This window comes from Klebsiella sp. K5-306 (genome assembly GCF_051835185.1).
GTDB classification, from domain to species: Bacteria; Pseudomonadota; Gammaproteobacteria; order Enterobacterales; family Enterobacteriaceae; genus Klebsiella; species Klebsiella oxytoca.
Genome location: NZ_JAIFJY010000028.1, coordinates 1 through 48662 on the forward strand (window position 1 = coordinate 1; position 48662 = coordinate 48662).

The window sequence follows — 48662 nt, forward strand, 5'->3', positions numbered from 1 at the left end:
GAATATGGAAAGAGTTCTTACCCAGATCGATACCAATAAGCGCAATGTTTTCCATGATGGTTCTCCGAATGAAAGCCTGTCCTCAGCATAGTACTGGGAAGGAGGGAGTGACCATCTCATTAAATATCCTACGTTAAGCCTGTTTTTTGAGCTGGCATGACGGGCAGCTATGAGCGAAGTATAGTCATTCGCCCTATCTCTTTTGTCGCACTTTCAACAAGGGGGTCGCTTGGAAAGCGGAACGAGGTCAGTCTCCGCCCGGACTGCTCAGCTCTTTAAACAGCAAAAGAGAGGCATCTTATGAGAAGGGATTGTTCAGTATGTCAGGGCAGACTGCTTTTTCATCCGCAGGTACTGAGGGTAAATGCTCAATTCCGGTACGATTCTTACTCTATAGCCAGACAGGGTAATGCTGTCAACCTGTTGATGACTATTTTAATCTGTAGTCATTCAATCCTTGTAACATCAGGATGATCCTGGTGTCAGTGAAAATACGAAATCAACACGTTGGTATCATTACCCACCTGTGAACTGACGTCGGCATTTTGAATCTCACTTCGGCGTGCCCCCTCCGAATGGCGCAAAACATTTCGTGGTATGGCATGATAGCACCCGAAGAGAGTCAATTCAGGGTGGTAAATGTGAAACCAGTAACGCTATACGATGTCGCAGAGTATGCCGGTGTCTCTTATCAGACCGTTTCCCGCGTGGTGAACCAGGCCAGCCACGTCTCTGCGAAAACGCGGGAAAAGGTGGAAGCGGCGATGGCGCAGCTGAACTACATTCCCAACCGCGTGGCACAACAACTGGCGGGCAAACAGTCGTTGCTGATTGGCGTTGCTACCTCCAGTCTGGCCCTGCACGCGCCGTCGCAAATTGTCGCGGCGATTAAATCTCGCGCCGATCAACTGGGTGCCAGCGTGGTGGTGTCGATGGTAGAACGAAGCAGCGTCGAAGCCTGTAAAGCGGCGGTACATAACCTTCTCGCGCAACGCGTCAGTGGTCTGATCATTAACTATCCGCTGGATGACGAGGATGCCATTGCTGTGGAAGCTGCCTGCGCTAATGTTCCGGCCCTATTTCTTGATGTCTCTGACCAGACTCCCATCAACAGTATTATTTTTTCCCATGAAGACGGTACGCGACTGGGCGTGGAGCATCTGATCGCATTGGGTCACCAGCAAATCGCGTTGTTAGCCGGTCCATTAAGTTCTGTCTCGGCGCGTCTGCGTCTGGCGGACTGGCATAAATATCTCACACGCAATCAAATTCATCCGATAGCGGAACGGGAAGGCGACTGGAGTGCCATGTCCGGTTTTCAACAAACTATGCAAATGCTGAATGAGGGCATCGTTCCCACTGCGATGCTGGTTGCCAACGATCAGATGGCGCTGGGCGCAATGCGCGCTATTACCGAGTCCGGGCTGCGCGTTGGTGCGGATATCTCGGTAGTGGGATACGACGATACCGAAGACAGCTCGTGTTATATCCCGCCGTTAACCACCATCAAACAGGATTTTCGCCTGCTGGGGAAAACTAGCGTGGACCGCTTGCTGAAACTCTCTCAGGGCCAGGCGGTGAAGAGCAATCAGCTGTTGCCCGTCTCACTGGTGAAAAGAAAAACCACCCTACCGCCCAATACGCAAACCACCTCTCCCCGCACGTTGGCAGATTCCTTAATGCAGCTGGCACGACAAGTTTCCCGACTTGAAAGCGGGCAGTGAGCGCAACGCAATTAATGTGAGTCAGCTCACTCATTAGGCACCCCAGGCTTTACACTCTATGTGTCCGGCTCGTATGTTATGCGAAAATGTGAGCGGATAACAATTCACGCAGGATACAACTATGACAATGATTACGGATTCACTGGCCGTCGTATTACAACGTCGTGACTGGGAAAACCCTGGCGTTACCCAACTTAATCGCCTTGCGGCACATCCCCCTTTCGCCAGCTGGCGTAATAGCGAAGAGGCTCGCACCGATCGCCCTTCCCAAGAGTCGCGCAGCCTGAATGGTGAATGGCGCTTTGCCTGGTTTCCGGCACCAGAAGCGGTACCAGAAAGCTGGCTGGAGCGCGATCTTCCTGACGCCGATACTGTCATCGTCCCCTCAAACTGGCAGATGCACGGTTACGATGCGCCTATCTACACCAACGTGACCTATCCCATTGCGGTCAATCCGCCGTATGTTCCCACGGAGAATCCGACGGGTTGTTACTCGCTCACATTTAATATTGATGAAAGCTGGCTACAGGAAGGCCAGACGCGAATTATTTTTGATGGTGTTAACTCGGCGTTTCATTTGTGGTGCAACGGGCGCTGGGTCGGTTACGGACAGGACAGTCGTTTGCCGTCTGAATTTGACCTGAGCGCATTTTTACACGCCGGAGAAAACCGCCTCGCGGTGATGGTGCTGCGCTGGAGTGACGGCAGTTATCTGGAAGATCAGGATATGTGGCGGATGAGCGGCATTTTCCGTGACGTCTCGTTGCTGCATAAACCGAGCACGCAAATCAGCGATTTCCATGTAGCCACTCACTTTAATGATGATTTCAGCCGCGCTGTACTGGAGGCAGACGTTCAGATGTACGGCGAGCTGCGCGATGAGCTGCGGGTGACGGTTTCTTTGTGGCAGGGTGAAACGCAGGTCGCCAGCGGCACCGCGCCTTTCGGCGGTGAAATTATCGATGAGCGTGGTGGTTATGCCGATCACGTCACCCTACGTCTGAACGTCGAAAACCCGAAACTGTGGAGCGCCGAAATCCCGAATCTCTATCGTGCGGTGGTTGAACTGCACACCGCCGACGGCACGCTGATTGAAGCAGAAGCCTGCGATGTCGGTTTCCGCGAGGTGCGGATTGAAAATGGTCTGCTGCTGCTGAACGGCAAGCCGTTGCTGATTCGCGGCGTTAACCGTCACGAGCATCATCCTCTGCATGGTCAGGTCATGGATGAGCAGACGATGGTGCAGGATATCCTGCTGATGAAGCAGAACAACTTTAACGCCGTGCGCTGTTCGCATTATCCGAACCATCCGCTGTGGTACACGCTGTGCGACCACTACGGCCTGTATGTGGTGGATGAAGCCAACATTGAAACCCACGGCATGGTGCCAATGAATCGTCTGACCGATGATCCGCGCTGGCTACCCGCGATGAGCGAACGCGTAACGCGAATGGTGCAGCGCGATCGTAATCACCCGAGTGTGATCATCTGGTCGCTGGGGAATGAATCAGGCCACGGCGCTAATCACGACGCACTCTATCGCTGGATCAAATCTGTCGATCCTTCCCGCCCGGTACAGTATGAAGGCGGCGGAGCCGACACCTTCGCAACCGATATTATTTGCCCGATGTACGCGCGCGTGGATGAAGACCAGCCCTTCCCGGCTGTGCCGAAATGGTCCATCAAAAAATGGCTTTCGTTGCCTGGAGAGACGCGCCCGCTGATCCTTTGCGAATACGCCCACGCGATGGGTAACAGTCTTGGCGGCTTCGCTAAATACTGGCAGGCGTTTCGTCAGTACCCCCGTTTACAGGGCGGCTTCGTCTGGGACTGGGTGGATCAGTCGCTGATTAAATATGATGAAAATGGCAATCCGTGGTCGGCTTACGGCGGTGATTTTGGCGATACGCCGAATGATCGCCAGTTCTGCATGAACGGTCTGGTCTTTGCCGACCGCACGCCGCATCCGGCGCTGACGGAAGCAAAACACCAGCAGCAGTTTTTCCAGTTCAGTTTATCCGGGCGAACCATCGAAGTGACCAGCGAATACCTGTTCCGTCATAGCGATAACGAGCTCCTGCACTGGATGGTGGCGCTGGATGGCAAGCCGCTGGCAAGCGGTGAAGTGCCTCTGGATGTCGCTCCACAAGGTAAACAGTTGATTGAACTGCCTGGACTACCGCAGCCGAAGAGCGCCGGACAACTCTGGCTAACGGTTCACGTAGTGCAACCGAACGCGACCACATGGTCAGCAGCCGGACACATCAGCGCCTGGCAGCAGTGGCGTCTGGCGGAAAACCTCAGCGTGACACTCCCCTCCGCGCCCCACGCCATCCCGCAACTGACCACCAGCGAAACGGATTTTTGCATCGAGCTGGATAATAAGCGTTGGCAATTTAACCGCCAGTCAGGCTTTCTTTCACAGATGTGGATTGGCGATAAAAAACAACTGCTGACGCCGCTGCGCGATCAGTTCACCCGCGCACCGCTGGATAACGACATTGGCGTAAGTGAAGCGACCCGCATTGACCCTAACGCCTGGGTCGAACGCTGGAAGGCGGCGGGCCATTACCAGGCCGAAGCAGCGTTGTTGCAGTGCACGGCAGATACGCTTGCCGACGCGGTGCTGATTACCACGGTCCACGCGTGGCAGCATCAGGGGAAAACCTTATTTATCAGCCGGAAAACCTACCGGATTGATGGAAGTGGTCAAATGGCGATTACCGTTGATGTTGAAGTGGCGAGCAATACGCCACATCCGGCGCGGATTGGCCTGACCTGCCAGCTGGCGCAGGTAGCAGAGCGGGTAAACTGGCTCGGATTAGGGCCGCAAGAAAACTATCCCGACCGCCTTACTGCGGCCTGTTTTGACCGCTGGGATCTGCCATTGTCAGACATGTATACCCCGTACGTCTTCCCGAGCGAAAACGGTCTGCGCTGCGGGACGCGCGAATTGAATTATGGCCCACACCAGTGGCGCGGCGACTTCCAGTTCAACATCAGCCGCTACAGTCAACAGCAACTGATGGAAACCAGCCATCGCCATCTGCTGCACGCGGAAGAAGGCACATGGCTGAATATCGACGGTTTCCATATGGGGATTGGTGGCGACGACTCCTGGAGCCCGTCAGTGTCGGCGGAATTCCAGCTTAGCACCGGTAGCTACCATTACCAGTTGCTCTGGTGTCAAAAATAATAATAACCGGGCAGGCCATGTCTGCCCGTATTTCGCGTAAGGAAATCCATTATGTACTATTTAAAAAACACAAACTTTTGGATGTTCGGTTTATTCTTTTTCTTTTACTTTTTTATCATGGGAGCCTACTTCCCGTTTTTCCCGATTTGGCTACATGACATCAACCATATCAGCAAAAGTGATACGGGTATTATTTTTGCCGCTATTTCTCTGTTCTCGCTATTATTCCAACCGCTGTTTGGTCTGCTTTCTGACAAACTCGGGCTGCGCAAATACCTGCTGTGGATTATTACCGGCATGTTAGTGATGTTTGCGCCGTTCTTTGTTTTTATCTTCGGGCCACTGTTACAATACAACATTTTAGTAGGATCGATTGTTGGTGGTATTTATCTAGGCTTTTGTTTTAACGCCGGTGCGCCAGCAGTAGAGGCATTTATCGAGAAAGTCAGCCGTCGCAGTAATTTCGAATTTGGTCGCGCGCGGATGTTTGGCTGTGTTGGCTGGGCGCTGTGTGCCTCGATTGTCGGCATCATGTTCACCATCAATAATCAGTTTGTTTTCTGGCTGGGTTCTGGCTGTGCACTCATCCTCGCCGTTTTACTCTTTTTCGCCAAAACGGATGCGCCCTCTTCTGCCACGGTTGCCAATGCGGTAGGTGCCAACCATTCGGCATTTAGCCTTAAGCTGGCGCTGGAACTGTTCAGACAGCCAAAACTGTGGTTTTTGTCACTGTATGTTATTGGCGTTTCCTGCACCTACGATGTTTTTGACCAACAGTTTGCTAATTTCTTTACTTCGTTCTTTGCTACCGGTGAACAGGGTACGCGGGTATTTGGCTACGTAACGACAATGGGCGAATTACTTAACGCCTCGATTATGTTTTTTGCGCCACTGATCATTAATCGCATCGGTGGGAAAAACGCCCTGCTGCTGGCTGGCACTATTATGTCAGTACGTATTATTGGCTCATCGTTCGCTACCTCAGCACTGGAAGTGGTTATTCTGAAAACGCTGCATATGTTTGAAGTACCGTTCCTGCTGGTGGGCTGCTTTAAATATATTACCAGCCAGTTTGAAGTGCGTTTTTCAGCGACGATTTATCTGGTCTGTTTCTGCTTCTTTAAGCAACTGGCGATGATTTTTATGTCTATTCTGGCGGGCAATATGTATGAAAGCATCGGTTTCCAGGGCGCTTACCTGGTGCTGGGTCTGGTGGCGCTGGGCTTCACCTTAATTTCCGTGTTCACGCTTAGCGGCCCCGGCCCACTTTCCCTGCTGCGTCGCCAGGTGAATGAAGTCGCTTAAGAAATTAATGTCGGATACGGCGCGAGCGCCTTATCCGACCAACTTATCAGGACGGAATGTTAAAAATGAACATGTCGATGACAGAAAAAATAAAAGCAGGCAAGCTATTTACCGATATGTGCGAAGGCTTACCTGAAAAAAGACTTCGTGGGAAAACATTAATGTATGAGTTCAATCACTCGCATCCATCAGAAGTTGAAAAAAGGGTAATGACTCCAACTTATTGATAGTGTTTTATGTTCAGATAATGCCCGATGACTTTGTCATGCAGCTCCACCGATTTTGAGAGCGACAGCGACTTCCGTCCCAGCCGTGCCAGGTGCTGCCTCAGATTCAGGTTATGCCGCTCAATTCGCTGCGTATATCGCTTGCTGATTACGTGCAGCTTTCCCTTCAGGCGGGATTCATACAGCGGCCAGCCATCCGTCATCCATATCACCACGTCAAAGGGTGACAGCAGGCTCATAAGACGCCCCAGCGTCGCCATAGTGCGTTCACCGAATACGTGCGCAAACCGTCTTCCGGAGCCTGTCATACGCGTAAAACAGCCAGCACTGGCGCGATTTAGCCCCGACATAGCCCCACTGTTCGTCCATTTCCGCGCAGACGATGACGTCACTGCCCGGCTGTATGCGCGAGGTTACCGACTGCGGCCTGAGTTTTTTAAGTGACGTAAAATCGTGTTGAGGCCAACGCCCATAATGCGGGCGGTTGCCCGGCATCCAACACCATTCATGGCCATATCAATGATTTTCTGGTGCGTACCGGGTTGAGAAGCGGTGTAAGTGAACTGCAGTTGCCATGTTTTACGGCAGTGAGAGCAGAGATAGCGCTGATGTCCGGCAGTGCTTTTGCCGTTACGCACCACCCCGTCAGTAGCTGAACAGGAGGGGCAGCTGATAGAAACAGAAGCCACTGGAGCACCTCAAAAACACCATCATACACTAAATCAGTAAGTTGGCAGCATCACCGACCTCCCAGGGCCTGTGTAATTCTGTCACCAAATAGTATCGTCAGACTACGATCATAGTAAATGGTTTCACCAGTGATAGATTCATGCTTTAATATTATCCCATAGCCATATCTTTCAAGCATATTCATACCCACCCTTGCCAAATTGTAAGAATAATTTATTCCCCAAATGGAACCATTTCTTCCTTCAAAAAACTCCGCTCTGTAATATCTTTTTAGAAATTCATAGTGTGCGTCTTCACTAAACATACCCCCTCCCGCTACAGAATTTACATAACAGTTTTTTATAATAAAAAGATGAAATGCATAAATATATATCCCGTTTTTCCTCTGCCGCCCACCATTCACAGATAGAGGATATAATCCTATATTATTTATTGTATGCTTAAATCATTTGATGACTATGGTTTCATATATTTTCATCATGTTAGCACCCATGATGTATGTTTATTTTTTCTGAAGCATACCAATAATCAAACCCCGTTCAACATAACAACATAAAATAATTTATAACAAATTTAGTTGAAACTTAATATATGAGATAGTGACTTTCCATAAGCAGATCATTAGTTTATAGGGCATCCTAACGATGCAGGCTCCTCCTGGCAAAACTGTCGATGATGAGATTTTTTTTGCGGTATATTCCACTTATTTTGGTGGTATTCAGTTTATGCAAAACAATACCGACAAAAGACTGAACCGTTTTTTTGGAGATCAGCAGGCTACGGGAAATTTCATCTATCGAATAACCATTTAAAATCATATTGATAACATGTGTTTCTCTTTTGGTAAATGACAACTTGTCCCTCTTCAGATTGATCCCCATTTTTTTAAACGCCTGCCTCATCATGAGATATTCATTACCGCTTAATTCAGTGTCAATGCATACCGCTTCACGCCCTGTCCCGCTCATTCCTGACGCCGGTTTTAATAAAAAGATAAGATTGACCGGTGAAATGTGTAGGTACTTGAGACGTTCGGCATCGCCGGTGTTCAGCTCTGACTCCACAATCACCACATCGCTGTTGCTGAAGGCAATATCGCTGACCCGTGAAAACACAACCCTGTTGACGGAGAGGCTGTTGTCGCTGAACATACATTTCAGACCTACAAGCATGAAATTATTATTGGTAATAACATAGATATTCATATAGTCCCCGCAGCAATACCTTTTGCGAAGCGTCCCGTTCCTTATGTTCTGACAAAGTGGTGCCTGTATTGGTGTCGCCGGGTAACTATGACGTACTCCGGCTCAGCGGAGTACGTCAACTGCTCTACTGGTGCGCCGCTAGCACGCTATTCACGATTTCCACCGCTTCTTTCTCGATCTGCTTGCGATGTGCTTCCCCGAGGAAGCTCTCGCAGTAGATCTTGTAAGCGTCTTCCGTACCTGACGGTCGGGCGGCGAACCAGCCGTTGTCGGTCATCACTTTCAGGCCACCAATCGATGCGCCGTTGCCCGGCGCGGCGGTCAGACGCGCAGTGATCGGGTCACCCGCCAGCTGACTGGCCCTGACCATTTCCGGCGACAGCTTCGACAGCACCGCTTTCTGTGCGGAAGTGGCCGAAGCCTGCAGCCGGTTATAGCTCGGCGCGCCGAAGCGGGCGGCCAGTTCGTCGTAGTGCTCCTGCGGGTTTTTACCGGTGACGGCGGTGATTTCCGCCGCCAGCAGGCACATGATGATCCCGTCTTTGTCGGTCGACCACGGCGTTCCGTCAAAACGCAGGAACGAGGCGCCCGCGCTCTCTTCTCCGCCGAAGCCGAAGCTGCCGTCGAACAGGCCGTCAACAAACCATTTAAAGCCCACCGGCACTTCAACCAGCCTGCGGCCGAGGTCGTTCACCACACGGTCGATCATCGCGGAAGAGACCAGCGTCTTGCCCACCGCCACATCCTGGCCCCACTGCGGGCGATGCTGGAACAGGTAGTTAATCGCCACCGCCAGATAGTGGTTCGGGTTCATCAGCCCTGCCGGCGTGACGATGCCGTGACGGTCATAATCTGGATCGTTAGCAAAAGCCAGGTCAAACTTATCGCGCAGCGCCAGCAGGCCCGCCATTGCGCACTCAGATGAGCAGTCCATGCGAATGGCGCCGTCTTTATCCAGATGCATAAAGCGGAAGGTTTGATCGACGTGATCGTTGACGATAGTCAGGTCGAGCTTGTAGTGCCCGGCAATACGTTTCCAGTATTCGATACCGGACCCGCCCAGCGGATCGATCCCGAGCTTGAGGCCGGCTTTCTGAATTGCCGCCATGTCGACGATATCCGCCAGCCCTTCGATAAACGGCTGTACCAGATCCTGCTTTTTAACATGACCGGATGCCAGTGCCGCATCGAGGGAGATGCGCCTGACGCCCTGCAGACCCGAGGCCAGCAGTTCGTTAGCGCGATTCTCTACCACTTTGGTGACGTTGGTATCCGCCGGGCCGCCGTTCGGCGGGTTGTACTTAATACCGCCATCTTCCGGCGGGTTATGAGACGGCGTGATCACGATGCCGTCTGCCAGCGGACCACCTTTTTTGTTGTGCACCAGGATGGCATTGGAAATGGCCGGCGTCGGGGTGAAACCGTTGTGTTCCTGCACGATAACATCAACGCCGTTGGCCGCCAGCACTTCCAGTACGGAAATAAAGGCCGGTTCGGAGAGCGCGTGGGTATCTTTACCCACGTAGCAGGGACCGGTAATCCCGTTCCTGGCGCGGTCTTCCGCAATCGCCTGCGCGATCGCCAGAATATGCTGCTCATTGAAGTTATGGCGCCCTGCACTGCCACGATGGCCAGAGGTACCAAACTTCACCGCATGCTCCGCGTTGCCCGCTTCCGGCCTCAGTACGTAGTACTGCGCGGTCAGCTGAGCGACGTTAATCAAATCACTCTGTTGTGCAGGCTCCCCTGCGCGTTTACTGTCCGTCATTTTTCTCTCCTGTCATATCCGTCAGGCTTATTTATGTGTTGCTGCCGGGTCGCTCATCGACGGGGCCGGTCTCCTGCCACCCGCCCCGGCGTTTCCTGGTTGTCAGTACGCGCTCAGAGTTGCGTTTTGTCGATATACCAGATCTTTTGCGCATACTCCCGCACCGTACGGTCCGATGAAAAATAGCCCATGTGGGTTATGTTGAGCATCGCTTTGGCGGTCCACTCTTCCGGGGTTCGGTAGAGCGCATCCACCTTGTCCTGACAGTCAACATAGCTGCGGTAATCGGCCAGCACCTGATAGTGGTCGCCAAAGTTGATCAGCGAATCCAGCAGACCGCGATAGCGGCCCGGCTCCTGTGGGCTGAACACCCCGGTCCCCATCTGGGTCAGCGCCTGGCGCAGCTCTTGATCCTGGTCGTAGTAATCACGCGGCTGATAACCGTTGCTGCGCAGCGCCTCGACCTCTGCAGCGGTATTACCGAAGATAAAGATATTGTCCTCACCCACGTGCTCCAACATCTCAACGTTGGCGCCGTCCAGCGTGCCAATGGTCAGCGCACCGTTGAGGGCGAACTTCATATTACTGGTCCCGGAGGCTTCAGTCCCTGCCAGCGAAATCTGCTCAGAAAGGTCCGCGGCCGGAATGATCATCTGCGCCAGACTGACGCTGTAGTTGGGAATGAACACCACCTTTAGTCTGTCGCCAATCTGCGGATCGCTGTTGATGACTTTGGCGACGTCGTTTATCAGATGGATGATCTGTTTTGCCGTGTGGTAAGCGGACGCGGCTTTGCCGGCGAAAATCACCACTCGCGGCACCCATTCGGCCTGCGGGTCCGCCTTGATACGGTTGTAGCGGGTGATCACATGCAGCACATTCATCAGCTGGCGTTTATATTCGTGGATCCGTTTAATTTGCACATCAAACAGCGCGTTCGGGTTCACCACCACGCCCAGCTGACGGGCGATATAATCGGCCAGACGCTGTTTATTCGCCAGTTTGGCGGCGCTGACGGCCTGGTTAACCAGCGGATAATCCTGATATTCCCCCATTTCGCTCAGCTGGCTTAAATCCGTTCGCCAGGTCTGGCCGATATGGCGGTCCAGAACCGCGGCAAGGGACGGGTTAGCGGCAGCCAGCCAGCGGCGCGGCGTGACGCCGTTAGTCACGTTGGTGAAGCGGCGCGGAAAGATTCTGGCGAAATCGGCAAACAGCGACTCCACCATCAGCCGGGAGTGCAGTTCCGACACGCCGTTCACCTTGTAACTGACCACCACCGCCAGCCAGGCCATCCGTACGCGACGGTCGTTGGATTCATCGATAATCGAGGTCCGGCTCAGCAACGCAATATCATCGGGATAGTGCTCCTGCATGGTTTTCAGAAAATAGTCATTAATCTCGAAAATAATCTGCAAATGGCGCGGCAGGATTTTCCCCAGCATCTCGACCGGCCAGGTCTCCAGCGCCTCGCTCATCAGGGTATGGTTGGTGTAGGAGAAGACCTGACAGGTCACCCCGAAAGCGTCATCCCAGCTGAAGCGGTGTTCGTCAATCAGCAGACGCATCAGCTCCGGGATCGACAGCACCGGATGGGTGTCGTTGAGGTGGATAGCAATTTTATCTGCCAGGTTGTCATAGGTTTGATACAACTGGTAATGGCGAAAAAGAATATCCTGCACCGTCGCCGAAACGAGGAAATATTCCTGACGCAGGCGCAGCTCGCGCCCGGAGTAGGTCGAGTCGTCCGGATACAGTACCCGGGAGACGTTTTCGGAATGGTTTTTATCTTCTACCGCCGCGAAGTAATCTCCCTGATTAAATTTACCGAGGTTAATCTCGCTGCTGGCCTGGGCGCTCCACAAGCGCAGGGTGTTGGTGGCATCGGTTTCATAACCCGGGATAATCTGATCGTAGGCCACCGCGATGATCTCTTCGGTTTCCAGCCAGCGCGAGTTTTTCCCCTCATGCTGAATGCGCCCGCCAAAGCGCACGGTATAGCGGGTTTTATGGCGCTCGAATTCCCAGGGGTTACCGTACTCCAGCCAGTAGTCCGGTGACTCCATCTGCCGGCCGTCGATGATGTTTTGCTTGAACATGCCGTAGTCGTAGCGGATGCCGTAACCGCGTCCTGGCAGCCCCAGCGTGGCCAGGGAGTCGAGAAAACAGGCTGCCAGACGACCGAGACCGCCGTTGCCCAGGCCCGGGTCATTCTCTTCGTCAATCAGCTCTTCCAGATCCAGACCCATCCCGGCCAGCGCTGTTTTCACATCCTCATAGATGCCCAGCGACAGTAAGGCATTCGAGAGGGTACGGCCGATGAGAAACTCCATCGACAGATAATATACCTGGCGCGCCTGCTGCGAGATCCGCGCCCGATGCGCCCGCAACCAGCGCTCAACCAGCCGATCGCGCACGGCGAACAGCGTAGCATTGAGCCATTCATGCTTATTGGCAAGTGAAGGGTCTTTACCGAGAATAAACATGAGGTTATAAGCGATAGCATGCTGCAGCGCTTCTTCATTCAGCCTGGGTGAAATATAACTTATGCGTGGTTCCATTTTTCTTATCCGTAGCAATTAAATAATACGCTGATACAACAGGTGGAAAGACTTTGCGGCACTTTGCCAGCTAAAATCCATGCTCATCGCCTGCCGCTGCACGTAACGCCACAGCGAGGGACGCGACCACAGGACACTGGCCCGGTGGATAGCATGTAATAACGATTCCGTCTCGCTGTCGGTAAACACAAATCCGGTCGCGAGCCCGTCAACAAGGTTTTCGAGCGAACAGTCGGCGACGGTATCCGCCAGTCCGCCGGTACGGCGAACCAGCGGTAATGTGCCGTAGCGCAGACCATAAAGCTGGGTCAGACCGCAGGGTTCAAAACGGCTGGGCACCAGGATGACGTCGGCGCCGCCAATCATCTGATGCGACAGCGCCTCGTCGTAGCCGATCCGGATACTCACCTGCCCGGGGTATTGCGCCTCGGCGGTCAGAAAACGGGCCTGCAAATCCGGGTCCCCGGATCCCAGCAGCGCCAGCTGCCCTCCCTTAGATATAATTCCCGGCAGCGCGCCAAACAGAAGATCCAGCCCCTTCTGGCTGGTCAGCCGGCTCACAACGGTGAACAGCAGCGCCCGATCGTCCGCCTTCAGCCCCAGCGACGTCTGCAGCTGCTGCTTGTTCTTCGCTTTCTCCGCCAGTGAATTCTGGTCGTAAGGCGCTGCCAGCAGCGGATCGCGGCGCGGATCCCAGATATTTTTGTCAACCCCGTTCAGGATCCCCGACAGTCGCCCTTCCCGCTGACGTTGCCGCAGCAGCTCTTCCAGACCAAACGCGTACTGTGGTTCGGTAATTTCACGGGCATATGTCGGGCTGACGGTGGTGATATGGTCAGCGAAATAGAGACCCGCCTTAAGGAAGGAGATTTGCCCATTAAACTCCACCCCGTGCATCTGGAAGAACGACCACGGTAACGCGATCTCCGCCATATGCCGGGCCTGAAACAACCCCTGATAGGCAATGTTGTGCACCGTAAACACCGATTTGGCCGGGTTGCCGCGGGTGGCCAGATAAGCCGGGGTGAGACCCGCGTGCCAGTCATGGGCGTGGACGATTTCAGGACGCCAGAACGGGTCAAGACCACCGGCAAGCTCGGCCCCGACCCAGCTCAGCAACGCGAAACGCAGGACGTTATCAGGATAATCCTGCATCTGCTGGTTATGATAAGGATTACCCGTCCGGTCATAGAGATGCGGGGCATCAATCAGATAGATGCCCACACCGTTAAAATGGCCAAACAGCAGCGTCATCCGCCCGGCGAATGTCTCCCTGCTGGCCACCACCTGCGGATCCTGAACCCCGTTGCGGATCGCCGGAAACCCAGGCAGCAGCACGCGGGTATCCAGCCCCTCGGCAATTTGCGCCGCCGGGAGCGCGCCGGTGACGTCGGCCAGTCCGCCCGTTTTTAACAGCGGGAACATCTCTGCTCCTACATGTAAAACTTGCATGTATGCTCCTTATTATTCAGCCACAGAGACGACCCGCGACAGGGCAATATTTTCTCTGCCGCCGGACACGCTTTTTCCGCAAATGGGCTCATACCTCAAGTTTGTCCAGCATTTCTTTGGTAACCAGAACGATGCCTTCTTCCGAACGATAAAAGCGTCGCGCATCCTCAACGGCATTTTCGCCAATCACCGTCCCCTCCGGAATAACGCATCCCCGGTCGATCACGCAGCGTCTTATCCTGCAGGAGCGACCGACCCAGACGCCCGGTAATAAAACCGACGAATCAATATTACAGAACGAGTTAATCCGAACTCTGGAAAATAGAACCGACTGCACCACCACCGAGCCAGAAATAATACAGCCGCCGGAGACCAGAGAATTCATGGTCATGCCATGACTGCCGGAACGGTCCTGAACAAATTTGGCGCTGGGCAGCGATTCGACATAGGTACGGATAGGCCAGTTACGGTCATAAACGTCCAGCTCTGGCACTACTGAGGCTAAATCCAGATTCGCTTTCCAGTACGCCTCCAGGGTTCCGACATCGCGCCAGTATGGCTCGGCATTATTATCCGACTGAACGCAGGAGCGCGGGAACGGATGCGCATACGCTTCACCTGCCGCCGTTATCCTGGGAATAATATCTTTGCCAAAATCATGGGTGGAGTGTTCATCCCGATCGTCGTCTTCCAGCAGCTGGTAGAGATATTCCGCATCAAACACATAAATGCCCATACTGGCAAGCGAGCGGGTTTCATCGCCAGGAATGGTGGGCGGATTAGCCGGTTTTTCAACAAATTCAATGATTTTGTCATTCTCATCCACGGCCATGACGCCAAAAGCGCTTGCCTCTTCAACCGGGACCGGCAGGCAGGCCACGGTACAGCGCGCCCCTTTTTCAACGTGATCGAGCAGCATCCGCGAATAATCTTGTTTATAGATATGGTCCCCGGCCAGAATAACGACATATTCCGCATCATAGCGGCGGATAATATCCAGATTCTGGGTCACGGCATCCGCCGTCCCCCGATACCAGTTCTCACCATGCACCCGCTGCTGCGCCGGTAATAAATCCACGAACTCATTCATTTCTTCGTTAAAGAATGCCCAGCCGCGTTGAATATGCTGCACCAGTGAATGGGACTGATATTGTGTAATGACCCCGATACGTCTTATTCCGGAGTTAATACAATTCGATAAAGCAAAATCAATAATTCTGAATTTACCGCCGAAATGCACCGCAGGTTTTGCGCGAATAGTGGTCAGGTCTTTTAATCGTGTGCCACGTCCGCCGGCGAGGATCAGGGCCACGGATTTAAGCGGTAACTGGCGCGACAGCATTAAGTTGTCAGTATATTCAAGTTTACTCATAATAATGTCCTGCTATTAAATAAAAGCCATAAAAGAAAATAATGAAGAAAAAGCCTCACTCTTCTGCAAAATAATTCAGAAGTGATCACCTCCGGTAATAAGTCAGCTGCAATAAATCAGCTGCGCGTTTTATTGCCCTGCAGATTCCCGTACCAGCCAGATTGTCGCCAGCGGCGGCAGAGTCACCGACAGCGAATGCTCCCGACCGTGGCTGGCGATCGCCTCGCTTGCCACGCAGCCGCCGTTGCCGGTGTTGCTCCCGTGGTAGTGCATCGAGTCGGTGTTCAGCTCTTCACGCCAGCGCCCCGGCTGGTTAATCCCGAAGCGATAGCCGTGACGCGGTACTGGCGTGAAGTTGCTCGCCACGATTATCTCGTTCCCGGCTTTATCGCGACGGACAAAGATAAACACCGACCGTTCATGGTCATCCACAACAAGCCATTCAAAGCCGTAGGGGTCAAAATCCAGTTCGTGCAGTGCCTTATGGTGGCGATAGGTATGGTTCAGATCGCGCACCAGACGCTGCACCCCGTGATGCCAGTTGTCGCCCCCTTCCAGCAGATGCCAGTCGAGGCTGGCGTCGTGGTTCCACTCCCGCCCCTGGGCAAACTCGTTGCCCATAAACAGCAGCTTTTTACCGGGGAAGGCAAACAGCCAGCCGTAGTAGGCGCGCAGGTTGGCGAACTTCTGCCAGGCATCGCCAGGCATCCGGTCAAGAATCGATTTTTTGCCGTGAACCACTTCATCGTGTGACAGCGGCAACACGAAGTTTTCGGTGTAGTTGTAGAGCATCCCGAAGGTCATCTTGTCGTGATGATAACGACGATAGATGGGATCGAGCTGCATATAGTCGAGGGTGTCATGCATCCAGCCGAGGTTCCATTTGAACCAGAAGCCAAGACCGCCCGTCGAAGACGGTCGTGTAACCCCGGCGAAGTCGGTGGACTCCTCCGCCATCGTGACCGCTCCCGGCGTCTGCTCACCGAGCACACGGTTGGTATTGCGCAGAAATTCAATCGCTTCGAGGTTTTCCCGGCCGCCGTACTCATTGGGCACCCACTCCCCCTCTTTGCGGCTGTAGTCGCGGTAGATCATTGACGCAACCGCATCCACGCGCAGGGCGTCGATCCCGAAGCGTTCAATCCAGTACAGCGCGTTCCCGACCAGAAAGTTGCTGACTTCACGGCGACCGTAGTTGTAGATCAGCGTATTCCAGTCCTGGTGATAACCTTCTCGCGGGTCGCTGTGTTCATACAACGCGGTGCCGTCGAACGATGCCAGCGCAAAGTCATCCGACGGGAAGTGGCCCGGCACCCAGTCGAGGATCACGTTCAGACCCGCGGCATGGGCAGCATTCAGGAAGTAGCGGAAGTCTTCACGGGTACCAAAACGGCGGGTCGGCGCGTACAGCCCGGTGGGCTGATAGCCCCAGCTGCCGTCGAACGGATGTTCGTTTACCGGCAGCAGCTCCAGATGGGTGAAGCCCATCCACTTCGCGTAAGGCACCAGCTGGTCCGCCAGCTCGCGGTAGCTGAGCCAGAAATGGTTATCGGCGTGGCGGCGCCACGAGCCAAGGTGCACTTCATAAATCGAAATCGGTGCATCAAACTGGTTGGCCTGCTGACGGGACTGTGGCTGTTCGACCTTTTCCGGCATGCCGCAGATAAGCGACGCGCTTTCCGGGCGCATCTGTGCCTCAAAGGCATACGGGTCGGATTTCACCCGCAGGTGGCCGTGGGCGTCAATCAGCTCGAACTTATACAGCTGGCCGTTATGCGCGCCGGGGACAAACAGCTCCCAGATGCCGGACTCTTTGCGCAGACGCATCGGGTGGCGGCGGCCGTCCCAGTAGTTGAACTGTCCGACCACCGACACACGACGGGCGTTCGGCGCCCAGACGGAAAAACGCGTCCCGGTGACGCCGTCCATGGTGTCGGCATGGGCTCCCAGCGTCTCGTAGGGCCGCAGATGAGTCCCTTCAGCGAGCAGCCAGGCATCAAGCTCCTGCAGCAGCGGGCCAAAGCGATAGGGGTCGTCAATCAGGTTTTGCTGACCGTGCCAGGTGACGGCCAGCTGGTAACGAAAAGGATTTTTCCGGCGCGGCAGAACGCCGCTAAAGAACCCGCGTGTGTCGAGGCATTCGAGTTTACCGACTTTGCGCCCGGTTTTCGGTTCAATCACCCATACATCGGTGGCATCGGGTAATAATGCGCGCACTTCCAGACCCGCATCGGTTGAGTGCATGCCAAGCACGGAAAATGGATCGGAACAATGACCTGCGAGAAGTGCGGAGATCGCACTTTTTTCATTATAATCAGACATGGCAGTCACCCTACTATCATCCTGCGGAAAGAATTAAAACGCCTCTTCCTGCTTTATTGATCCGGTAATATTCCGCTGCATGCTACGCATCGAAATATCAACACGTTATTCCAGAGCCTTAAGACATGTCGGTTGTCCACAAATAGAGAGTGATTAACCTCCTGAGAAGTGAGTTAAATGCGCTGTACGACTTCTGTATTATCTGTCTTCAGAATAATTACTCCTGATTTTCTTTCTGTGAGTAAACACTCATTTCTATATTAATGGGGAAACTAATTTTTATTTCGTCACGAATGATGAGTTTCCTTCTGCTGAATTCGTCAGATCGTATATAAAAAAAGGCTTTGTTGAATAAATCGAACTTTTGCTGAGTTGAAGGATCAGATCACGTATCTTCCCGACAACGCAGACCGTTCCGTGGCAAAGCAAAAGTTCAAAATCACCAACTGGCCCACCTACAATAAAGCCCTCATCAACCGTGGCTCCATAACTTTCTGGCTGGATGATGAAGCTATTCAGGCCTGGTATGAGTCAGCAACACCTTCTTCACGAGGCAGACCTCAGCGCTATTCTGACCTTGCCATCACGACTGTGCTGGTCATTAAACGCGTATTCAGGCTGACCCTGCGCGCTGCGCAGGGCTTTATTGATTCCATTTTTTCTCTGATGAACGTTCCGCTACGCTGCCCGGATTACAGCTGTGTCAGCAGGCGGGCAAAGTCGGTTAATGTCAGTTTCAAAACGCCCACCTGGGGTGAAATCGCACACCTGGTAATTGATTCCACCGGGCTGAAGGTCTTCGGTGAAGGCGAGTGGAAAGTCAAAAAGCATGGCCAGGAACGCCGCCGTATCTGGCGTAAGCTGCATCTCGCCGTTGACAGTAAAACACATGAAATCATCTGCGCTGACCTGTCGCTGAACAATGTGACGGACTCAGAAGCCTTCCCGGGTCTTATCCGGCAGACTCACAGAAAAATCAGGGCAGCAGCGGCAGACGGCGCTTACGACACCCGGCTCTGTCACGATGAACTGCGGCGTAAGAAAATCAGCGCGCTTATCCCTCCCCGAAAAGGTGCGGGTTACTGGCCCGGTGAATATGCAGACCGTAACCGTGCAGTGGCTAATCAGCGAATGACCGGGAGTAATGCGCGGTGGAAATGGACAACAGATTACAACCGTCGCTCGATAGCGGAAACGGCGATGTACCGGGTAAAACAGCTGTTCGGGGGTTCACTGACGCTGCGTGACTACGATGGTCAGGTTGCGGAGGCTATGGCCCTGGTACGAGCGCTGAACAAAATGACGAAAGCAGGTATGCCTGAAAGCGTGCGTATTGCCTGAAAACACAACCCGCTACGGGGGAGACTTACCCGAAATCTGATTTATTCAACAAAGCCGGAGAAATTTGGAATGCTTGCAAGTAATATAATACTGCGATAAATCTATCTTTTGCTGGAACTATTGGTGAATTGCTTATTTCGGTAGAACGTTCAAAAACCGAGTCATATTTTCTTTCAGATAAAAGATTATCCAGCTGCTGGTGATACGCTTTATATAATGCTTCACCTATATCTTCAATTTTCTTATCGAGTGACGACGGACTAATGATAGGATATCTGACAACAGAATCCTTAAGTCCCTTAATATTCAAGTGATCCCAACAATCCATGACAGCATCTAATATTTTATTTGCTGAAGCAATATCTTTTCTTACTAACGTATTCTCAATTGGAATATGAACTTGAATGGTTTCATTTTGATTAGATTTTGATGCCTTTTCTCTTAATATTTCATTGTTAGTTAAGGGTAGCCAAAATATTTTCTCAGAGGAGATTTCTACTACAGCTAAAATAACAGGTACTTTAAATTCAAAGTAATATCTCAAACGCTCTGTTTTCAGGGTAAATGATAATAAGCTATTATCATGAATAAAAGTTGAGTTCTCTTCACCCTTAATCTGAACTTTGAAAACACTCTCTTTTCCAAGAGCTTTGCCACTACCATCTTTGAGTTCAATTTCTCCATCAATACCAAAATCATTTTGATCTTCTTGGCTTCGGAAAATCCAATGGCTTGGTAAGTTGTATTCAAAAATACGTCCGGCTTCAGTTCCAATCTCTCCAGCGTTCATCAGGCCTCTCAATCTTGCTCTTCGTATAATTTCCTCTTTTTATATAATACCATTTTCAAGCGATAACATAGCGATGGACCTAAAATCATTGCTTGAAGTTTGAACCATAACAACGTGGCAAGAGGAAATCAGTAAACATTTTCTATTGTAAAATCATGTGCTGTAGAAAAATACAGCACTATTGTTGTTGCCATCTTCAATGTACTTTCATGCTGCCATAGCTCTACGCTTCTGCGCCTGAACGTAATCTCCCCACCACTGCATCAACTGTGTTCTTTCAGCAAGATACTCAGCACGATTGTAAGCGGCTATGATTTCATTGTTCTTGGTATGAGCTAAGGCTGATTCAAGCACCTCTATTCTAAATTTACCACTTTCTTCAGCAGCCGTTCTTGCTATAGAACGCATTCCGTGAGCTACCAGTTCACCACCGAATCCCATTCGGATGATTGCAGCATTAGCTGTTTGCTCATGCATGTGATTAAGCGGGGCTTTGATACTTGGGAAAACCCACTCTCTATGACCACTGATTGGTCTGATTAACTCAAGGATGCGCATAGCCTCTTTGCTCAGCGGAATCTTGTGAGGGCGCTTCATCTTCATAAACTCACCGGGGATGTTCCAGAATCGATTATCTTCGTCAATATCATTCCACCGAGCACGGACAGCTTCTCCCGGACGAACCCACGTAAGGAGTTGCCACTCAATTAGAAGACGTGTTTCGAGCCGTATAGACGCGTTAGATAGAGCAATTAAGAATCGGGGTAAATCATCTGGTGGTAAAGCTGGCATATTTTGCTTTTTGGGTTTGCTAAATCTCTGGCCGAGATTGTCAGCAGGATTAAACTCAATAAGTTCTTCTGTCGCAGCCCAACGGAAGATTTCATTTAGACGTGAAATGATACGGCGTAGGGTTTCCAATACGCCTCGTTGTTCTATGGGGTCAAGATGTTGTTTTAAGAGCTTGGGACGAATCTCTTTGATAGGAACGTTGCCTAAACCGGGGAAAATATTTCGTTCAAGGCTCCGCCAGATGTCTTCTGCGTGGTCTGGAGAGATACCAGAGGTCTTAACCTTTTCATCTAACCATTTCTTAGCAACCGCTTGTAGCGTGTGCTCAGTGGCATCCTTAAGAGCATTAGCTTTATCGTTGTTGTGGATCTGCGGATCGATACCATTTGCCAGCAGCGACAAGTATTCATCACGTAAAGCCCGTGCCTTGGCAAGTGTGAGATGAGGATAGGTTCCTAAGCTCATCTTCGTTCGCTTTTTAGTTACCGGCACTGCATACCTGAAATACCAATTTTTCTTACCACCCTTTGATAGGGGAGCGATTCGTAGCATCAGGCCGTCACCATCAAAAAGGTTGATCTCCTTTTCTGCTGGCTTGGTATTTTTGATTTCAGTGTCAGTGAGTTTCTTAGCGATCTTTGCCATTTTAGGACCCTCGATTTTGGGACCCTTTGCATTGGGTCCCAAAAAGGGTGCCATAACGAGTAGCTTCTAGCAAATCTCAGTAGACTTCTGTAGACGTAAAAAAGCCCGCAAGGCTGGTTCCAAGCGGGCTTAGTAGACTTCAGTATACGTCATAATACTAAAAAGTGGTGGAGCTGGCGGGAGTTGAACCCGCGTCCGAAATTCCTACATCCTCGGTACTACATGCTTAGTCTGTCTTTACATTCGCCTGGCACCTGCGGACGGACACGCCACTACCAGACTAGCCTGATTAGATTTAACGCTTCAACCCCAGGCAGGGCCTCCACGCGATCTCTTTTGGGTTTGACCTCTCTTTGATCCCCGTCTTAAGAGCGGAAGCTAGGGAGAGAGGGCTCAGAGCAGGTTATTAAGCTGCTAAAGCGTAGTTTTCGTCGTTTGCGACTATTTTTTTGCGGCTTTTTACGAGGCCAACCGCCCCTCGGCATGCACCTTGGGTTTCGCAAATCCCGTCGAATCCAGAATCAGCCCCAATGTGTACGTTGAGTATAACAGATTTATGAATGCGCTGACCAGCCCTCGTTTTGAGGATTATGGCGCCAGAGTGGATGAAAAATCAGCATCAACAACAATATAGCGTGAGGGCCAGCTGGCTGACCCTCAAGAGAAGGGCAATTAACGACCTGCGTGTTTCATAATGCGGGCTTTATCAACTGCCCACTCGCGATCTTTTATATCGGTGCGCTTGTCGTGCTGTTTCTTACCTTTCGCTACGCCGATTTTGACTTTGCACCAGGCATTCTTCCAGTACAGGGAAAGAGCGACCACGGTGTAACCTTCACGGTTGATACGTCCGTATAGGGTATCCAGTTCACGCTGATTGAGCAGAAGCTTACGGGTACGCGTTGGGTCGCATACGTAGTGGGTGGACGCTACCGCCATCGGCGTGAAGTTGGCGCCAAACAGATAGGCTTCGCCATCTTTCAAAATGACATAGCTGTCGCCAATATTGGCTTTACCTGCGCGGAGAGATTTTACTTCCCATCCCTGCAGGGCAAGACCCGCCTCGTATTCATCTTCGATAAAGTATTCATGACGAGCGCGTTTATTCAGCGCAATGGTGGCTGATCCAGGTTTGTGGGCTTTTTTCTTAGTCATAGTATCCTGAAGTCATCGTCTTAAAACAGTCGTACCTCAATCTTCCTGCGAGGCGTAATGGGCTATCTTAGCACGAGTTGCGGTACAGCGTTTTTTTTAGCAGCAGATAAATGATATTATTTGCCCTGTGTTTATATGTGGAACCTGCTATGCCTCAGATTAGCCGTACCGCGCTGGTGCCGTTCAGTGCTGAACAGATGTATCAACTGGTAAATGATGTAAAGTCCTACCCTGATTTTCTGCCGGGCTGTACCGGTAGCCGGGTTCTGGAGCTTGGGCCGACGCAAATGACTGCGGCGGTTGACGTATCCAAAGCGGGTATCAGTAAGACCTTCACAACGCGAAATACGCTCACCAGTAACCAGAGCATCCTGATGAGTCTGGTCGATGGTCCGTTTAAAAAGCTGATTGGCGGCTGGAAATTTATCCCCTTAAGCCCGGAAGCGTGCAAAATTGAGTTTCATCTCGATTTTGAATTCACCAATAAGCTGATTGAAATGGCGTTTGGTCGTATCTTCAAAGAACTGGCCATGAATATGGTTCAGGCATTCACGACGCGCGCTAAAGAGGTCTACAGTGCCGGCTAAAATCGTGGTTGAAGTGGCCTACGCGTTGCCGGAAAAACAGTATCTGCAAAGCGTCAAGCTTGAGGAGGGGGCGACGGTCGAGCAGGCGATTGTTGCCAGCGGTCTTCTGGCGCTACGTGACGATATCGAGCTGACGAAAAACAAAGTGGGAATTTATAGCCGCCCGGCTAAGCTTCAGGATCGCGTCCATGATGGCGATCGGGTCGAAATCTATCGTCCGTTGATTGCTGACCCGAAAGAGCTACGTCGTCAGCGGGCGGAGAAAAACGCCGGAAAGTAACCGTTTCGCACCAAAGATGCAGATATAAAAAAAGCGCTCAATGAGCGCTTTTTGTGTATTGATAGCTTTATTACTCCGCCGTCAGGGCAGGTTTGTTATCAATGTTGGTCAGCACACCGCTGCTGTTAAAGGTCAGGGTAAGCGTCTGCTGGGTAACTTTTTCATGCCCAGGCTGCTGACGGAAAACGTAGAACCAGGTATTAGTGCCAAACGGATCCGACATCATCGGCGTACCCAAGGCATAGGCAACCTGTTGTTGCGTCATGCCGACACGAACTTTTGCTACATCGGTTGGTGCCAGATAGTTACCCTGGTTGATGTCAGGACGGTAAACCACTCGTTCCAGAGTGGAACAGCCTGCGGTCAACATAAGAAGAACCGCTGCGGCAGCAGTCAGCGTTTTACAGCGCATAGTGATTTGATTCCTTTTTGGGCCCGAGCAGTACGTGGCTCATCTGTAATATGCCGATGATAATAGACCTTTGCCCGGTTGGGAACCTTCGGCTGCAGGTCTATCGGCAATTTGCTGTTCACTATGACTCTGTGAAAATCAAAAAGTTTACGCGGCAAGCAACTCTTTCGCGTTTGCCAGAGTGTTACGAGTGACTTCACTGCCGCCCAGCAGACGGGCCAGTTCCTGCAAGCGAGCGCGTTTATCCAGAGGGTGCATATGCGTCTCGGTCATTTCACCGTCTGTTTCCTTGCAGACGAAGAAATGATGATGTCCGCAACCGGCCACCTGCGGTAAGTGGGTAACGCACATCACCTGGGTTGACTCACCTAGCTGGCGCAGCAGTTTGCCCACCACCGCTGCCGTAGGGCCACTGATACCGACATCTACTTCATCAAAAATCAATGCCGGAGTTTCCATTTTCCGCGCAGTGATCACCTGAATCGCCAGCGCAATACGCGAGAGTTCGCCTCCGGAAGCAACTTTAGCGATTGGCTGCAGCGGCTGACCCGGGTTGGTGGTTACCCGGAATTCAATATGGTCTGCGCCTTCAGCGGTGAGATGACGCTCATCAAACGCGACATCAATGGAGAATATACCGTGTGGCATTGAAAGTGAGTGCATACTTTCCGTAATTAACTGAGTCAGCTCATCAGCGCTATTCTGACGCAGGGCATGTAGCTGCTTCGCCGTCTCAAGGGCTAACTGATGATGCTCCACGACCATCTGACTGAGGGATTCCAGGGAACCGGCGCTATCATCCAGCAGACGCTGCTCTTCCAGCAGCGACTGGTAAAATTCTGGAAGCTCCTCGGGCGTAATTTGATGCTTGCGCGCCAGGGCAATCTGTCGGGAGATACGTTGTTCCAGTTCGAACAGACGATTCGGATCGAGATCGAGGCGATCGTGATAATGACGCAGCTCGTCCGTGGCTTCGCTAAGCTGAATAGATGCTTCTTCAAGCATATCCAGCACTCCGGAGAGTTTACTGTCCATACCAACCAGCTCGCTCACCAGCTGCTTTGCGGCATAGAGTTGGCTTTGCAGATTGGATTCTTCGCCGTCTGCCATCACCGACAGCGCATGCTGACAGGTCGACAGCAATTGGCCGCTGTTGGCCAGACGTTTGTACTCTTCATCAATTTGCTCGAATTCGCCCGGCTGCGGATTAAACTCGTTGAGCTCTTTTAGTTGATACTGCACCAGATCCGCACGCGCGGCGCGCTCCTGGCTTTGCTGCTGATGCTGCGCCAGATCGCGGCAGCTTTTGTGCCACTGACGATAGCGCTCAGCCATTAGCTGAGTAAGCGCATACTCACCGGTATAGCCATCAAGTAAGGTCTTCTGATGTTCAGGCTTAGTCAACAGTTGGTGCGCATGCTGGCCATGGATCTGGATAAGAAGCTGTCCCAGTTCGCGGAGCTGGGATAAAGGCACCGCCGTACCGTTAATAAAGCCGCGAGAGCGGCCGTCTGCGCTGATAACGCGGCGAAGTAAACACTCACGCCCGCTTTCGAGCTGGTTTTGTTCCAGCCAGCGTTGTGCGGCCGGCGTGTCTTTCAGGGAGAAGCGTGCGCATAAATCAGCCCGGCTGGCGCCTCTGCGCACCATATCGGCTTCCGCCCGACCGCCCAGGCACAGCCCCAGCGCGTCGATAGCGATCGATTTACCGGCGCCGGTCTCGCCGGTAATGGCGGTCATACCGCTGTGAAAATCGATTTCCAGCTCACGAACGATAGCAAAATTACTGATAGTGAGTTGTGCCAACATAGCTGCCTTCCTGTATGAAAAACCATTACTGTGTTTTCGTACAGTATAATCGGGTTTTTTATCCAGTAAAGGGGCTGGCTATAAAATCAGAACAATTTTTTCGACCAGCCAAGCTTAGTGCTTAATGTATTGAAATAGCTGTAATCTTTAGGATGGATGAGATTAAGGTGATAATCACACCGGCGGATCAGCACATCTTCTCCATCCTGAATGGGCAGCGCTATCTGGCTATCGCAGCTAATTTCGAGGTCGCTGCAGCGCTGCGAAAAACGCAGGCGAATAGTACTGTCACCGTTGATCACCAGCGGCCGGGCCGAAAGCGTATGCGGGAACATAGGCACCAGGGTGATAGCATCCAGCGAAGGGGTGAGGATCGGCCCGCCGGCGGAGAGGGAATAGGCCGTGGAGCCGGTGGGCGTGGAGATGATGAGCCCATCTGAGCGCTGAGAGAAAGCAAACACCTCGTCAATATAGACTTCAAACTCAATCATATGCGCTACTTTACCGGGGTGCAGGACGACTTCGTTAATCGCCGTGCTGATACGCTTCTGGCAATCCTGCTGACAGACCTGAGCTTCCAGCAGGAAGCGTTTTTCAGCGATATAGTGGCCTTCGAGCACATCAGCGAGCTGCTGTAGCGCGTTGTCCGGATCGAGGTCGGTCAGAAAGCCGAGATTTCCGCGGTTAATGCCAATAACGTTAATATCGTAGCGCGCCAGCGTCCGCGCCGCGCCGAGCATATTACCATCGCCGCCAACCACGACGGCCAGGTCTGCCTGCTGGCCAATTTCCGCCAGCGTCCCGGTCTTCACATTGCTGAGCTGTAATTCATGAGCGATTTGCTGCTCAACCAGAACTTCATAACCTTTGCTGGACAGCCAGCGCCAGAGCATTTCATGTGTGGTCAGCGCGGTTGGGTGACGAGGGTGTCCCACAATGCCTATACACTTGAAGTGATTCTTCATGATCTGGATGTCCTTGAGTTAAATGAATAGTGACAATCTGGCTGCGTTCCCTTGAAACCCGGAAACTGATCCCCATAATAAGCGAAGTTAGCGAGATGAATGCGAAAAAAAACGCGGAGAAATTCATGAGTAGTAAAGAACAGAAAACGCCTGAGGGGCAAGCCCCGGAAGAAATTATCACGGAGCAGCACGATGACGTTGAGGCGGTAGAGCCTGAGGTTTCGGCTGAGCAGGTGGATCCGCGCGATGAAAAAATTGCGAATCTGGAAGCTCAGCTCGTTGAAGCCCAGAAGCGCGAACGTGAAGTATTGCTGCGTGCGAAAGCCGATGAAGATAACCTGCGCCGTCGTACCGAGCAGGATATCGAAAAAGCGCATAAGTTTGCGCTTGAGAAGTTCGTCAACGAACTGTTGCCGGTCATCGACAGCCTGGACCGCGCCCTGGAAGTGGCTGATAAAGCCAACCCGGATATGGCGCCGATGGTTGAAGGTATCGAACTGACGCTGAAGTCGATGCTGGACGTGGTTCGTAAGTTTGGCGTGGAAGTCATTGGCGATACTAACGTGCCGCTGGATCCGAACGTGCATCAGGCCATTGCGATGGTTGAGTCCGAGGACGTACCGGCAGGTAACGTTCTGGGCATTATGCAAAAGGGCTACACCTTGAATGGCCGTACTATTCGCGCGGCGATGGTAACCGTAGCGAAAGCGAAGTAAATAAGCGAAACGGCTACCATGAGGTAGCCGTTTTTCTATTCAGACCTGCACCGTGCCAGGTATGCTATGACTCCGCCACGCTTTCACGAATGGGTTTTACCGGCATAACCTTCACCTGTTTAATCATATTCTCCTGAACATCAAGAATATCGATATCATACTGTTCAATGCGCACGCGGGTGCCGGGGGCAGGGATCTCTTCGAGAGCTTCCAGAATGATACCGTTAATGGTTCGCGCTTCATCTTCCGGCAGATGCCAGTTAAATGCTTTATTGATTTCACGTACGTTGGCGGTACCGTCGATAATCACTGAACCATCGTTAAGCGGCGTTACCTCTTCTGCAAGCGTAGGCGACATGGAGGTCGTAAAATCGCCGACGATCTCTTCGAGGATATCCTCAACTGTGACCAGGCCCTGAATATCCCCATATTCATCCACCACCAGGCCCACTTTCTTTTTGTTGCGCTGGAATTTTACCAGTTGGGTGCTGAGCGGCGTCCCTTCCGGCACGAAGTAAATTTCGTCGGCGGCGCGCAGCATTACCTCTTTTGTGAACTCTTTTTTCTCCGTCATCAGGCGATAAGCTTCGCGTACCCGCAGCATGCTGATGGCATCGTCAAGGGTGTCGCGGTACAGCACGATGCGGCCGTGGGGAGAGTGGGTCAGCTGGCGGACAATGGACTTCCAGTCGTCGTTAATATTAATACCGACGATATCATTGCGCGGGACCATGATGTCGTCCACGCTAACTTTCTCGAGATCCAGAACCGACAGCAGCATGTCCTGATTGCGGCGGGAGATTTGCGAGCGTGATTCATTAACGATAGTACGCAGTTCATCTTTGCTGAGCGCCCCGCTAATGACGATATCGGTTTTAATGCCCATGATGCGCATCAGAATGCGGGTGATGGTGTTGAGCAACCACACCAGCGGCATCATCAGTATTTGCAGCGGCGCGAGCAGAAGGCTGCTGGGATAGGCGACCTTTTCCGGGTAGAGCGCCGCAATGGTTTTGGGCAGCACTTCGGCAAATACCAGCACCACGAACGTCAGAACTCCGGTGGCAATGGCAACGCCTGCATCGCCGTACAGGCGCATACCCACGATGGTGCCGAGCGCCGAAGCGAGAATATTAACCAGATTATTGCCAATGAGGACCAGGCTAATCAGACGGTCAGGTTTGCGCAGCAGCTTTTCAACGCGTTTTGCCTGACGATTACCCTGTTTGGCCATATGACGCAGGCGATAGCGATTTAGCGTCATCATGCCGGTTTCAGAACCGGAGAAATAGGCGGAGATAACCACCATGATGATCAGCGTTACGATCAGCGTGGTGGTGGAGATATGTTCCACTAGGGATTCCTTAAAGACTTAGCTCATGAACTGTTGCAATACGCGGCTACCAAAGTAGGCTAGCGTCAGCAGGCCTGCGCCAGTCACGTTAAACCAGACGACCCGGCGTCCGCGCCACCCTTCATGATAGTGGCCCCAAAGCAGGACGATATAAACGAACCACGCCACGATAGAGAGTACGGCTTTATCAATGTTTTCCGCACTAAACAGGTTATGCATGTAAAACAGCCCGGTACACAGCGTCAGGGTTAACAGCACCACGCCTATCTGGGTGATATGAAACATTTTACGTTCGATGCTCATCAGCGGCGGCATTTCGCTACTGAAGGTCAATCGTTTGTTCTTTAACTGATAGTCAATCCACGCCAGCTGCAGAGCGTAGAGCGCGGCGATAATCAGCGTAGCATAAGAAAAGAGCGACAGGCCGATGTGGACCAACATCCCCGGCGTGGTTTCCAGATGCGTGATGTACTCGTTCGGCATAAAGGTGGCGAACGCGAGGTTGATCAGGGCGAAGGTGTAGACAATGGGCAGCAGCAGCCAGCCGCGATTGCGCGATGCGACGATGGTCATCACCGTACAGATCATCAGGCTAACCAGCGATCCCACGTTTAATAAGCTGAGGTTTTGCCCGCTTTCGCCGCCGGGAAAAATGCGTGACTCCAGCGCAAAGGCGTGACAAATCAACGCAATAGTTGCGGAAAGAATCGCCATCCGCCGCCAGCTGCTGTTTTTTTGTAACAGACCAGGGACGATCAGCGCGAGGCTGATGGAGTAGGCGACAAGGGCGAGTAGAGCAAAAACAGGCATATGCGCGTCGACTGTTGACTAAATAGTAGAGAGAAGCAGTATAACGTCACGCGAGTCTGGCTCCAACCGTTGCAGCACATTCGCGTTTATGTCGTGTTATACTGCGCCCATTCCGTTTTTGTGTCGCTGCGGCGACCGACCGTTTCCACCTCAGGCGAGAGACAATGTTTGATAATTTAACCGATCGTTTGTCGCGTACGCTGCGCAACATTAGCGGCCGCGGACGCCTTACTGAAGACAATATTAAAGATACTCTGCGCGAAGTGCGCATGGCGCTGCTGGAGGCGGACGTTGCTCTGCCTGTGGTTCGCGACTTCATCAACCGTGTAAAAGAGAGCGCGGTTGGTCATGAAGTTAATAAAAGCCTGACCCCGGGGCAGGAGTTCGTCAAAATCGTGCGCAACGAACTGGTTGCCGCGATGGGCGAAGAGAACCAGGCGCTCGATTTAGCCGCGCAGCCGCCTGCCGTAGTTCTGATGGCCGGTTTGCAGGGGGCGGGTAAAACGACCAGCGTCGCTAAGCTGGGTAAATTCTTGCGTGAAAAGCACAAGAAGAAAGTCCTGGTGGTTTCCGCTGACGTTTATCGTCCCGCGGCGATCAAACAGCTGGAAACGCTGGCAGAGCAGGTTAGCGTCGATTTCTTTCCGTCTGACGTTGGCCAGAAACCGGTTGATATCGTTAATGCCGCGCTGAAAGAAGCGAAGCTCAAATTCTACGACGTGCTGTTGGTGGATACCGCTGGTCGTCTGCACGTTGATGAAGCTATGATGGACGAGATTAAGCAGGTCCATGCAACGCTTAATCCGGTAGAAACCCTGTTCGTTGTCGATGCGATGACCGGCCAGGATGCGGCGAATACCGCGAAAGCGTTTAACGAAGCGCTACCGTTAACCGGTGTTGTATTGACCAAAGTGGACGGCGACGCCCGCGGCGGCGCGGCGCTGTCGATTCGTCATATCACCGGCAAGCCGATTAAATTCCTCGGGGTTGGCGAGAAAACCGAAGCGCTGGAGCCGTTCCATCCGGATCGTATCGCTTCCCGTATTCTCGGCATGGGCGATGTCCTGTCCCTGATCGAGGATATCGAAAGTAAGGTCGACCGCGCGCAGGCTGAAAAGCTGGCCTCTAAGCTGAAAAAAGGCGATGGTTTTGACTTGACCGATTTCCTTGAGCAGCTGCGTCAGATGAAAAACATGGGCGGTATGGCCAGCCTGATGGGCAAGCTGCCGGGCATGGGGCAGATACCGGACAACGTTAAATCGCAAATGGACGACAAAGTGCTGGTGCGTATGGAAGCCATCATCAACTCGATGACGCTGAAAGAGCGCGCTAAACCGGAAATTATTAAAGGTTCGCGTAAGCGCCGTATCGCCGCAGGCTGCGGAATGCAGGTGCAGGATGTGAACCGTCTGCTCAAGCAGTTTGACGATATGCAGCGCATGATGAAGAAGATGAAGTCGAAAGGCGGCATGATGAAGATGATGCGTGGAATGAAAGGTATGATGCCGCCAGGTTTCCCCGGAGGCCGATAGTATTGTGGCTATTGCTGCCGGCGCGCCCTTCTTTCCTGTCCCATTGTTGGCGCGCTCTGGCTATGAATTACTCGCAGGTACCCAATTTAGGGTATCTGCGGAGCCCTTCCACAGCAGAGTTTATAACTGCTGATTGCAATTTCCCCAGAAATCAGTAAAATTTTCGGGCTTTTAATATGACACCGGGCTCCGTTCCTCGATGGGGCCCGGTGTTTTATTCACACAAGAGGATGTTATGGTTACTATTCGTTTAGCACGTCACGGCGCGAAAAAGCGTCCGTTCTACCAGGTTGTTGTTACCGACAGCCGTAATGCACGCAACGGTCGCTTCATCGAGCGCGTTGGTTTCTTCAACCCGATCGCTTCTGCGACCGAAGAAGGAACTCGTCTGGATCTGGATCGTATCGCTCACTGGGTTGGCCAGGGCGCGACTGTTTCCGATCGCGTAGCTGCGCTGATCAAAGCCGCTAACAAAGCAGCTTAATCTGTCACGGTGGTCATGATGAGCAAGCAACACACCGCACAAGCACCTGTTGATCCGATTGTATTGGGCAAAATGGGTTCTTCCTACGGTATCCGTGGTTGGCTCAGAGTGTTTTCCTCCACCGAAGACGCCGAAAGCATTTTTGACTATCAGCCCTGGTTTATCCAGAAGGCGGGTCAGTGGCAGGTTGTTGAGCTGGAAAGCTGGCGCCACCACAATCAGGATATCGTCATTAAGCTGAAAGGCATTGACGATCGCGATGCAGCGAATCTATTGACTAATTGCGAAATTGTCGTGGATTCATCGCAGCTGCCTGCGCTTGAAGAGGGTGACTATTACTGGAAAGACCTGATGGGCTGCCAGGTAGTGACCACTGAAGGCTATAGCCTCGGTAAAGTCATCGACATGATGGAAACCGGGTCTAATGACGTTCTCGTCATCAAGGCAAACCTGAAAGATGCATTTGGTATCAAGGAGCGGCTGGTTCCGTTCCTCGATGGGCAGGTTATCAAGAAAGTCGATCTCGCTACTCGTACTATCGAAGTAGATTGGGATCCTGGTTTTTAAATTCTCCGAATAAACGGTAAAAAACGGCACTATGGGGATTGGCTTGTGTTTATAGGTATCGTTAGCCTGTTTCCAGAAATGTTCCGCGCAATTACCGATTACGGGGTAACTGGCCGGGCAGTAAAAAATGGCCTGCTGAGCATCCAGAGCTGGAGTCCTCGAGATTTCGCTCATGACCGGCACCGTACCGTGGACGATCGTCCTTACGGCGGCGGACCGGGGATGCTAATGATGGTGCAACCTTTGCGGGATGCGATTCATGCAGCAAAAGCCGCGGCAGGTGAAGGCGCAAAGGTGATTTATCTTTCACCTCAGGGGCGCAAGCTTGATCAAGCTGGCGTCAGCGAACTGGCAACAAATCAGAAGCTGATTTTGGTGTGCGGTCGCTACGAAGGCGTAGATGAGCGCGTAATTCAGACCGAAATTGATGAAGAATGGTCAATCGGCGATTACGTTCTCAGCGGTGGCGAGCTACCGGCAATGACGCTGATTGATTCCGTTTCCCGGTTTATTCCGGGGGTTCTGGGTCATGAAGCTTCGGCAATCGAAGATTCGTTTGCTGAAGGATTGCTGGATTGCCCGCACTATACGCGCCCTGAAGTGTTAGAAGGTATGGAAGTACCGCCGGTATTGCTGTCGGGAAACCATGCGGAGATACGTCGCTGGCGTCTGAAGCAGTCGCTGGGCCGAACCTGGCTTAGAAGACCTGAACTTTTGGAAAACCTGGCTCTGACTGAAGAGCAAGCAAGGTTGCTGGCGGAGTTCAAAAAGGAACTCGCGCAACAGCAACATAAACATGATGGGATGGCGTAAGCCCCCAATATCAGTTTACCCAGGATAAGAGATTAAATTATGAGCAACATTATTAAGCAACTTGAACAAGAACAGATGAAGCAGGACGTACCTTCCTTCCGTCCGGGTGATACCGTGGAAGTGAAAGTATGGGTTGTTGAAGGTTCCAAAAAACGTCTGCAGGCATTCGAGGGCGTGGTTATCGCTATTCGTAACCGCGGTCTGCACTCTGCATTCACTGTTCGCAAAATTTCCAACGGCGAAGGCGTTGAGCGTGTCTTCCAGACTCACTCTCCGGTAGTTGACAGCATTTCTGTCAAACGTCGTGGTGCTGTACGTAAAGCTAAACTGTACTACCTGCGTGAGCGTACCGGTAAGTCTGCTCGTATCAAAGAGCGTCTTAACTAAGATTCGCTTTCGCGACATCCTGAATGAGAGGGCTGGCCTGATGGGCCAGCCCTTTTTTTATCTTCATTTTAACTATTTCATTGAGAATCATTTACAATATGGCCCTCATTCGGAGGGACCGTGGTCAGCACTATTTTTCATCACCCGGCATCACAACGGCACGCCGCGTGGCTGGCGCTGTTTGCGATCCTGCTGATCGTGGTGGCGCCGCTGATCTCTGTCGCGCTGCAAAAAGATCCGATGAGCGGTATGCACCATTTAACGATGGAAATGACGCAAGAGATGCCATCACATCAGATGCCCATGATGCATACTGACGCCTCGATTGCGGAACACGCGCACAGCATGCCGGTCGATCATGCTGAAGCCTGCGGCTACTGCGTACTATTAGCCCACGTGCCAGGGATGATTTTTGCGCTGGTACTGCTGATCAGCCTGGTGCTTCGACGCTATAGCGCACCGGTTTTCCGTCCGGAACGGAAACACTGGCACTACTTTCCCTGGCTTTACCCTCATACCCGCGCTCCGCCGCAACAGTCTGCTTGCTTCCTTAACTAAAAAATCATGTGCGCACTGCGCAACGTTCTCTTTTGCTCTCAAAAAGGAAAAGTATGACTACCTGCACCTCGCGCGCGGCATGGCTGAACCTGCTGCGTCGTCTTCATTTCTATATCGGACTGTTTATCGGACCGTTTATCTTCGTGGCGGCTCTGACCGGTACGCTCTATGTCGCCACCCCGCAGCTGGAAAGCTGGCTCTATAAAGAGACTCTGGAGGGGACGCTCAGCGGCGAAAAGCACCCGCTGAGCGCGCAAATTACCGTAGCAATGGAGGCGGTCCAGGGAAACCTCCGTTTGCACGCGGTTCGACCGGGGATTATGGCTGGCGATACTACCCGAGTGATGTTTATTGATCCAAATCTTGGCGAGTCTGAAACGCGGGCAATTTTTGTCGATCCGGTGACGTTACGCGTGACAGGTGATATGCCGGTTTACGGCACCAGCGGTATTTTGCCGCTGCGGCAGTGGATTGATTATGCCCATCGCTCTTTGCTGCTGGGTAACTTCGGCCGACTGTACAGCGAGCTGGCAGCCTCCTGGATGTGGGTTGCCGCTCTTGGCGGGATCGCGCTGTGGTCGATGACCCGACCGCGTCGTCGTATAAATAATAGAGTGCAGAATAACCGTCGCCTGCATGTTTCTCTCGGCTGGGCGCTGTTAATCGGTATGCTGTTATTCTCTGCGACCGGTTTGACCTGGTCACAATGGGCGGGCAGTAACGTCGACAAGATGCGCGCCGCCTTTGGCTGGTTGACGCCGCAGGTGAACGCGCAGCTGGAAAGAACCACTCCGGCAATACAGGATCCACATGCGGAACATCATATGAGACACGGGGCGATGGAGAAGACGAACGTCCCACTTCGCGTAGAGGATTTTGACGAGGTCCTGCAGGCTGCTCGCAAGTCCGGGCTGGAAGCAGGCAAGCTGGAGATTCGTCCTCCGTCGGCCTCCGGACGGGCGTGGACGGTAAATGAAATTGACAGAAGCTGGCCGACACAGGTTGATGCGGTAGCGATCGATGGTTCAAATATGCAGGTCGTGGACCGCACTCATTTTTCCGACTTTCCGCTGATGGCTAAACTTACCCGCTGGGGCGTGGATTTCCATATGGGAATTTTGTTCGGGCTTGCCAATCAGCTACTGCTTATCGTATTCGGGATTGCACTCTGCGTGATGATCGTGGTGGGGTACCGTTTGTGGTGGATACGCCGTCCCGCGAGTTCGGCCTTTAACCCGGCTAATACGCTGCTCCACGCGTGGCTGGGCTTAGCATGGCCTGCTCGTCTGTCGATCGGCGTTATCACAGTGATGTTGGGGCTGGCGCTGCCGCTAATGGGGATTAGCCTCGCGCTGTGTCTCGCCGTTGATTATCTGCGCTGGCGCGCAGCAACGGCGATGACAGAGGCTAAGTCAGTCGAATAGGTGCTTAAGGCGTGCTGATAACCACCGTGACGCGGCGGTTTTCAGCGCGTCCTTGTGCGGTAGCGTTGCTGGCTATCGGATACTTTTTCCCGAGCCCGCGAGTGGTCAAATTGGTGCGCGGAATATTTGCCCCTTCGGCCCAGGCATCCGCAACGCTGTTCGCGCGTTTAAGCGATAACATTTCGTTGTAAGCGTCTTCGCCGTAATTATCAGTATGTCCTTCGAGACGACTATGGGTAATTCCGGTGGTGGCCAGACGCGAAGCCATAGTGCGAATTTGCTGTTTGCTATCGGCACGCAGGTGATAGTCGTTTTTGTCGAATAATATGGAGTCAGATATTCCTAATGACCAGTCGCCATTGGCTTCAGTAAAGCCGTATGACTTCATTGCTGCAATTTGTTCTGCAGAGAATTTTCCTTGCGGAGCCTGACAGCCGCTTAGAAAAAGTGCGGCCAGTAAAGCAGGAGCAAAATATTTCCCGATCATGGTGATTCCTTTTATTTTTGCGTTCGCTGTAAGCGCTGGTGTTTCATCCGATACATATTTTGGTCGGCAAGTTCTTGCAGATTTTCCGCGGAGGCATGTTCCCAGGTTAACGCGTAACCAATACTCAGCGACAGCCTGACGGTGTGGCCGTTGTGGAGATTAAACGGCGGGATAAACTGTTCCGACAATGCGCTGCAGAGTGCCTGAACTTCAGCCTCTGTATGAACATTGCGCAGCAGAATGGCAAATTCATCGCCGCCGAGACGCCACGCCTGGTGCTGTTTGCCGACAAAGGCCATCAGGCGGCTGGCGACCTCAATTAACACCTTGTCGCCGGCAGCATGGCCCCAGTTATCGTTAATGAGCTTGAAATTATCGCCGTCAAGAAAAAGCAGCGCAGAACTACCATGGACGGTTTCGTCTTTCATCAACGCATTAATAACGTTGCGGAAAGCGGCTCTGTTAGCCAGGCCGGTCAACGGATCGTGCAAGGAGCTACGCAGAAGCTGGGCATTTTTAGCCTGAAGCTGCCGCTGCCAGTCCTCCATCTCGCCCAGCAGACTATTAAAGTCCTGGGCAAAGAGGTGAAACTCTTCAATACGCTCTTCGGGGACCCGACGAGAGAAATGGCGATTTTCGCGGATATCATGAACTACCTCGGTAATACTCTGCAGCGCAGCCACGATGCCGCGATGCAGCGAGTGGGTAAGCAGCAATGCAATGCATGAGGCGAGAAAAATGCTGCCGGTTAGCACAATAATTGAGATACCGAGGAAATAGCTTATCAGCCTGTCCAGCGCGGTCAGACGAAGTTCACCGATAACTTTCCCCTGGTGCAGGATAGGTTGTACCGTGGGTTCCGGGAATAGCCATTTGCTGATAACGTCGCTGACTTTATCCTGCCTGGCCAGGCCATCGTTATGCCATGAGGCAAAGGGCTTCTGCCGACCGTCGACCAGGATTGCCTGCGAAAACTGTCCCTGCTTGCCCAGGGTGGCCAGGGTATCTTCGGCCGCCGCGCTATCGCCAAAGACCAGCGCGGCTTCCAGACTACGGCCCATCGTGGCGGCGGTGAGCTCCAGATTTTTTTGTGCGTATTGCTTGAGTGTGAATATGGAAGCGGCGCAGAGCAATAGCCAGACCAGTGTCATAGAGATAACAACGCTTATCATGCTGATACGGCGTAGCGCTCTTTTAAATGTGGGGCGCGGGGCCTGAGAAAAATCCTTATTCATGTGATGTTTTCCGGGCAAGCATCAGCACATCGGGATTAACCCGAACGCCGCTGTGCGTCAGTACATCCAGATTTACGGAAAATCTGACTCTCTCATTGTTTATAAGCAGGCAAAATGCGCTGCCAATAGAGCAATCGGTGTTTTGTTCCGCAATAAGCAATAGGGGCCGGTTTCCATATTTAGCTGTAAATTCAGACTGCTGAGTCGGAGATTCACTGCCAAAATAAAAACCATCGCAGGTCGTCTGTAAGGCTTCTTCCGTATTACGAACAATCACGGGTTTATAAGGCAATAATTCCGGTGCTTCTTCGGCCAGGCTATGGATATAACGTGATGTCGAAAAAATACAAAGCTTTGGCGGGCCGGATAACTGCGGCCAGCGTGTATAGGTCACGATTCCCGAAACGATCGTCCGAACATTTTCAGACGGTTCGGAGGCAACAGCAGAGATACCCACGAGCGATAGTACTAAAGTCAAAAAGAGACGGTGAAGAACTGTCATTACGGATCCGTCAGGTTGTCATAGCGCGGGGGATGCAGATTGCTGAAACCCGGGCGAAGAATAGCATTATTGCTGAAAACCGTCATTAGCCAGCCCCGCCGCTTTAAGATAATTCTCACCAGGATTTTTCGTAAAAGAATGGAGTGAAAAGAGGGGAAGTGCTGAACCTGCATGCTTGTTGTAAATATAATTGTACATTATGAAGTGAATCTGGCGCGATTTAATTTATAACTGTAAAGTAAAATTTACGGAATATGGATTGAAATCTTTACTTCATATGGTATCGTTACGTCATCCTCGCTGAGGCAATAACTATCGCAAACGAGCTATACAGGATCGCAATCATGCAAAAAGACGCGCTGAATAACGTACATATTACTGACGAACAGGTTTTGATCACGCCGGATCAGTTGAAAGCTGAATTCCCTCTGAGCGTTGAGCAGGAAGCGCAGATCGCGCAGTCTCGTCAGACCATCTCTGACATCATCGCCGGTCGCGATCCGCGCCTGTTGGTGGTATGTGGTCCTTGTTCGATTCACGATCCTGAAACCGCCATTGAGTACGCTCGTCGTTTTAAAGCCCTTGCCGAAGAGGTCAGCGATAGCCTCTATCTGGTCATGCGCGTCTATTTTGAGAAACCCCGCACCACCGTTGGCTGGAAAGGGCTGATTAACGATCCGCATATGGATGGTTCGTTTGATGTAGAAGGCGGCTTGAAGATTGCGCGTCGTCTGCTGGTTGAGCTGGTCAATATGGGGCTGCCGTTAGCGACGGAAGCGTTGGATCCTAACAGTCCTCAATACCTCGGCGATCTGTTTAGCTGGTCCGCCATCGGCGCGCGTACGACAGAATCTCAGACTCACCGCGAGATGGCCTCCGGGTTGTCGATGCCGGTCGGTTTTAAAAACGGCACCGATGGCAGCCTTGCAACGGCAATTAACGCCATGCGCGCTGCCGCAATGCCGCACCGCTTCGTCGGTATTAACCAGGCCGGTCAGGTGTGTCTGCTGCAAACGCAGGGCAATCCAAACGGACACGTCATTCTGCGTGGCGGTAAAGCGCCCAACTACGGCCCGGAAGATGTCGCGAAGTGCGAAAAAGAGATGACTCAGGCGGGACTGAAACCCTCTCTGATGGTAGATTGCAGCCATGGGAATTCTAATAAAGACTACCGCCGCCAGCCTGCGGTTGCTGAATCCGTCGTCGCGCAGATTAAAGATGGTAATCGTTCCATTATTGGTCTGATGATTGAGAGCAATATCCACGAAGGAAACCAGTCCTCTGAGCAGCCGCGTTGCGATATGAAATACGGTGTCTCCGTGACCGATGCCTGCATTAGTTGGGAAACCACCGATGCGTTGCTCCGCGAACTTGATAAGGATCTGCGAGGCCATCTGGCGGCTCGTCTGGCGTAAGAGGATTATATGGTTGCTGAACTGACCGCGTTACGCGATCAAATTGATGAAGTCGATAAAGCGCTGCTGGAACTGCTGGCTAAGCGCCTGGAGCTGGTTGCGGAAGTCGGAGAAGTTAAAAGCCAATACGGTCTGCCGATTTACGTCCCTGAACGTGAATCGGCGATGCTGGCCTCCCGCCGTGAGGAGGCTGAGGCGCTAGGGGTTCCGCCGGATCTTATCGAAGATGTTTTGCGTCGCGTCATGCGTGAGTCTTACTCCAGCGAGAACGATAAAGGTTTTAAAACGCTTTATCCGAATCTGCGTCCGGTGGTGATCGTCGGCGGCGGCGGGCAAATGGGGCGACTGTTTGAAAAAATGCTGACGCTTTCCGGATATCAGGTGCGTATCCTCGAGAAAGACGACTGGTCTCGGGCCGAGGAGATCGTCGCCGATGCCGGAATGGTCATCGTCAGCGTACCGATTCACACAACAGCGGCAACGATTGCTCAACTGCCGCCGCTGCCGGCGGACTGCATTCTGGTCGACCTGGCCTCGGTGAAAGCGGAACCGCTACAGGCGATGCTGGCCGCGCATAACGGACCGGTATTGGGATTACACCCCATGTTTGGGCCTGACAGCGGCAGCCTGGCGAAGCAGGTCGTGGTGTATTGCGATGGTCGCCAGCCTGAGGCGTACCAGTGGTTCCTGGAACAAATCCAGGTCTGGGGCGCGCGGCTCCATCGTATTAGCGCCGTCGAACACGATCAGAACATGGCCTTTATTCAGGCGTTGCGCCATTTTGCCACCTTCGCTTATGGCCTGCACCTGGCCGAAGAGAACGTGCGACTTGAGCAACTTCTGGCGCTGTCGTCACCGATTTATCGCCTTGAACTGGCGATGGTTGGCCGGCTGTTCGCCCAGGATCCGCAGCTCTACGCAGATATTATTATGTCCTCAGAAAACAACCTGGCGCTGATTAAGCGCTACTACCAGCGCTTCGGTGAAGCTATCGGCCTGCTGGAACAAGGGGATAAACAGGCATTCATTGACAGCTTCCGTAAGGTCGAGCACTGGTTCGGTGATTATGCCCAGCGCTTCCAGAGCGAAAGCCGGACGTTGCTGCGTCAGGCAAATGATAATCGGCAGTAAGTGTTAAAACACGTATACAATAAAGCCAGAGGGGTGACCCGCTGGCTTTTTTTATAGGGATGAAAATGATGGCTGAACCACAACCGCTGTTTGATTACACCGGGCATTTACCGGAATGTCCGACCTGGAGCGAAGCCGAACAGGCATTGTACTGGGCCGATATTATGGAGTGCGAAATTCATCGCTACGACGTGCAGACGGGCGATCATCAGGTACTGCAGTTTCCCGAAGAGCCCGGCTGTTTTGCACTACGCGAAAAGGGCGGTTTTATCGTCGCTTTACGTAGCGGTATCTGGCTCACCGATGTTCATGGATTACTGCAGCGAAAAGTCTGCGATAACCCCAGTAATCCGCAATTAGCCCGTTTTAACGATGGCGGAACCGATCGCGATGGCCGCTTTTATGCCGGGACTTTCTGGGGACCGGGAGATTTTAACGGCGCGCTCTTGATGCGCGTTGATAACGATCTCTCTCCGCAGGTTATCCAGTGCGATATTCATGGCGCCAACGGTCTGGCATTTAGTGAAGACAAGCGGTGGATGTATACCTCGGATACGCCCAATGCCGTTATCTATCGTACACCGCTGGATGAGCAGGGCGAGGTGGGTAAACGCGAGGTCTTTCGTCACTTTCAGCCCGGTGAGGGCATTCCTGATGGCGCGGCCATCGATACTGAAGGTTGCTACTGGAGCGCGATGTTTGACGGTTGGCGTATTGCGCGCTTTTCTCCGACGGGCGAGCAACTGGAGGAGTACCGTCTACCGGTGCGTTGCCCGACGATGGTGTGCTTTGGCGGAGCGGATATGAAAACGCTCTATATCACGACCACGCGGGAGAATATGGATGCTGAAGAGCTGGCGAAATATCCGCTTTCCGGCGCGATCTTCACCCTGCCGGTGACCGTGGCAGGGATGAAGAAGTTGCCGTTTACAGAACGTTAAACCGGATCGACCGGCACCACGTTTTCGCTGGCATAACATCCCAGTACTTTCATTGAACGGGTTATCTCGGCCAGCTCTTTTAATGCCTTACGCATTGGCATTGACTCCAGGTTGGCCTGGATATCCAGATAAAACATCTCTTCCCACGGATTGCCATGAATAGGACGCGATTCCAGCTTGGTCATAATCAGGTTATGGTTTCTCAGCACCAGTAGCGCTTCTACCAGGGCCCCGGCTTGCTGGCCGGTAGCCATCAACAGAGTGGTTTTCGCCGGCACCTGATCGGAGACCTCCACCGCTTTACGCGCCAGAACGAGGAAGCGGGTGATGTTTTGCGTCTGGTTAGCCTGGCAATGTTCCAGTACCTGCAAACCGTGCAGCGCTCCGCCTGCTTCGCTGCCCAGAGCGGCAACGGTTGGCGATTTTGCCTGAGCGACCTTTTCCATCGCCGAAGACGTGCTATCGGTATATTCAATGTTCCAGTGCGGATAGCGGCTTAGATACTGGCTGCACTGCTGGAACGGCTGCGGATGGCTGTAGACCGTCGTAATCTGTTGCGCATCGGTGGATGTTGAAACCAGCACGCAGTGATCGATAGGCAGCGTCAGCTCGCCAACGATAGATAGGCTGGTGTGCTGCAGAAGGTCATAAACATCATTGATGCCGCCAGAACTGGTATTTTCAATAGGGACGACGGCGTAATCAGCCTGACCGGTTTCCACTTGCTCAAAGATATCCGCGAATTTAGCGCAGCCGCTTTCGATAAACTGTTCAAAGTGGCGGGCGGCATACTGACGAGCCGCAAGATGCGAGTATGAACCTTTGGGCCCGAGAAACGCGACTCGTGCAGAGTGCGGATTAATTTTATTCAGATGCTGCTGGAGCAGCGTTTGCTGGGTAAGGACCGAGTCTTCAATAATGAGTTGAAACAGGCGTGTGATGTAGTGGGCATCAAGATGGTGTTTTTTTCCCAGCGTCATCAGGCGTTCAAGCAGATCGCGCTCGCGGTCGATATCCCGCACCGGCCGGTGCGATGCCAGCTTGGCTTTTCCAACCTCTACGGCCAGGCCGCGGCGTTCCGCCAGCAGCGCCAGCAGTTTTTCATCCAGAGCGCTGATCTTATCGCGTAGGGCCAGTAATGGGTTTTCCTCGGTCATATGTGTTGCCTTTCTTGTTATTGATTATCAATAAAAAAGGCCTCCCTTTTGGGAGGCCTTATTGTTCGTCTTAGTATTCTTTATCACACGACGAATTGCCTCCCATTCAGGGGAAGGTAAAAAAGAATGCGAAGAAGAACGGGATGAGTTTCACGATGAATTCCTTGAGTTAGTGGGGATTACAGTACCTGTACTGTTTTCACTCTGTCAATAAAAAACGCGCCCGAAGGCGCGTGGCATGACACAAGCTTAAGTTAAGGATTACTCTTCTTCTTCCACAAAGCCTGCCTCTTTCACCGATGTGGCGGCGCGGCGGGCTTCCCCTTTGTGTTGCACTTTATTTAGCTGCCGTTCCAGCTTGTTGATCAATTCGTTGATTGCGGCATACATGTCTTCGTGCCGTGCGCTGGCAACCAGGTGACCGTTCGGCGTATTGATGGTTGCGTCAGCGACAAAACCCTGCGGCTCCTTAGAGAGGATGATATGCGGGTTGATTAAGTGAGTTTGCCATTTATCCAGTTTGGCGAGACGGTCTGCGACGTGCTGGCGAATTGCCGGAGTAATTTCCATTTGTTTACTGGTAATGTTCATTGTCATAAATTTTACCTCTTGTCTTTCCCGTCTTGGTGAATTCAGCATACCTCGCCTAATGTCAAAAAGCGTGATTTAAATCACATTTTATTGTCACTTTTTGTCAACGAATCTGTTTTGTGAGAAAGGACAGGAACAGGCGAGATTTTACTTGTCGAATGGCAGAAAGAGAGCCATATTTGATGAGTTAACTCGGGGCTAAACCGCTTCAGCTAAACTATTTAACGAATAAAAAAACGGCAGCCCTTGGGCTGCCGTTTTGTTTAGCGACCGACTATCAGGTGTTCTTGCTGTTAGCCGCAATGATCTTCGCAACCTTGTCAGCCTGAGCGTTCATTTGCATCTGACGGTAGGCATTTTCCATCTTCGGTAGCGCATCACGGGTGGCCTGCGTATCCGGGTAATTACGCAGCATGCCATCGACGCGGTTAACTACCGCAACCCATGCGCCACGATCGGTATAGTAATCGACCACTGACAGCTCGTACTTCGCCAGGCGATCCTTCAGGAACACCATACGCTTGTAAGCATCGGTAGAGTACTGACTGTTAGGATAGCCACGGACCAGCCTGGAGAAGTCGTTAAAGGCATCACGCGCGTGTTGTGGGTCGCGATCGGAGCGATCGACGCCAAAGAAGCCCTGCAGCGCACTGTCATCCAACGCCATATTTGTCAGACCACGCATATAAATGACGTAATCAATGTTAGGATGCGTAGGGTTCAGGCGTACAAAGCGATCGATGGCTGCCTGAGCCAGCGGCAGGTCTGCGTTTTTGTAGTACGCATAAATCAGGTCCAACTGCACCTGTTGGGAATAAGGTCCAAAGGGATAACGGTTATCCAACGCTTCCAGTTGCGTTATTGCCTGTTTCCAGTTACCGTCCTGCAGCTTTTGCTGAGCGGTCGCGTAGATCTCATTCGGCGGATTATCGGGCACCTCCTCCTTTGAGCCAGAGCAACCCACCAAAGCCAGGCTCAGTGTGGCTGCTGCCACCAGGTATTTCATGCGCGTCATGACGTTTTGACTTCCTCAAAATGTTTATGCGGGAGAATCTCTGTTCCTGCTCCCGATTAAGACCAGCTACAATAGCACACTATATTAAACGGCAAAGCCGTAAAACCCAACGTTAAAACGAAGAAGCTGTATATGGCACAACGAGTACAACTCAACGCAACGGTGTCCGAAAATCAACTCGGACAACGCTTAGATCAGGCTTTGGCCGAATTGTTCCCGGATTATTCGCGTTCGCGCATAAAAGAATGGATCCTTGACCAGAGAGTGCTGGTAAACGGCAGCGTCAGCGACAAGCCGAAAGAGAAAGTTCTGGGAGGGGAGACGATTGCTATCGATGTTGAAATCGAAGAAGAAGTTCGTTTCCAGGCACAGGATATTCCGCTCAATATCGTTTATGAAGATGATGACATCCTCGTAATTAATAAACCGCGCGATTTAGTTGTGCATCCTGGCGCGGGCAACCCTGACGGTACTGTGCTGAATGCGCTGTTGCACTACTATCCGGCCATTGCTGACGTGCCGCGTGCGGGGATTGTGCACCGTCTTGATAAAGACACCACCGGTTTGATGGTGGTCGCGAAGACTATTCCGGCGCAAACCCGACTGGTGGAATCCCTGCAGCTGCGCGAAATCACCCGCGAGTATGAGGCGGTGGCGATTGGTCATATGACGGCTGGCGGAACGGTTGAAGAACCGATTAGCCGCCACCCGACCAAGCGTACGCATATGGCGGTACATCCCATGGGAAAACCGGCGGTAACACACTACCGGATTATGGAGCATTTTCGCATCCATACTCGGCTGCGCCTGCGCCTGGAAACCGGCCGTACGCACCAGATTCGCGTACATATGGCGCACATTACTCACCCGCTGGTGGGCGATCAGGTCTACGGCGGTCGCCCGCGTCCGCCCAAAGGGGCATCCGAAGAGTTCATCGCTGCCCTGCGGAAGTTCGATCGTCAGGCGCTGCATGCCACCATGCTACGCTTATACCATCCGATCAGCGGAATTGAGATGGAATGGCATGCGCCAATTCCACAGGACATGGTGGATTTGATTGATGCCATGCGCGCGGATTTTGAAGCCCATAAAGACGACATCGACTGGCTATGACTAAACTGATTGTACCGCAATGGCCGATGCCGGAAGGCGTGGCTGCCTGTAGTTCCACGCGCGTTGGCGGGGTAAGTTTATCGCCATACGATTCACTTAATCTCGGCGCCCATTGTGGAGACAATCTACAGCACGTAGAAGAGAACCGTCGGCGTATGTTCGCCGCTGGCGGCCTGCCGTCATATCCGGTATGGCTGGAGCAGGTTCACGGTACGGCAGTTTTGCGACTCGATGGCGGACCGTACGAGTCAAAGCGAGCGGATGCTTCGTACTGCAATGTGCCGGGGACGGTCTGCGCGGTGATGACCGCTGACTGCCTGCCGGTGCTTTTTTGTAACCGCGCGGGTGCTGAAGTTGCGGCTGCGCATGCCGGTTGGCGAGGGCTGTGCGAAGGCGTACTGGAAGAAACCATCGCCTGTTTCGCCGATAAACCGGAAAATATCATGGCTTGGCTTGGGCCTGCCATTGGGCCGGATGCGTTTGAGGTCGGCCCGGAAGTGCGGGAAGCTTTTATGGCAAAAGATGCCCTGGCGGAACGTGCATTTCGTCCCGCGGGTGAAAAATATTTTGCTGATATTTATCAACTGGCTCGTCAGCGTCTGGCGGGCGTTGGCGTTGAGCAGATTTACGGCGGTGATCGCTGTACCCTCAGCGAAAAGGATGATTTTTTCTCTTATCGCCGCGACAAGATGACGGGTCGTATGGCAAGTTTCATCTGGCTGATATAACCTGCCGAACTAAGACGATCCAGAAGGCAAACTTATTTTTGCATAGTTCAGGTCTTTAACCTTGAATAATTGAGGGATGACCTCATTTAATCTCCAGTAGCAAATTTGACCTGTTATGGGAGGAGTTATGCGTCTGGATCGTCTTACCAATAAATTCCAGCTTGCTCTTGCCGATGCCCAATCCCTTGCGCTTGGGCACGACAACCAATTCATCGAACCTCTTCATCTTATGAGCGCCTTGCTGAATCAGGAAGGGGGATCGGTACGTCCTTTATTAACTTCGGCTGGCATCAACGCCGGAGAGCTACGCACGAATATTGAACAGGCGTTAAGCCGTTTGCCGCAGGTGGAAGGTACCGGTGGTGATGTTCAACCGTCCCAGGACTTAGTGCGTATTCTGAACCTTTGCGACAAGCTGGCGCAAAAGAGAAAGGACAACTTTATTTCGTCAGAACTGTTTGTTCTGGCTGCGCTTGAATCACGCGGTACGCTGACCGACCTTTTAAAATCTGCCGGAGCAACAACCGCCAACGTGAGTCAGGCGATTGAACAAATGCGCGGAGGTGAAAGCGTGAACGATCAGGGTGCCGAAGATCAACGTCAGGCATTGAAAAAATTTACCGTCGATCTGACCGAGCGTGCCGAGCAGGGCAAGCTTGACCCGGTCATCGGTCGTGATGAAGAAATTCGTCGTACGATTCAGGTTCTGCAGCGTCGTACCAAAAATAACCCGGTGCTCATCGGTGAGCCTGGCGTAGGTAAAACGGCCATTGTTGAGGGGCTGGCGCAGCGGATCGTTAACGGCGAGGTGCCGGAAGGGCTGAAGGGCCGTCGAGTTCTGGCGCTGGATATGGGCGCGCTGGTGGCGGGTGCCAAATACCGCGGTGAGTTTGAAGAACGCTTAAAAGGCGTACTGAACGATCTCGCTAAGCAGGAAGGTAACGTTATCCTGTTTATCGATGAGCTGCACACGATGGTGGGGGCAGGTAAAGCAGACGGTGCAATGGATGCCGGCAACATGCTGAAACCGGCGCTGGCGCGCGGTGAACTGCACTGTGTGGGTGCCACAACGCTGGATGAATACCGGCAGTATATTGAGAAAGATGCCGCTCTGGAACGTCGTTTCCAGAAAGTATTCGTGGCGGAGCCGACTGTTGAGGATACCATTGCGATTTTGCGTGGTCTGAAAGAACGGTATGAACTGCACCATCACGTGCAGATCACCGACCCGGCGATTGTGGCGGCAGCCACGCTGTCCCATCGTTATATTGCCGATCGACAGCTGCCGGATAAAGCCATCGACCTGATCGATGAAGCCGCTTCCAGCATTCGGATGCAGATTGACTCAAAACCGGAAGAGCTGGACCGGCTCGACCGCCGTATCATCCAGCTCAAGCTGGAGCAGCAGGCGCTGAAGAAAGAGTCTGATGACGCCAGCATTAAGCGACTGGATATGCTAAATGAGGAACTGGCGGATAAAGAACGTCAGTACTCAGAATTAGAGGAAGAGTGGAAGGCTGAAAAAGCCTCGCTTTCCGGCACTCAGACCATTAAGGCTGAACTGGAACAGGCTAAAATCGCCATTGAGCAGGCGCGTCGCGTCGGCGATCTGGCGCGAATGTCCGAGCTCCAGTATGGCAAGATCCCTGAGCTGGAAAAACAGCTGGCGGCGGCAACGCAGTCTGAAGGCAAAACGATGCGTCTGCTGCGTAACAAAGTAACGGATGCCGAAATCGCGGAAGTGCTGGCTCGCTGGACGGGTATTCCGGTGGCCAGAATGCTTGAAGGTGAACGTGAGAAACTGCTGCGTATGGAGCAGGATTTGCATAGCCGCGTTATTGGTCAGAACGAAGCGGTGGAAGCAGTATCTAATGCGATTCGCCGTAGCCGTGCTGGTTTATCCGATCCTAACAGGCCGATTGGCTCGTTCCTGTTCCTTGGGCCTACCGGGGTGGGTAAAACAGAACTCTGTAAAGCTCTGGCCAACTTTATGTTCGATAGCGACGATGCAATGGTACGTATCGATATGTCAGAGTTTATGGAGAAACATTCCGTTTCACGTCTGGTTGGGGCGCCTCCGGGATACGTGGGCTATGAAGAAGGCGGCTATCTGACCGAGGCGGTCCGTCGTCGTCCTTATTCTGTCATCCTGCTGGATGAAGTGGAAAAAGCGCACCCGGATGTCTTTAACATTCTGCTGCAGGTGCTGGATGATGGACGTTTGACCGATGGGCAGGGGAGAACGGTCGACTTCCGTAATACGGTGGTCATCATGACTTCTAACCTTGGCTCCGACCTTATTCAGGAACGCTTTGGGGCACTGGATTATGGCCATATGAAGGAGATGGTGCTGGGCGTGGTTAGTCAAAGCTTCCGTCCAGAGTTTATCAACCGTATTGACGAAGTGGTTGTCTTCCATCCGCTGGGTGAAAAACATATTGCTTCTATCGCGCAGATTCAGCTGCAGCGGTTGTATAAACGACTTGAGGAACGTGGCTACGAAGTCCACATGTCTGATGAAGCGCTGAAATTGCTGAGCGAAAATGGATACGATCCTGTTTATGGCGCACGTCCTCTGAAACGTGCTATCCAGCAACAGATCGAAAACCCGCTGGCGCAGCAGATCCTCTCCGGTGAATTGATACCGGGTAAAGCAGTGCAACTGGTTGTGAAAGATGACCGGATAGTGGCAGTGCAGTAAATCACAAAACAGCAAAAACGGGCCCCTGGGGCTCGTTTTTGTTTAAAAACCAGGCAATAATCTCTTTCCTGCTGGCGATTTGGCTGAAAATTAAGCGGGTGAGTTTTTTTTTGAAAATACCGCTTGTCACTTTGAAATTACTCCCTATAATGCGCTCCCACTGACACGGAACAACGGCTTACAGCCCGCCGGGTCAGCGGGATTCAGCGATGAATACCGGCAGAGAAAAGCGAAATTAAACGCTTGACTCTGAAAGAGGAAAGCGTAATATACGCCACCTCGCAACGGTGAGCGAAAGCCGCGTTGCACTGCTCTTTAACAATTTATCAGACAATCTGTGTGGGCACTCAAAGTGACATGGATTCTTAACGTCTTCGGACGAAAAATGAATACCAAGTCTCAA

The 48662-nt window shown here is 52.3% G+C and carries 43 protein-coding genes, 1 other RNA gene, 2 pseudogenes and 1 other annotated feature; of the genes and pseudogenes, 21 read left to right on the forward strand and 25 right to left on the reverse strand.

The genetic code is table 11. The features are described 5' to 3' along the window. Positions 1 to 641 precede the first annotated feature (641 nt). The 4 genes and pseudogenes from lacI to K2184_RS26965 form a co-directional block, all read left to right on the forward strand. A complete protein-coding gene (gene lacI / locus K2184_RS26950; protein ID WP_004152286.1) occupies positions 642 to 1724 on the forward strand; it encodes a DNA-binding transcriptional repressor LacI in 1083 nt (360 codons plus the stop codon). Between the two features lie 121 nt (positions 1725 to 1845). After that, entirely contained in the window at positions 1846 to 4920 is a 3075-nt protein-coding gene (lacZ, locus tag K2184_RS26955; RefSeq protein WP_029498501.1) for a beta-galactosidase, read from the forward strand. Positions 4921 to 4971: 51 nt separating this feature from the next. Further along, complete coding sequence (gene lacY, locus K2184_RS26960; protein ID WP_023158026.1) at positions 4972 to 6225, forward strand: lactose permease; 1254 nt, start codon at positions 4972 to 4974, stop codon at positions 6223 to 6225. 65 nt (positions 6226 to 6290) lie between these two features. After that, positions 6291 to 6431, forward strand: a pseudogene (locus K2184_RS26965) (maltose acetyltransferase domain-containing protein); the annotation flags it as partial. A gap of 14 nt (positions 6432 to 6445) precedes the next feature. Here the strand turns inward: K2184_RS26965 and K2184_RS26970 are convergent. From K2184_RS26970 to glgB, 9 genes and pseudogenes are all read right to left on the reverse strand, one after another. Then, positions 6446 to 6947 (reverse strand): annotated as a pseudogene (locus K2184_RS26970) (IS1 family transposase). Beyond that, a complete protein-coding gene (locus tag K2184_RS26975; RefSeq protein ID WP_000179213.1) occupies positions 6866 to 7141 on the reverse strand; it encodes an IS1-like element transposase in 276 nt (91 codons plus the stop codon). The pseudogene K2184_RS26970 and the gene K2184_RS26975 overlap by 82 nt, the downstream one beginning before the upstream one ends. A gap of 50 nt (positions 7142 to 7191) precedes the next feature. Continuing rightward, positions 7192 to 7446 (reverse strand): hypothetical protein, encoded by a 255-nt coding sequence (locus tag K2184_RS26980; RefSeq protein WP_058350821.1) that lies wholly within the window; start codon positions 7444 to 7446, stop codon positions 7192 to 7194. A 334-nt stretch (positions 7447 to 7780) separates the two neighbouring features. Then, positions 7781 to 8347, reverse strand: coding sequence for a LuxR C-terminal-related transcriptional regulator (locus tag K2184_RS26985; RefSeq protein ID WP_004197678.1), 567 nt, complete (start codon positions 8345 to 8347; stop codon positions 7781 to 7783). A 124-nt stretch (positions 8348 to 8471) separates the two neighbouring features. Beyond that, a complete protein-coding gene (gene pgm, locus K2184_RS26990; protein ID WP_004197675.1) occupies positions 8472 to 10115 on the reverse strand; it encodes a phosphoglucomutase (alpha-D-glucose-1,6-bisphosphate-dependent) in 1644 nt (547 codons plus the stop codon). 113 nt (positions 10116 to 10228) lie between these two features. Next, the gene (gene glgP, locus K2184_RS26995) at positions 10229 to 12676 is read right to left on the reverse strand and encodes a glycogen phosphorylase (protein ID WP_023157975.1); all 2448 of its coding nucleotides are present in this window, start codon (positions 12674 to 12676) and stop codon (positions 10229 to 10231) included. Between the two features lie 18 nt (positions 12677 to 12694). Continuing rightward, complete coding sequence (gene glgA, locus K2184_RS27000) at positions 12695 to 14128, reverse strand: glycogen synthase GlgA (RefSeq protein WP_009653212.1); 1434 nt, start codon at positions 14126 to 14128, stop codon at positions 12695 to 12697. Between the two features lie 88 nt (positions 14129 to 14216). Next, a complete protein-coding gene (gene glgC / locus K2184_RS27005) occupies positions 14217 to 15500 on the reverse strand; it encodes a glucose-1-phosphate adenylyltransferase (RefSeq protein ID WP_004099051.1) in 1284 nt (427 codons plus the stop codon). Between the two features lie 129 nt (positions 15501 to 15629). Next, the gene (gene glgB / locus K2184_RS27010) at positions 15630 to 17822 is read right to left on the reverse strand and encodes a 1,4-alpha-glucan branching enzyme (protein WP_004099052.1); all 2193 of its coding nucleotides are present in this window, start codon (positions 17820 to 17822) and stop codon (positions 15630 to 15632) included. Between the two features lie 372 nt (positions 17823 to 18194). On the opposite strand from glgB, the gene K2184_RS27015 reads away from it, so the two are divergent. Continuing rightward, on the forward strand, positions 18195 to 19163 hold the full coding sequence (locus K2184_RS27015; RefSeq protein ID WP_439237805.1) for an IS5-like element IS903B family transposase: 969 nt from the start codon (positions 18195 to 18197) through the stop codon (positions 19161 to 19163). A 25-nt stretch (positions 19164 to 19188) separates the two neighbouring features. Here K2184_RS27015 and K2184_RS27020 read toward each other — a convergent pair whose 3' ends face one another. The 4 genes from K2184_RS27020 to smpB form a co-directional block, all read right to left on the reverse strand. Then, positions 19189 to 19953, reverse strand: coding sequence for a DUF4365 domain-containing protein (locus K2184_RS27020; RefSeq protein ID WP_439237806.1), 765 nt, complete (start codon positions 19951 to 19953; stop codon positions 19189 to 19191). 207 nt (positions 19954 to 20160) lie between these two features. Then, complete coding sequence (locus K2184_RS27025) at positions 20161 to 21390, reverse strand: integrase domain-containing protein (protein WP_196552893.1); 1230 nt, start codon at positions 21388 to 21390, stop codon at positions 20161 to 20163. 165 nt (positions 21391 to 21555) lie between these two features. Further along, positions 21556 to 21919, reverse strand: a transfer-messenger RNA (tmRNA) gene (gene ssrA, locus K2184_RS27030). A 143-nt stretch (positions 21920 to 22062) separates the two neighbouring features. After that, the gene (gene smpB / locus K2184_RS27035; protein WP_004104655.1) at positions 22063 to 22545 is read right to left on the reverse strand and encodes an SsrA-binding protein SmpB; all 483 of its coding nucleotides are present in this window, start codon (positions 22543 to 22545) and stop codon (positions 22063 to 22065) included. Between the two features lie 149 nt (positions 22546 to 22694). On the opposite strand from smpB, the gene K2184_RS27040 reads away from it, so the two are divergent. Beyond that, complete coding sequence (locus K2184_RS27040; RefSeq protein WP_004104653.1) at positions 22695 to 23132, forward strand: type II toxin-antitoxin system RatA family toxin; 438 nt, start codon at positions 22695 to 22697, stop codon at positions 23130 to 23132. After that, positions 23122 to 23412: an RnfH family protein gene (locus K2184_RS27045; RefSeq protein WP_049593537.1), complete on the forward strand. Its 291-nt coding sequence runs from the start codon at positions 23122 to 23124 to the stop codon at positions 23410 to 23412. Before K2184_RS27040 ends, K2184_RS27045 begins: the two co-directional genes overlap by 11 nt. Before the next feature lie 70 nt (positions 23413 to 23482). Here K2184_RS27045 and bamE read toward each other — a convergent pair whose 3' ends face one another. The 3 genes from bamE to nadK all read right to left on the reverse strand — a co-directional run bounded on the left by bamE (position 23483) and on the right by nadK (position 26598). Beyond that, positions 23483 to 23824 carry an outer membrane protein assembly factor BamE gene (gene bamE / locus K2184_RS27050; protein ID WP_004104649.1) on the reverse strand — a complete coding sequence of 114 codons (342 nt, stop codon included), beginning with the start codon at positions 23822 to 23824 and terminating at the stop codon, positions 23483 to 23485. Positions 23825 to 23971: 147 nt separating this feature from the next. Further along, a complete protein-coding gene (gene recN / locus K2184_RS27055; RefSeq protein WP_024274572.1) occupies positions 23972 to 25633 on the reverse strand; it encodes a DNA repair protein RecN in 1662 nt (553 codons plus the stop codon). Between the two features lie 86 nt (positions 25634 to 25719). Next, positions 25720 to 26598 (reverse strand): NAD(+) kinase, encoded by an 879-nt coding sequence (gene nadK, locus K2184_RS27060; RefSeq protein ID WP_004104646.1) that lies wholly within the window; start codon positions 26596 to 26598, stop codon positions 25720 to 25722. 125 nt (positions 26599 to 26723) lie between these two features. On the opposite strand from nadK, the gene grpE reads away from it, so the two are divergent. After that, positions 26724 to 27314: a nucleotide exchange factor GrpE gene (grpE, locus tag K2184_RS27065; RefSeq protein ID WP_004104644.1), complete on the forward strand. Its 591-nt coding sequence runs from the start codon at positions 26724 to 26726 to the stop codon at positions 27312 to 27314. Between the two features lie 64 nt (positions 27315 to 27378). On the opposite strand, the gene K2184_RS27070 is transcribed toward grpE, so the two are convergent. Both K2184_RS27070 and K2184_RS27075 read right to left on the reverse strand, forming a co-directional pair. Further along, positions 27379 to 28668: an HlyC/CorC family transporter gene (locus tag K2184_RS27070; RefSeq protein WP_004104643.1), complete on the reverse strand. Its 1290-nt coding sequence runs from the start codon at positions 28666 to 28668 to the stop codon at positions 27379 to 27381. 18 nt (positions 28669 to 28686) lie between these two features. Then, entirely contained in the window at positions 28687 to 29478 is a 792-nt protein-coding gene (locus K2184_RS27075) for a cytochrome C assembly family protein (RefSeq protein ID WP_004104642.1), read from the reverse strand. A gap of 164 nt (positions 29479 to 29642) precedes the next feature. Here K2184_RS27075 and ffh point away from each other — a divergent pair, with 164 nt between their 5' ends. From ffh to K2184_RS27110, 7 genes are all read left to right on the forward strand, one after another. Further along, a complete protein-coding gene (ffh, locus tag K2184_RS27080) occupies positions 29643 to 31010 on the forward strand; it encodes a signal recognition particle protein (protein WP_004114506.1) in 1368 nt (455 codons plus the stop codon). A 235-nt stretch (positions 31011 to 31245) separates the two neighbouring features. After that, complete coding sequence (gene rpsP, locus K2184_RS27085; RefSeq protein WP_004104640.1) at positions 31246 to 31494, forward strand: 30S ribosomal protein S16; 249 nt, start codon at positions 31246 to 31248, stop codon at positions 31492 to 31494. Between the two features lie 18 nt (positions 31495 to 31512). Beyond that, positions 31513 to 32061 carry a ribosome maturation factor RimM gene (gene rimM / locus K2184_RS27090; RefSeq protein WP_004104638.1) on the forward strand — a complete coding sequence of 183 codons (549 nt, stop codon included), beginning with the start codon at positions 31513 to 31515 and terminating at the stop codon, positions 32059 to 32061. A gap of 45 nt (positions 32062 to 32106) precedes the next feature. After that, positions 32107 to 32874, forward strand: a complete 768-nt coding sequence (trmD, locus tag K2184_RS27095; protein WP_004104636.1) for a tRNA (guanosine(37)-N1)-methyltransferase TrmD — start codon at positions 32107 to 32109, stop codon at positions 32872 to 32874. 39 nt (positions 32875 to 32913) lie between these two features. Further along, entirely contained in the window at positions 32914 to 33261 is a 348-nt protein-coding gene (gene rplS / locus K2184_RS27100; protein WP_004104634.1) for a 50S ribosomal protein L19, read from the forward strand. Positions 33262 to 33381: 120 nt separating this feature from the next. Beyond that, positions 33382 to 33819: a DUF2946 domain-containing protein gene (locus tag K2184_RS27105; protein ID WP_004104630.1), complete on the forward strand. Its 438-nt coding sequence runs from the start codon at positions 33382 to 33384 to the stop codon at positions 33817 to 33819. 53 nt (positions 33820 to 33872) lie between these two features. Next, on the forward strand, positions 33873 to 35243 hold the full coding sequence (locus K2184_RS27110) for a PepSY-associated TM helix domain-containing protein (RefSeq protein WP_004104628.1): 1371 nt from the start codon (positions 33873 to 33875) through the stop codon (positions 35241 to 35243). A gap of 4 nt (positions 35244 to 35247) precedes the next feature. Here the strand turns inward: K2184_RS27110 and K2184_RS27115 are convergent, their stop codons facing one another. Genes K2184_RS27115 through K2184_RS27125 form a run of 3 tightly spaced genes read right to left on the reverse strand, consistent with a single transcriptional unit; the run spans position 35248 to position 37467 of the window. Next, positions 35248 to 35730 (reverse strand): OmpA family protein, encoded by a 483-nt coding sequence (locus tag K2184_RS27115; RefSeq protein WP_004104626.1) that lies wholly within the window; start codon positions 35728 to 35730, stop codon positions 35248 to 35250. Between the two features lie 11 nt (positions 35731 to 35741). Next, the gene (dgcN, locus tag K2184_RS27120; RefSeq protein ID WP_004114501.1) at positions 35742 to 36965 is read right to left on the reverse strand and encodes a diguanylate cyclase DgcN; all 1224 of its coding nucleotides are present in this window, start codon (positions 36963 to 36965) and stop codon (positions 35742 to 35744) included. Continuing rightward, positions 36958 to 37467 (reverse strand): YfiR family protein, encoded by a 510-nt coding sequence (locus K2184_RS27125; RefSeq protein WP_004104622.1) that lies wholly within the window; start codon positions 37465 to 37467, stop codon positions 36958 to 36960. Before K2184_RS27125 ends, dgcN begins: the two co-directional genes overlap by 8 nt. Positions 37468 to 37811: 344 nt before the next feature. On the opposite strand from K2184_RS27125, the gene aroF reads away from it, so the two are divergent. From aroF to K2184_RS27140, 3 genes are all read left to right on the forward strand, one after another. Next, positions 37812 to 38882 (forward strand): 3-deoxy-7-phosphoheptulonate synthase AroF, encoded by a 1071-nt coding sequence (gene aroF / locus K2184_RS27130; protein WP_004104620.1) that lies wholly within the window; start codon positions 37812 to 37814, stop codon positions 38880 to 38882. Positions 38883 to 38891: 9 nt separating this feature from the next. Next, positions 38892 to 40013: a bifunctional chorismate mutase/prephenate dehydrogenase gene (gene tyrA / locus K2184_RS27135; RefSeq protein WP_004104619.1), complete on the forward strand. Its 1122-nt coding sequence runs from the start codon at positions 38892 to 38894 to the stop codon at positions 40011 to 40013. A 68-nt stretch (positions 40014 to 40081) separates the two neighbouring features. Next, positions 40082 to 40954, forward strand: a complete 873-nt coding sequence (locus K2184_RS27140; protein ID WP_163525683.1) for an SMP-30/gluconolactonase/LRE family protein — start codon at positions 40082 to 40084, stop codon at positions 40952 to 40954. Here K2184_RS27140 and pheA read toward each other — a convergent pair. From pheA to bamD, 4 genes are all read right to left on the reverse strand, one after another. Next, positions 40951 to 42111 carry a bifunctional chorismate mutase/prephenate dehydratase gene (gene pheA / locus K2184_RS27145; RefSeq protein WP_004104617.1) on the reverse strand — a complete coding sequence of 387 codons (1161 nt, stop codon included), beginning with the start codon at positions 42109 to 42111 and terminating at the stop codon, positions 40951 to 40953. The two genes, K2184_RS27140 and pheA, sit on opposite strands and share 4 nt — an antisense overlap. A gap of 30 nt (positions 42112 to 42141) precedes the next feature. Continuing rightward, positions 42142 to 42266 (reverse strand) — a sequence feature (Phe leader region). Beyond that, positions 42218 to 42265 (reverse strand): pheA operon leader peptide PheL, encoded by a 48-nt coding sequence (gene pheL / locus K2184_RS27150; protein WP_101706155.1) that lies wholly within the window; start codon positions 42263 to 42265, stop codon positions 42218 to 42220. It overlaps the preceding feature by 48 nt. A gap of 106 nt (positions 42267 to 42372) precedes the next feature. Then, positions 42373 to 42708: a ribosome-associated translation inhibitor RaiA gene (raiA, locus tag K2184_RS27155; protein ID WP_004104616.1), complete on the reverse strand. Its 336-nt coding sequence runs from the start codon at positions 42706 to 42708 to the stop codon at positions 42373 to 42375. A 271-nt stretch (positions 42709 to 42979) separates the two neighbouring features. Continuing rightward, entirely contained in the window at positions 42980 to 43717 is a 738-nt protein-coding gene (gene bamD, locus K2184_RS27160) for an outer membrane protein assembly factor BamD (RefSeq protein ID WP_004104615.1), read from the reverse strand. A gap of 132 nt (positions 43718 to 43849) precedes the next feature. Between bamD and rluD the strand changes: the two genes are divergently transcribed. The 3 genes from rluD to clpB all read left to right on the forward strand — a co-directional run bounded on the left by rluD (position 43850) and on the right by clpB (position 48259). Next, positions 43850 to 44830, forward strand: coding sequence for a 23S rRNA pseudouridine(1911/1915/1917) synthase RluD (gene rluD / locus K2184_RS27165; protein WP_004104614.1), 981 nt, complete (start codon positions 43850 to 43852; stop codon positions 44828 to 44830). Then, entirely contained in the window at positions 44827 to 45558 is a 732-nt protein-coding gene (gene yfiH, locus K2184_RS27170; protein WP_004114497.1) for a purine nucleoside phosphorylase YfiH, read from the forward strand. The genes rluD and yfiH overlap by 4 nt, the downstream gene beginning before the upstream one ends. Positions 45559 to 45685: 127 nt before the next feature. Then, positions 45686 to 48259 carry an ATP-dependent chaperone ClpB gene (clpB, locus tag K2184_RS27175; protein WP_004104610.1) on the forward strand — a complete coding sequence of 858 codons (2574 nt, stop codon included), beginning with the start codon at positions 45686 to 45688 and terminating at the stop codon, positions 48257 to 48259. The last annotated feature ends 403 nt before the right edge of the window (positions 48260 to 48662 follow it).

Coding starts and splice junctions, on each gene's coding strand:
- tyrA (WP_004104619.1), top strand. CDS start 38,892: ATGGTTGCTGAACTGACCGCGTTACGCGATCAAATTGATGAAGTCGAT.
- pgm (WP_004197675.1), bottom strand. CDS start 10,115: ATGACGGACAGTAAACGCGCAGGGGAGCCTGCACAACAGAGTGATTTG.
- nadK (WP_004104646.1), bottom strand. CDS start 26,598: ATGAAGAATCACTTCAAGTGTATAGGCATTGTGGGACACCCTCGTCAC.
- lacZ (WP_029498501.1), top strand. CDS start 1,846: ATGACAATGATTACGGATTCACTGGCCGTCGTATTACAACGTCGTGAC.
- rimM (WP_004104638.1), top strand. CDS start 31,513: ATGAGCAAGCAACACACCGCACAAGCACCTGTTGATCCGATTGTATTG.
- aroF (WP_004104620.1), top strand. CDS start 37,812: ATGCAAAAAGACGCGCTGAATAACGTACATATTACTGACGAACAGGTT.
- pheA (WP_004104617.1), bottom strand. CDS start 42,111: ATGACCGAGGAAAACCCATTACTGGCCCTACGCGATAAGATCAGCGCT.
- lacY (WP_023158026.1), top strand. CDS start 4,972: ATGTACTATTTAAAAAACACAAACTTTTGGATGTTCGGTTTATTCTTT.
- K2184_RS27020 (WP_439237806.1), bottom strand. CDS start 19,953: ATGAACGCTGGAGAGATTGGAACTGAAGCCGGACGTATTTTTGAATAC.
- glgP (WP_023157975.1), bottom strand. CDS start 12,676: ATGGAACCACGCATAAGTTATATTTCACCCAGGCTGAATGAAGAAGCG.
- K2184_RS27040 (WP_004104653.1), top strand. CDS start 22,695: ATGCCTCAGATTAGCCGTACCGCGCTGGTGCCGTTCAGTGCTGAACAG.
- K2184_RS27140 (WP_163525683.1), top strand. CDS start 40,082: ATGGCTGAACCACAACCGCTGTTTGATTACACCGGGCATTTACCGGAA.
- glgA (WP_009653212.1), bottom strand. CDS start 14,128: ATGCAAGTTTTACATGTAGGAGCAGAGATGTTCCCGCTGTTAAAAACG.
- raiA (WP_004104616.1), bottom strand. CDS start 42,708: ATGACAATGAACATTACCAGTAAACAAATGGAAATTACTCCGGCAATT.
- K2184_RS26985 (WP_004197678.1), bottom strand. CDS start 8,347: ATGAATATCTATGTTATTACCAATAATAATTTCATGCTTGTAGGTCTG.
- clpB (WP_004104610.1), top strand. CDS start 45,686: ATGCGTCTGGATCGTCTTACCAATAAATTCCAGCTTGCTCTTGCCGAT.
- glgB (WP_004099052.1), bottom strand. CDS start 17,822: ATGTCTGATTATAATGAAAAAAGTGCGATCTCCGCACTTCTCGCAGGT.
- ffh (WP_004114506.1), top strand. CDS start 29,643: ATGTTTGATAATTTAACCGATCGTTTGTCGCGTACGCTGCGCAACATT.
- bamD (WP_004104615.1), bottom strand. CDS start 43,717: ATGACGCGCATGAAATACCTGGTGGCAGCAGCCACACTGAGCCTGGCT.
- rluD (WP_004104614.1), top strand. CDS start 43,850: ATGGCACAACGAGTACAACTCAACGCAACGGTGTCCGAAAATCAACTC.
- dgcN (WP_004114501.1), bottom strand. CDS start 36,965: ATGAATAAGGATTTTTCTCAGGCCCCGCGCCCCACATTTAAAAGAGCG.
- rplS (WP_004104634.1), top strand. CDS start 32,914: ATGAGCAACATTATTAAGCAACTTGAACAAGAACAGATGAAGCAGGAC.
- K2184_RS27125 (WP_004104622.1), bottom strand. CDS start 37,467: ATGACAGTTCTTCACCGTCTCTTTTTGACTTTAGTACTATCGCTCGTG.
- grpE (WP_004104644.1), top strand. CDS start 26,724: ATGAGTAGTAAAGAACAGAAAACGCCTGAGGGGCAAGCCCCGGAAGAA.
- recN (WP_024274572.1), bottom strand. CDS start 25,633: ATGTTGGCACAACTCACTATCAGTAATTTTGCTATCGTTCGTGAGCTG.
- glgC (WP_004099051.1), bottom strand. CDS start 15,500: ATGAGTAAACTTGAATATACTGACAACTTAATGCTGTCGCGCCAGTTA.
- K2184_RS27115 (WP_004104626.1), bottom strand. CDS start 35,730: ATGATCGGGAAATATTTTGCTCCTGCTTTACTGGCCGCACTTTTTCTA.
- K2184_RS27110 (WP_004104628.1), top strand. CDS start 33,873: ATGACTACCTGCACCTCGCGCGCGGCATGGCTGAACCTGCTGCGTCGT.
- K2184_RS27075 (WP_004104642.1), bottom strand. CDS start 29,478: ATGCCTGTTTTTGCTCTACTCGCCCTTGTCGCCTACTCCATCAGCCTC.
- smpB (WP_004104655.1), bottom strand. CDS start 22,545: ATGACTAAGAAAAAAGCCCACAAACCTGGATCAGCCACCATTGCGCTG.
- K2184_RS27025 (WP_196552893.1), bottom strand. CDS start 21,390: ATGGCAAAGATCGCTAAGAAACTCACTGACACTGAAATCAAAAATACC.
- K2184_RS26980 (WP_058350821.1), bottom strand. CDS start 7,446: ATGTTTAGTGAAGACGCACACTATGAATTTCTAAAAAGATATTACAGA.
- bamE (WP_004104649.1), bottom strand. CDS start 23,824: ATGCGCTGTAAAACGCTGACTGCTGCCGCAGCGGTTCTTCTTATGTTG.
- rpsP (WP_004104640.1), top strand. CDS start 31,246: ATGGTTACTATTCGTTTAGCACGTCACGGCGCGAAAAAGCGTCCGTTC.
- yfiH (WP_004114497.1), top strand. CDS start 44,827: ATGACTAAACTGATTGTACCGCAATGGCCGATGCCGGAAGGCGTGGCT.